Raw genomic sequence first — 56,378 nt, forward strand, 5'->3', positions numbered from 1 at the left:
CGCGCGTGCGGATGGGGGCACCTCCCAGCGGTAGCTGGGGGAGTCGCGAGCCCGGCCTGATCCGGAAGACACGCCCTAGGCGTCCATGCCCGCCAGGATCAGCGGGAGGCGGCTGGCGCCGTCTCCCGTGATCCGCACCGGGACGCCCCAGTCCTGCTGGTGGACGTGGCACGCCGGGTACTCGTTGGCCGGGTCGTCGTCGCAGGACGCGGCCATCGCGGAGACGTGCAGGACGCCCTCCGAGAGGTCCGGGTTCAGCTCCAGGTCGCGGAAGAGGTCCGTGCCCGTGCCCTCGCCGGAGAGCAGCAGCTCCGGCGGGGTCGAGGAGACCAGCAGGCGGGTCGAAGGACCGTACCGCTCGTCCAGCTTCTGGCCCGTCGGCGCCTGGAAGACGACGTCGAGCCGGAAGGCGCCGGGAGCGACGTCGGTCGCCTCGCGCTTCGTGCGGTGGGCGACCGCCTCCACCCGCACGGCCTCCTCGGGGAGTCGCAGCCGGGTGAGACGGTGGCGCGCCGACTCGACGACCACGATGTCGTCGCCGACGAGGACCGCGTCGCTGGGCTCGCGCAGATCCGTCGCCAGGGTCGTGACCTCGCCGGTGGCGGGGTCGTAGCGGCGCAGGGCGTGGTTGTACGTGTCGGAGACCGCGACCGAGCCGTCGGGCAGGGCGGTCACGCCGAGCGGGTGCTGGAGCAGCGCCTGGCCCGCGGCGCCGTCCCGGTGCCCGAAGTCGAACAGGCCGGTGCCGACGGCGGTGTGCACGGCGCCGTCGGTGTCGACGAAGCGCAGGGCGCTCGTCTCCGAGTCGGCGATCCAGAGGCGGTCGCCGGCGGCGGCGAGCCCGGACGGCTGCGCGAACCAGGCCTCGGCGCCGGGGCCGTCGACGAGCCCCTCGTTCGTCGTGCCGGCGGCGACCTCGACGGTCTCCGTCCCGGGGTCGTACGTCCAGATCTGGTGCACGCCGGCCATGGCGATCCACACCTTGCCCTGCCACCAGGCGACGTCCCAAGGCGAGGACAGGTCCACGCCGAGCGCGGGCCCGGAGGTCGGCGAACCCTGCCACCACTGCCGGCCGGTACCGGCGATCCGCTCCACCTCGCCGGTCGCCGGGTCGAACCGCTGCAGCGCGTGGTGCACGGTGTCCGCGACGACGACCGTCCCGTCCGGCAGCAGCGCGAGGCCCTGCGGCTCCCGGAAGACGCCCTCGCCGCCGATCCGGCGCACCACGGTCTCCCCGTCGGCGGCCAGCTCGACCAGCTGGTGCCGGGTGGTGTCGGAGACGAGCAGGTTCCCCCCGGGGAGGACGACGGCCTTCCCGGGGAAGCGCAGATCGGTGGCGACGGGCTCCGGCGGCACGTACGGCCCGTCCCCGCGCCGCAGCGTCCCCTTCGCCTCGTGCTCCGCCTCCAGCTCCTCCACCAGCGTCCGGAGCGCGTTGGCGTGCCCCTCACCGGCGTGCTGGGCGACGACGTACCCCTCGGGGTCGATCACGACGAGCGTCGGCCAGGCCCGCACGGCGTACTGCTTCCAGGTCGCCAGCTCCGGGTCGTCGAGCACCGGGTGGTGCACCTCGTACCGCTCCACGGCGTCGACGACCGCCTGGTGCTCGGCCTCGTGCACGAACTTCGGCGAGTGCACGCCCACGATGACGAGCGTGTCCCGGTGCTTCTCCTCCAGCTCCCGCAGCTCGTCGAGGACGTGCAGGCAGTTGATGCAGCAGAAGGTCCAAAAATCGAGGATCAATGTGCGACCTCGGAAGTCGGCGAGCTTCAGGTCTTTCCCGCCGGTATTGATCCAGCCGCCCTTGCCGATCAGCTCGGGGGCACGGACGCGGGCGCGGGAACGGGGGGCGGGCGCGGGGGTGGGCGCCGGGGCAGCATCGTTCATCCTTCAAGCTTGCCATCCGCCCGTGAACGGGCCGTGAAGGGCCCGGGCCGGGCGTACGGGTGGATCGGTGGGGCCGGGCGGGGGCATGCGGGCGTGTCCCGGCGCGGGCGGGGGGTGCGGCGGGGGTTGGCATGGGCGCATGACGTGTGCGGGCAGATCATCTGACTACTCCCGCTTCCGGGTGAGGCGGGGGTGCGGGGCGCGGGCCGGGCGGGGCGTCCGGCTCCGGCGGGCCGTCCGGGTCGGGGCCGGGGCCCTTGCCGGGGCCCTCGTCGGGGTGCTCGTGCTGCCGTGCCTCGTGCTCCCCGGCGGGGGCGCCGCCTGGGCCGGCGGGGCCGGGAGCAAGGGGCTGCGGCTGAGCGTCGTCGTCAACGGCCGGGAGGGGGGCGCGGGACCGGTCCCGGTGCGGGCGGGGGCCGAGGTGGTGAAGCGGTACCGGCTCGTGAACCGGGGCGGGGCCGACCTGTACGACGTGTGGGTGCGCGATCCCGGACTTCCCCCGGGGGCCGCCGTGCGCTGCCCGCGCCGGACCCTCGTCGGGCTGACCTCCATGGAGTGCGGCGCCCGCTTCCGCGCCCTCCCCGGGACCCGCACCGCCACCGTCCGCGCCGGGGGCCGGATCCCCTCGCTCGGGCTCGCCGCCGCCGCGACCGCCCGCGGCGGGTACGACGGCGTCCTCGGAGCCCTCGTCCTCGGCGAGCGGGTGCGCGTCGCCGCGCCCGCCGCGAAGGGCGCGGCCACCGTCACGTACACCGTCGCCAACCGCGGGAACCGGACCCTGCACGACGTGCGCCTCGCCGATCCCGGTCTCGGTCTCGGCGGGCGGGGCGTGGACTGCGGCGCGGGCCCGCTCCGGCTGGCCCCCGGCGCCTCCGCGCGCTGCACCGCGACCGTGCGCCGCCCGCCGGGCGACCACCGCAGTACCGGCGTCGCCACCGGGACCGACCGGGTGGCCACGTACGCCCCCGACGGCCGCCGGCTCGCGGCGCCCCTGCTCACCGCCCGCGCCGACGCCTCCTTCACGGTGCCGACGCCGGCTCCGCCGCCGGCTCCGGCTCCGACGACATCGCCCGCGCCCGTACGGGAGGCGCCTTCGGCGGGGCGCGGGGGGTCGGCCACCGCCGGTACGCGTGGCGCGCCGGGGGCGGCGGGGGCGGCGGGGGTGCCGGGCGCGCCCGGGGCGGCGGACGCGCTCGGGGCTGCCGCCGCCGCGCCCGTGCCTCCGCTGACGGGCGTGCTTCCCCTCGGCCCGCCCGGTACGGACGCCCTTCCGGGCCTCGGTGAGGCCGCCGCCCCCGGGGACGCCGGGACCGGGGAAGGCGCCGGTGCGGCGGGGGTCGGTACCGGGGCCGCTGCGGGGGCGGGCGCGGGCGCGGGTGCAGGTGGGGGTGAGGGGCTCGTGGAGCCCGCCCCGGCCGCGCCGGGCGCCCCGGAGGCCGCCGACGCGGCCGACGCCGCCCTCACCGGCGGTACCGGTGGGACCGGTGGCACGGGTAGCACCGGTGGGACCGGTGGCACGGGTAGCACAGGTGACACGGGTGGCACGGGTGGCACAGGCTCTACCGGCGAGGCTTCGACGGGCGGGCGCACCCCGCCCGATGCCGCCCGGCGGGCCGCGACGCTCGACGGCGAGGGGTTCCTCGGGCGGTTGCGGCGGCGGGGGCGGGAGGCGGACGAGATGGGGGTGGTCGTGATGCTGCTGCTGATCCTGGTGCCGGCGGCCCTCGCCGCCGCGCTCCTCGGGAACCGGAGGACGTGACCGGTGGCCCTGTTCGAAACGCTCGTCGTCGTGTTCGGGGTCGCCCTGCTCGGTGCGCTCGCCGTCGTGGTCAAGACGCGGCTCTTCCCCGCCGGCGAGGACGAGGAACCGCGCGAGGACGTGGCCGAGTACATCGCCATGATGGTCTCGGTGCTGTACGCCATCGTGCTCGGCCTCTGCCTGGTCTCCGTCTGGGACACCCGCACCTCCGCCTCCGACAACGTCCAGGCCGAGGCGAGCGCCCTGCACCAGACGTACCTCCTCGCGGACGCCCTCCCCGACGACCGGCGCGAGCCGTTGCGGGAGGCGGCCCGGACGTACGCCGACCACGTCGTGGACGTCGAGTGGCCGATGATGGCCGCCCGTCAGCCGCTGGACCCCGCCGGCTGGCGGCTGCTCGAACAGCTCCGGCAGGCCGGCGAGGTCGGCGACACCGCCACCGTCTCGCAGCAGATCGCCGCGCAGGAGGTCCTCGCCCAGCTCAGCAACGTGGACGACGCCCGGCGCAACCGGGAGGCGGCCGCGCAGGAGCGGCTGTCACCGGTGCTGTGGACGGGACTGATCCTCGGCGGCTTCCTCACCCTGGCCTTCATGTTCATCTTCGGGATCCGCCGCAGCACCACCCATGTGGTGATGGTGATGGGCCTGTCCGGCTTCATCGCCTTCACCGCGCTGCTGGTCCATCAGCTCGACGCGCCTTTCGGGGAGGTGCTCGGCACCGGGCCCGAGGCCTTCACCCGCTACTTCGTGTGATCCGGCTGTTTCACGTGAAACAGCGAGAGGGAGGCATTCCACATGAAATACCTCGTACGGGACAAGATCTTCGCGATCGGCGACGACTACTGGATCGAGGACGAGGACGGCCGGCCCGCCTTCCTCGTCGACGGCAAGGCCCTGCGGCTGCGCGACACGCTGGAGCTGAAGGACCGCGACGGGCGGGTGCTCGTCACGTTGCGGCAGAAACTCCTGAGCCTGCGCGACGCGATGACGATCGAGCGGGACGAGCACCCGCTGGCGACCATCCGGCGCAAGCGGCTCTCGCTGCTGCGCAACCACTACCGCGTGACGCTCGTCGACGGCACCGAGCTGGACGTCAGCGGCCGGATCCTGGACCGGGAGTTCGCCGTCGAGTACGAGGGCGAACTCCTCGCCCACATCTCCCGCCGCTGGTTCCGCGTCCGTGACACCTACGCGGTGGACGTCCTCCGCGAGGACGCCGACGCGTCCCTGCTCATCGCGGTGGCGGTCTGCGTGATCCGGATGGCCGAGCGGGGAGGGGACTAGCGGGGGCGGGGGCGGGGCCGGCGGGGAGGGGCACCGGCCGGGGGACGGAGACGGGTAGGTCCTGTAAGGCTCTGGCCAACGTGGCTTGTTTCCTGCGCTCGGACGGGGAAACATACGGGTGCATCTGCAAAGTGCTGTCCGTCGTACCGCCATGGGGGCTCCGCGAGATGGGTTTTGACGAGGAAACTGCCGGCCTTCGGTCCACCGGGTCCGTCGCCCCGGAGCCGGCGGCCATGCGCCTGAACCAGCTGGACGACGGCACCGGCGGCCGGGGTGGCATCGGCGGCGGCTCCCCGGACCTGCAGACCTCGCCGGAGAAGAAGCGGGCGGCGGCGAACACCATCGAGACCGAGCTGGAGCCCAACACGGGCAAGGCCGCCAAGTGGGCCGACGAGGCCACCACCGCGGCCATCTCCGCCTTCGGCGGCTGGGCCGTCGCCGCGGGCCTGAAGACGGTCGACACCACCTGGAACAACCAGGTCAAGGCGCTGCTGGGGCGGCTCGCGCACGAGAAGGGCGCGCTGCGCGGCACCCTCACCGCCCTCTCCGGTCAGGACGTGGGCGTCCGCACGCAGATCGCGAGCGTGCCGCCGGTCTCCTCGATCTCCGGCTACTGAGGGGGGCGCCGACATGCTGACCTACTCCGAGATCATGACCACCGATCTGGGCAAGCTCTCCGCCGCCGCCGACAAGTGGGACGAGATGGCGAAGGAGCTGCACCGGGTCGAGGGCCGCTACCGGGACAGCGTGCAGACGCTGCCCGACTCGCCGGCCTGGATCGGACTGAGCGCCAACGCCGCACGGACCAACTTCGCCGCGACCCGGTACGAGTACCAGGCGGCGCAGACCCAGGCGAAGGCCACCGCGACGCTGCTGCGCAACGGCCACCAGCAGTTCGTCGAGCTGAAGAAGCAGCTGGAGTCGGCCCGCGCCGACGCGGTGAAGGCCGGCATGAAGGTCTCCGAGGAGGGCCGGGTCGCCTACGACTACGGGCGGCTCACCCCCGGCGAGCGGCAGGCCGTCACGCACGACCCGGACTACGCCAAGAGCATCCGGGAGGCGGAGACCGCCTGGGCCGAGCAGCTCGACGGCTGTGTGAAGGCGTTCGACCTCGCCGACCAGGACCTGAAGAAGGACCTGGAGGCCGTGGTGAAGGACGCCGGCGGCGGCAAGAACGACGAGACGCGCGGGACCGGCTTCAACGCCGGTGCCGACAAGGTCGCCGCGGCCGACGACAAGGCCAAGGCCGACCGGATGGACCTCGCCTGGCTGGAGATGAAGGACAACGAGACGCTCGACGACTACGTCAAGCGGCTCCAGAAGGAAGGCATCACCCGGCTCACCGGCAACCCGCAACTCGCCGAGCTGGTGTCCAAGTTCACCAACGGCGCGATCACCGCGGGCGCGTTCGCCGGCGCGCTGACGGCCGTCGGCATGTACTCGTACAAGCTGTCCAAGGCGCTGCGGCCGCCGTTCGTGCACCCGACCGCGCCCGGCACCTTCCTCTCCAAGCACTTCAACATGCGGCTCGCGGGCGCCGCGCCCGGCAGCATGCTCAGCAAGATCCCGCCGGGCCTCGCCACCGCCCTCACCGGCTCCGACGAGGCCGCCATGTGGGGCGGGTTCATGCGGAACAACGCGTTCTTCATGCCGACGGCCGCCGAGGCCAACCTGATCAAGGTCGCGCAGAACGGCGGCCTCGCCAACGCGGCGAAGGCGGCCGGCTGGCTGCGCGGCGCCGGTGTCGTCGGCGGCGTCGCCGCCACCGCCTACGGCGTGGCCAACCTGACCACGTACAACACCGACATGATCAAGGCGGACCCGGCGAAGTTCGCCTCGGACCTGACCGGCACGGCCTTCAGCGCGTCGATGACGGCGCTGACCGTCGCCCCGACGCCGGTCACCCTCGGCCTCGCCATCGGTACGGGCGTGGCCTACGGCGCGGCCCTGATCTGGGACAACCACGAGGCCATCGGCAAGGGCCTGGAGCAGGCCGGGGACTGGGTCGGCGACAAGGCGTCCGACATCGGCGAGGGCATCAAGGACGGCGCGAAGAAGCTGGGCAGCGCGCTGAACCCGTTCGACTGAGCAGCGGCCGGAATTCGACCGAGAGGGACACAGGGATCATGCACACGGACGTCGCCCCCTTCGAGCTGCAGAGGTGGAAGGAGGGGGGCCGGCACGACTACCGGGCCGGCTTCAAGGGGTCCTCCCGGGAGTTCGGCGAGATCGTCCTCACCGCTCCGCTGCCCCGGAGCAACGCGGAGGCGGCCGTCGTCTCCGAGCTGCGCGGCGGCATGCTCCCCACGGCCTCCTTCGAGGCGCGCGGGATCCACACCGACGTCGTGAAGCTGCCCACCCTCAACCGGTCCACCCTCCGCGTCGGCGACCGGGTCGTCCCCATGTCCCGCAACCGCGCGGGCATCACCCTCGACCAGCGCGCCCTGCACCTGCGGTACGCGGGTGACGACTACCGGCTCTCCGCCCTCGACAAGCGCGGCTACGTCCTCACCCGCCTGCCGGACGACGAGGACCCCGGCGTCACCGTCACCGTCCGCGAGTCCGGCCGCGGGAAGAAGCAGTGCCTCCAGGTGCGGGTCGCCGGCCGCGCGGAGGGCGGCGACCTGTCGCTGGCGCTGATCTTCGCGGGGGTGGACCGGTCGGCGCTGACGCGGCTGGGCGCCGTGAAGGCGGGGGTCTCGCGGGTGACGCACCTGTTCGCGGAATCGCAGTACTGACCCGCCCCTCTTTCCCACCCCCTTCTCTGTCCTCCCGAGCGAGTGAGCGAAAAAAAGATGCCTTCCTTCGATGTGACCCGGTCCCGTTTCCGCCTCGGTGACGACCACGTGTTCGTGCTGGCCCAGATGGCGACCGGGCAGCCGGTCCCGGAGGCCCTGGAGGGCGCGCGGGCGGCGCTGCGGGAGGCCGGGCTGATCAACGCCGGCGGGGAGCTGTCCGCCCTGCTGCTGCCCCTGATGAAGACCGTGGTCCAGCCGAACGTGATCGTCTCCCTGGAGGCCGGCGGCCGTCAGGGCAGCCTGCAGCACGGGCTCCTCATCGGCGAGGAGCACGTCGTCTGCCACGAGAGCTGGCCGGGCGAGGAGGAGGCCGTCTACCGGCTCGTGGAGCCGCGGACGGTGGTGTGGACGCTCGCCGACCTGGTCGCGCTCCGCCAGTCCGGCGGCGCGCCGGCGGACGAGGCGGTCGTGGAGACGACGATCGGGGCCCTGGAGGCGGGCCTGGCCGCCCTGGAGAAGGCGGCGTCGACGCCGGGCGCGGACGAGCGGGCCCTGGTGGCGGCGGCCCTGGAGGCGGCGGGCGGGCCGGCCGCCCCGCTGGCGGACCTGATCGTCGAGCTGCGCTCCCAGTGGCGCGTCACGGCCGCGTGGCAGGGCGGCCCGGAGGGCGAGCGGGGGGTCGTGGCGCGGATCGTGGCGGCCTGGGACTGCGGGCCGCTGGGCTACTGGCTGCGCGAGCTGCCGGCCGAGCCGGTCGCCGAGGGGTCGGTGACGCCGCAGAGCGCCTTCCGGCTGCGCCGGGTGACGCCGAAGCGGCTGTGGCAGTCGCTGACGGACCTCCTCCCGGACGCCGCCGAACTCGCCTCCTGAGCACGGGCCCGGGGCGCCCGGGCCTCAGGCCCCGGGCGCCGTCCGGGGCCTGTACGTGACCTGCTCGACCGGGTCCTCGTGCGGGTGGAAGAGGGCGGGCAGGCCCTCGACGGCGAGCTCTCCGCGCAGCCAGGAGAGGAGCGTCCCGGTGAGGGTGCCGGTGAGCGGCGGGCCCACGCGCGCGTGGCGGGGGTCGATGATCAGCGGCCAGGTCTCGGGGTCGTCGCCGTCGGCGAGCCAGCCGAGCTGGTCGCCGTCGATGGTGGCGGCGAAGGGCAGGAAGCCGCGGGATTCGGGCCAGACGGCGAGCGGGCGGAACTCGGGGTGGTCGGCGCGCAGGGAGCGGTAGTTGTCGGTGTACCACTCGGCCCACGGTGCCAGGTCGTACTGGCCGGTGCCCCAGGGGAGCGGAAAACGCAGCCAGTCGCACCAGGTGCCGGCGCCATACGCCTCCATCAGGCGGACGTACTCATGGGGGAGTTCGGTGCCGAGCTGGTCGTAGGTCCACTCCCAGTCGCGCGGGCCGAGGTACGGCTCCGGGGGCGGCGGGACGGCGGCGAGGAGGGTGTCGAGCCCGGTGCCGCCGCTCGCGAACGCGGCCCGCTGCGCGGCCGTCGGCGCGGGGCGGCGCGGCGGCGGCGTCCACCGGTCGGTGACGTCCTCGGCGAGGGCGCTGCGGGCGAGGGTCCGGGGCAGGCCCTCGTCGACGAGGAGCGCGAGGGTGGGCAGCAGGGTGGTGCCGGGGCGGCGCCACGGGTCGCGGCCCTTGTCCTGCTCGTGCGGGTCGTGGAGGAGCACGGGCCAGGCGTCGGGGTCGTCGGAGGCGCCGGTGTCCCAGAAGAAGGTGCCGGAGGTGCGGGTGGTGGCGAAGGGGAGCACGCCGGGCGCCATGCGGCGGTGCTCCTCGACGAAGCGGCCGTAGTCGAAGCCGCTGTTCCCGTCGGCGTACGGCGTCTGGATCCAGAACCGCTCGCCGAGGAGGACGGGGCCGTAGACGGTGGCGATCGCCTTGTAGTCGGCGGGCAGCCGGAGCCCGATCCACTCCTCGACGGCGGCCCAGTCGACGGGTATCGCGGGGCCCTCGGGCGGCGGCCCGAAGAGCCCGGCGAAGGCGGCGACGGCGTCGGCGCCGGTGTCCCGGGGGTCCTGGCTCATCGGACGGGGGCGCGGCGGGGCGCGGCGACGCCGAGGACGCGGTCCTTGAGGGCGGGGAAGTCCTCGCGGATCGCGGCGGGCTTCGCCGGGTCGAGGACGGCCCGCAGGACCTCCTCGCCGGGTCCGGCCTCGGCGAGGATCTCGCCCCACGGGTCGACGACCAGCGAGTGCCCGGCCTGTTCGACGCCCGCGTGGGTGCCGGCGGTGCCGCAGGCCAGGACGTACGCCTGGTTCTCGACGGCCCGGGCCTGGGCGAAGAGCCGCCAGTGGGCGCGGCGGCGGGCGGGCCAGCCGGCGGGGACGACGAAGGCCTCGGCCCCGACGTCGACGAGGCCGCGGAAGAGCTCGGGGAAGCGCAGGTCGTAGCAGGTGCCGACGCCGACGGTGAGGTGCGGCAGGTCGAAGGTGACCAGGTCCTCGCCGGCGGCCAGGAGGACGGCCTCGCCCTGGTCGAAGCCGAAGCGGTGGATCTTGCGGTAGGAGGCGACGAGCTCGCCGTCGGGGGAGAAGACGAGGGAGGTGTTGTAGAGGGAGCCGCCGGCGGACTCGACGAAGGAGCCGGCGTGCAGCCAGACCTCGGCTTCCCGGGCGGCGGCGGCCATCGCCGTGTAGGTGGGGCCGTGGAGGGGCTCGGACTCGGCGGCCCAGAGATCGGCCGAAAATGCTCCTGTGGGCCACAGTTCGGGGAGGACGACGAGGTCAGCGGCCCCGCGCTCCTCCCGTACGAGGCGGGCCGCGCGGGCCCGCCGGTCGGCGACCGGTTCGTCCGGGTCTACCGCGATCTGGATCAGCGAGGCGCGCACACTACCACCGTCCTGGCGTTGAAGCCGTCAACACCGGCCTACGATCGTCACACGAAAGCACTGCCGGGGTGCTCCCGGGGAGCGTAACTTAGCGTCCGAGCCTCCCATTCCACTGTCGCGCCAGTCGTGTTTTCAGCCCGTACCGAAGAACGTCGAGGGGTCCCGTGACCGTCCATCCCAGCCTCCAGAACTACGCCGACGCCTGGACCCACTCCATCGAAGCGATAGCCGAGCTGGTGCAGCCGCTCGTGGAGGGCGAGTGGAACCGGGCGACCCCGTGCCCCGGCTGGTCGGTCCGCGACATCGTGTCGCACGTGATCGGCATGGAGACCGAGATGCTCGGGGACCCGCGGCCGATCCACTCGCTCCCCCGCGACCTGTACCACGTGCGCAGCGACTTCGCCCGCTACATGGAGGTGCAGGTCGACGTCCGCCGGCACCACACGGCGCCGGAGATGACCTCGGAGCTGGAGTACATCCTGATCCGCCGGGCCCGTCAGCTGCGGAACGAGAACCGTTCGCCCGATCACGTCATCCGGGCGCCGCTGGGCGGGGAGCAGACCCTGGAGCAGGGCTACCGGCTGCGGGCCTTCGACACCTGGGTGCACGAGCAGGACCTGCGGTTCGCGCTGGGGGTGCCGGGGAACCTGGACTCGCCGGGCGCGTTCGTGGTGCGGGACATGCTCCTGCAGGCGCTGCCGAAGGTGGTCGCGAAGGACGCGGGCGCGCCGGCGAACTCGGCGGTCGTGGTGGACGTGACGGGGCCGGTGGAGTTCCTGCGGACGGTGCGGGTGGACGCGGAGGGGCGGGGCACGATCGACGGGGCGCCGTCGCTGGGACCGGCGGTGACGCTGGCGACGGACTGGGAGACGTACGTGCGCCTGGCCTGCGGCCGGGTCCGGCCGGCCGAGGTGGCCGACCGGGTCAAGGTGGAGGGCGACGCGGACCTGGCCGCCGCGATCCTCGGCCACTTCGCGGTGACGCCGAACTGAGCGGTCCTCACACGGGCACGTGGACGGCCTCCACGCGGCTGGCGACGAGGCGTTCGCGCTCGCGCCGGTGCGTGCGGGACTTGAGACGGAGGATCTGCGCGACGCCGAGCGCCTCGAGGACGAAGACGGAGGAGAACGCGATCCGGTAGTCGTCGCCCGTCACGTCGAGGAGCACGCCGACGGCGAGCAGCGTCGTCATCGAGGCGACGAAGCCGCCCATGTTGACGATGCCGGAGGCGGTGCCCTGGCGCTCCGGCGGGTTGGCCGGGCGGGCGAAGTCGAAGCCGATCATGGAGGCCGGTCCGCAGGCCCCGAGGACCAGGCAGAGGGTGACGAGCAGCCACATCGGGGCGTGGTCGCCGGGATACGCGATCGTGGCCGCCCACAGCAGGGCGGTGGCGGCGACCGTGCCGAGGGCCAACGGGGCGCGGGCGCCGCCGTGCCGGGCGATGATCTGGCCGTAGGCGAGGCCGACGGCCATGTTGGAGAACACCACGAGGGTGAGCAGTTCGCCCGCGGTGCCGCGGGACAGGCCCTGGGCCTCGACGAGGAACGGCAGTCCCCACAGCAGCAGGAACACCATCGCGGGGAACTGGGTGGTGAAGTGCACCCACAGGCCGAGGCGGGTGCCGGGCTCGCGCCAGGACGCGGCGATCTGCCGGCGGACGTAGGCGGCGCCCGCGTGGCGGACGGGAGCGGGCTCGTGCCCCTCCGGGTGGTCCTTGAGGAAGAGGAGCAGCAGGACCAGGACGAGGACGCCGGCGAGGGAGCTGCCGACGAAGGTGGTGGTCCAGCCGAGGCCGTGCAGGGCGCGGGAGAGGACGACCGTCGAGATCAGGTTGCCGGCCATGCCGATGAGGCCGGCGAGCTGGGCGATGAGGGGTCCGCGGCGGGCCGGGAACCAGCGGCCGCCGAGGCGCAGGACGCTGATGAAGGTCATGGCGTCGCCGCAGCCGAGGAGGGCGCGGGAGGCGAGGGCCATGGGGTACGACGGGGAGAGCGCGAAGCCCAGCTGGCCGAGGGTGAAGAGGACGACGCCGAGGGCGAGGACCTTCTTGGTGCCGAGCCGGTCGACCATGAGGCCGACGGGTATCTGCATGCCCGCGTACACCAGCAGCTGGAGTATGGAGAAGGTGGAGAGCGCGGAGGCGCCGACGTGGAAGCGGTCGGCGGCGTCGAGTCCGGCGACGCCGAGCGAGGTGCGGAAGATGACGGCGACGAAGTAGACGCCGACGCCGACGCCCCAGACGAGGGCGGCGCGCCGGCCGCCGGGCGGGTCGCCGGGCAGGGTGACGGCCGAGCCGTATCCGTCGCGGCTCACCTGTCCTCCCCCCGGACCAGGGCGCCGACGCGGCCGAGGTGGCCGCGGACGGCCGCGGCGGCGCCGTCCGCGTCGCCGGCGCGGAGGCGGTCGAGGATCTCGGCGTGCTCGGCGATGTTCTGGGCGACGCGGTCGGGGTGGGCCTGCATGACGGCGACGCCCATGCGGAGCTGCCGGTCGCGGAGCTGGTCGTAGAGGCGGGCGAGGATCTGGTTGCCGGCGTGCCGGACGATCTCCGCGTGGAAGGAGCGGTCGGTGTCGGCGACCTCGGCGAGGTCTCCGGCGGTCGCCCGGAGCTCCTGCTCGGCCAGCAGCTCTTCGAGCCGGGCGAGGAGCGCGGGCGGTGCGGGCACGGCCCTCCGCACGGCGAACTCCTCGACGAGCAGCCGGGTCTCGACGACGTCGGCGATCTCCTGGGCGGAGACGGCGAGGACGAGGGCGCCCTTCTTCGGGTAGAGCTTCAGCAGCCCTTCCATCTCCAGCTTGAGCAGGGCCTCGCGGACGGGGGTCCGGGAGACGCCCACGGCCTGGGCCAGCTCCCCCTCGGTGAGCAGGGTCCCGCCCTCGTAACGGCGGTCGAGGACCGCCCGCTTGACGTGGCTGTAGACGCGTTCGGCGGCGGGCGGCGGCTTGACGGGCTGTTCTGCGGGCTGCTCGGTGGAGGGCGGTGCGACTGATGGCATGCGCACAGCATAGATACAAGAGGTGTACAACAAACAGGCCCGTCCGCGATGCGGACGGGCCTGTTTCACGTGAAACGTGACGGACGGGACACCTGCCGATCGGAGCACGCGCCCGAGGGGGCACGTGCCGATCGGTCACTACGCCCAGGTCATGAGCCGCTTCGGCTGCTCCAGGATCGCGGCCACGTCGGCCAGGAACTTGGAACCCAGCTCGCCGTCGACCAGGCGGTGGTCGAAGGAGAGCGCCAGCGTGGTGACCTGACGCGGCTTCACCTTGCCCTTGTGGACCCAGGGCTGGAGCTTGATCGCGCCGACCGCGAGGATCGCGGACTCGCCCGGGTTGATGATCGGCGTACCGGTGTCGACGCCGAAGACGCCGACGTTGGTGATGGTGAAGGTGCCGCCCTGCATCGCCGCCGGGGTCGTCTTGCCCTCGCGGGCGGTGGCGACCAGCTCGCTCAGGGAGCGGGAGAGCTCCGGCAGGGTCTGGGCGTGCGCGTCCTTGATGTTCGGCACGATCAGACCGCGCGGGGTGGCCGCGGCGATGCCCAGGTTCACGTAGTGCTTGAGGACGATCTCCTGCGCCGCCTCGTCCCAGGCCGCGTTGATCTCCGGGTTGCGGCGGACCGCGACCAGGACGGCCTTGGCGATGAGGAGGAGCGGGTTGATCCGCAGGCCGGCCATGTCCTTGTCGGCCTTGAGCTCCTCGACCAGCTTCATCGTGCGCGTGATGTCGAAGGTCACGAACTCGGTGACGTGCGGGGCGGTGAAGGCCGAGCCGACCATCGCCGCCGCCGTCGCCTTGCGGACGCCCTTGATCGGGACCCGGGTCTCCCGTGCGCCGGCGTCGACGGCCGGAGCCGCGACGGGAGCGGGAGCGGTCGCGGCGGCGGCCGGGGCGGGCGCCGGGGCGGCGGGGGCCGGAGCGGCCACCGGAGCGGGCGCCGGGGCGGCCGCGCGGTGCACGTCCTCGCGGGTGATGACCCCGTCCGGGCCGGTCGGGACGACCGAGGCCAGGTCCACGCCGAGGTCCTTGGCGAGCTTGCGCACCGGCGGCTTGGCCAGCGGACGCGGGCCGGCCGGGGCGTGCCCGTTCAGCTGCTCCGGGACCACCGCGACGGGAGCGGGGGCGGCCGGGACGGAGGCGGCCGGGGCGGAAGCGGCCGGGGCGGCCTTGCGGGCCCGGCGCTTGGTGGAGCTCGCGGCCACGCCGTAGCCGACGAGGACCGGCTGGCGGCCCTCGGGCTCGGCCTCCGCCGCGGGGGCGGACGCCGGGGTCTCGACGGGGGCCGGCGCGGCCGGGGCGGGTGCCTCGGCCGGGGCGGCGCCGCCGACGTTCACGGAGATGATGACCTGGCCGACGTCGACCGTGGTGCCCTCGGGGAAGACCAGCTCGTGGACGGTGCCGTCGAAGGGGATCGGCAGCTCCACGGCGGCCTTGGCCGTCTCCACCTCGCAGACGACCTGCCCGTCGGTGACGGTGTCACCGGGCTGGACGTACCACTTGAGGATCTCGGCCTCGGTCAGGCCCTCGCCCACGTCGGGCATCTTGAATTCGCGGATCGTCATGGTCGTGCTCTCCTCAGTACGCCAGCGAGCGGTCGACGGCGTCGAGCACGCGGTCCAGGCCCGGCAGGTACTCCTCCTCCAGGCGCGCCGGCGGGTACGGCGCGTGGTAGCCGCCGACCCGCAGGACGGGGGCCTCCAGGTGGTAGAAGCAGCGCTCCGTGATCCGGGCGGCGATCTCCGCTCCGGAGCCGAAGAACACCGGTGCCTCGTGGACGACGACCAGGCGCCCGGTCTTCTCGACCGAGGCCTGGACGGTGTCGAAGTCGAGCGGGGAGACCGAGCGGAGGTCGACGACCTCGATCGACCTGCCCTCCTCGGCGGCGACCGCGGCGGCCTCCAGGCAGGTCTTCACCATGGGGCCGTACGCCAGCAGGGTCAGGTCGGTTCCCTCGCGGGCGACCCGGGCCTTGTGGAGCTCGCCGGGGATGGCCTCGGTGTCGACCTCGCCCTTGTCCCAGTAGCGGCGCTTGGGCTCGAAGAAGATGACCGGGTCGTCGCTCTGGATCGCCTGCTGGAGCATCCAGTAGGCGTCGGAGGAGTTCGCCGGGGTGACGACCTTGAGGCCCGCGACGTGCGCGAAGAGCGACTCGGGGGACTCGGAGTGGTGCTCGACGGCGCCGATGCCGCCGCCGTACGGGATGCGGATGACGACCGGCATCTTCACGGTGCCGAGCGAGCGGGCCCGCATCTTCGCCAGCTGGGTGACGATCTGGTCGTACGCCGGGAAGACGAAGCCGTCGAACTGGATCTCCACGACGGGGCGGTAGCCGCGCAGCGCGAGGCCGATCGCGGTGCCGACGATGCCGGACTCGGCGAGCGGGGTGTCGACGACGCGGTCCTCGCCGAAGTCCTTCTGGAGACCGTCGGTGATGCGGAAGACGCCGCCGAGCTTGCCGACGTCCAGGCCCATGACGATGACCTTGGGGTCGGTCTCCAGGGCCTTGCGCAGCGACTCGTTGAGCGCCTTCGCGAGGGGAAGCTTCTGCACAGCCATGATTACTCGGCCTCTCCGTTCGCGAAGGACGCCTGGTAGGCGGCGAACTGCGCGCGCTCCTCGTCGACGAGCGCGTGCCCGTCCGCGTACGTGTGGTCGAACATCGCCATGTGGTCCGGGACCGGCATGGCGCGGACGACCTCGCGGACGTGCTTGCCGAGGTTCTCGCTCTCGGCCTCCAGCTCCTCGAAGAAGGCCGCGTCGGCGTGGCCCTCGCTCTCCAGGTACGTCCGCAGGCGCTGGATCGGGTCCTTCGCCTCCCACGCCTCGCGCTCCGCGTCGCGGCGGTAGCGGGTCGGGTCGTCGGAGGTGGTGTGGGCGGCCATCCGGTAGGTGAACGCCTCGATCAGCGTCGGGCCCTCGCCGCGGCGGGCGCGCTCCAGGGCCGAGCGGGTGACGGCCAGGCACGCGAGGACGTCGTTGCCGTCGACGCGGACGCCGGGGAAGCCGAAGCCGCGGGCGCGCTGGTAGAGCGGGACGCGGGTCTGCTTCTCGATGGGCTCGGAGATCGCCCACTGGTTGTTCTGGCAGAAGAACACGACCGGGGCGTTGTAGACCGCCGAGAAGACGAACGACTCGTTGACGTCGCCCTGGCTGGAGGCGCCGTCGCCGAAGTAGGCGAGCACGGCGGAGTCCGCGCCGTCCTTGGCGATGCCCATGGCGTAGCCGGTGGCGTGCAGGGTCTGCGAGCCGAGGACGATCGTGTACAGGTGGAAGTTGTTGCTGTTGGGGTCCCAGCCGCCGTTGTTCACGCCGCGGAACATGCCGAGCAGGTTGGTGGGGTCGACGCCCCGGCACCAGGCGACGCCGTGCTCGCGGTAGGTCGGGAAGACGTAGTCGTCGTCCCGCAGGGCCCGTCCCGAACCGATCTGCGCGGCCTCCTGGCCGAGCAGCGAGGCCCACAGGCCCAGCTCGCCCTGGCGCTGGAGGGCGGTCGCCTCCGCGTCGAAGCGGCGGGTGAGGACCATGTCGCGGTAGAGCCCGCGCAGCTCCTCGGCGCTCAGGTCGATGTCGTAGTCGGGGTGCTGGACGCGCTCGCCTTCGGGCGTCAGCAGCTGAACGAGTTCGGGCTCCCCGGCCGGGGCCTGATCGGCCTTCTTGGCGCCGGCGCTGGCGCCGGTGGTGCGCTTGGCGCCGCTGCTGCGTCGCGTCGTCTTGCGCGCGGCAGTGCTCTCCACGGTCACGTGCGTGCTCCTCCGTCGGTCCGGCCCCCGGGTTCGCCGGTGGGCCAGTGCGGCTCTCCGCCTTATCCGTACCCTGCGCACGGGGTGGGTGCGACGCGGCCGGGATCGGGCGTGACAGTTGTCCCGGCGAACGCCGTCAGAAGGCACGTTACCCATCACTCCGCATTCCTGCGAAACCCCACTTGACCTGCGAATTTGCTTGGATTTCCAAGTAAATTCGGAAAAGCGGAAGCTCGCCCTGGTCAGCGCGTCGGGCAGCGGCCCCGACACCCTCGTCGGAACATCCGGCACCGTAACCCGCGCACCCCGGGCACCGGAAGAGCCAATATGTGAGACTGACCCCGTGCGCGAAGAAGGAAAAATCCGGGTATTTCTGCTGGATGACCATGAAGTCGTCCGGCGCGGCGTCCACGAGTTGCTTTCCGTGGAGGACGACATCGAGGTGGTCGGCGAGGCCGGAACCGCGGCCGACGCCCTGGTCAGGATCCCCGCGACCCGCCCCGACGTGGCGGTGCTCGACGTGCGGCTGCCCGACGGCAGCGGTGTCGAGGTCTGCCGCGAGGTCCGCTCCCAGGACGAGTCGATCAAGTGCCTGATGCTGACCTCGTACGCGGACGACGAGGCGCTCTTCGACGCGATCATGGCCGGGGCCTCCGGATACGTCCTCAAGGCGATCCGGGGCAACGAGCTGCTGAACGCCGTCCGGGACGTGGCGGCCGGCAAGTCGCTGCTCGACCCGGTGGCGACGGCGCGGGTCCTGGAGCGGCTGCGGGACGGCAACAACCCGAAGGGGGACGACCGGCTCGCCCACCTCACCGAGCAGGAGCGGAAGATCCTCGACCTGATCGGCGAGGGCCTCACCAACCGGGCCATCGGCGAGCGCCTCCACCTCGCGGAGAAGACCATCAAGAACTACGTCTCCAGCCTGCTGTCGAAGCTCGGCATGGAGCGGCGCTCCCAGGCCGCCGCGTACGTGGCCCGCATGCAGGCCGAACGGCACTGAGAGCCGGGCTCTCACCCGGACGGAGCAGTCCGGGGCCCGCGGACGGCCTTCGGGACCTACGTCCCCGCCGGCGCGGGGCCCCGGCCCCTTTCCCGACGGGGCGCCGGTGGCGGACAGTGGAGGCATGTCCACCGAGGAGATCCGCGCCATCGAACTGCTCGGCCGTGCACCGTACGGCCGGATCGCCACGAGCATGCGGGCGATGCCCTTCGTCGCGCCCGCCCGGCACATCGTCTCCGACGGCAGCGTCGTGATCCGCATGCACGAGGGGCTCGGCTACCACCAGGCGTGCAGCGGCAGCGTCGTCGCCTACGGGGCGGACGACCTCGATCCGGAGTCGGGCACCCTGCGCTCGGTGCAGTTCACCGGCACCGCCGAGATCGCCGAGCCGACCGAGGCCGAGCTGGCCGCCTTCGGCCCCGAACCGCAGACCGTGGACGGCGAGCCCTTCGCCCCCGTCTACCTGCGACTCGAACCCCAGTTCGTCACCGTGCACACCCTCGACTACGGGCCCGCGGCCGCCTCCGCACCGCGACACCTCCACCACGCAGCGTGATCTAACATCTGCGGAGTGCCGCGCTCATCTGAACATTCCGCTCCTCCGGTCGGCGCCCTGCTGCGCCGCCACCCGCACGCCGGGGAGCCCCTGTCCTGCGTCCCCGTCACCGAGGGCCTGCTCAACCGCGGCTACCGCCTCGCCACCACCCGAGGCCGCTACTTCCTCAAACAGCACCTCGACGCCCCCACCGCCGACCGGGCCACCATCACCCGCCAGCACCGCGCCACCCAGCGGCTGCACGCCCTCGGCCTGCCGGTGGCCCCGCCGCTGCCCGACAGCCGCGGCCGCACGGTCGCCGTCATCGACGGCCGCTGCTACGCCCTGCACCCCTGGGTCGAGGGCCGGCACCGGGACGGCGCCCAGCTCACCACCGGCGGCTCCCGCCGCCTCGGCGCCCTCCTCGGCCGCGTCCACACCACCCTCGACCGGGTCATGGAGCCGCCGCCGGCCGACGAGCGGCACGACAGCGCCCGCCCCGAGGACACCTTCGCCGACATCGCCGAGCTGATCCGCCTGGCCCGCGCCCACCGCCCGTACGACGGCTTCGACGCGCTCGCCGAGCACCGGCTGCGGGAGCGGCGCCGGCTGCTCGCCCAGCACGCCCACCGGCGCCCCCCGGCGCCCGCCACGGCCGGCTGGGTGCACGGCGACTTCCACCCGCTGAACCTGCTCTACCGGGGCGCCGAGCCGGCCGCGATCGTCGACTGGGACCGCCTCGGCGTCCGCCCCCGGGCCGAGGAGGCCGTCCGGGCCGCCGCGATCTTCTTCGTACGGCCGGGCGGCGAGCTGGACCTGGAGAAGGTGCGGGCCTACGCGCGCGCCTACCGGCGGGCGGCGGGCGCCGACGGCGCCGAGCTGGCCGCGGCGGTGCACCGGGTGTGGTGGGAGCGGCTCAACGACTTCTGGACGCTGCGCTGGCGCTACCAGCTGCACGACCACAGGGCCGACCCGCAGTTCCCCGCGGTGTCGGCCCTGGCCGTGTGGTGGACCCGGGAGTACGACGCCGTCCGCGACGCCTTCGCCGCCTGACGCGCGCCGCCCCTCGGGAAGGCGGCTACGGGGTGGACCCCGTGTCGCCCTCCGGACCGCCGGTCGGCGGGACGTCCGGGCCGCCGTCGCCCCCGCCGGTCGGGTCGGGCTCGCCGGTGGAGCCGCCGTCCGTCGGCTGGGTCGTCGTGCCGCCCGTCGGCGTCGGCGCGGTCGTCGGCTCGTCCGTCGGCGTCGGCGCCGTGGTCGGCTCGTCCGTCGGCGTCGGCGCGGTCGTCGGCTCCTGCGTGGGCGTCGGCGCGGTCGTCGGCTGCTGCGTGGCCGGCGGCCACGGGTTCTGCGTGGTGCCGCCGTCGCCGCCGCTCGTCGGAGGCTCGTAGGTGTTCTCCGACGGCTCCTCGGACGGGGTGGGCTCCTCGGAGGCCGTGGTCGGCGCGGACGAGACCGTCGTCGGCGTCGTCACCGGGGTCTTCTTCTCGCCCTCGCCCCCGGCCATGCGCACCGCGAAGACGGCACCGGCGACGATCGCGACCAGCGCGAGCGCCGCGAACAGCACCATCCTGGTCCGCTTGCCCCCGCCGCCGTCCTGGCCGCCGTAGCCGCCGTTCCCGCCGCCGGGGCCGTAGCCGCCGGTGCTGCCCGTGCCGTCGTAGTAGCCGCCGTCGTCCGGGTTGGGCGGCGGAAGGATCTGGCCCTGGGCGGTCTCGCCGAGCGGCGGGTGTCCCATGGCCGTCGTCGCGGCCATGCCGTGGCCGGGGGTGTGCCCGCCCTCGTGCACGGCCACCGGGCCGGTGCTCCAGGTGCCGGTGTGGCCGCCCTGCTGCCGGAGCATCTCCAGGCCGTACTGGATCAGCCCGCGGAACTCCTCGGCGCTCTGGAACCGGTCGTCCGGCTCCTTCGCGAGCGAGCGCATCACCAGGCCGTCCAGCTCCGGCGGCGTCGAGCCGCGGACCTCGGACGGCGGGACCGGGATGTCCTGCACGTGCTGGTAGACCACCGACAGCGGCGTCTCGCCGGTGAAGGGAGGCCGCAGCGAGAGCAGTTCGTAGAGCAGGCAGCCCGTCGCGTACAGGTCGGAGCGGTGGTCGACGGCCTTGCCGAGCGCCTGCTCCGGGGAGAGGTACTGCGGCGTGCCCATGACCATGCCGGTCTGCGTCATCGTCGCCTGCGCGCCGTGCAGCGCGCGGGCGATGCCGAAGTCCATCACCTTCACGGCGCCGCTGTTCGTGATGATCACGTTGGCCGGCTTGATGTCGCGGTGCACGATGCCGTGCTGGTGCGAGTACGCCAGCGCCTCCAGGACGCCGGAGACGATCACCAGCGCCTGCTCGGGGCCGGGCGCCTCCGCGCTGACCAGCAGGTCACGGATGGTGCGGCCCTCGACGAGCTCCATCACGATGTACGGCACCGGGCGGCCGTCCACGACGTCCTCGCCGGAGTCGTACACGGCCACGATCGCGTGGTGGTTGAGGCCCGCGACCGACTGCGCCTCGCGCGTGAACCGCGCCTTGGAGACCGGGTCCTCGGCCAGGTCGGAGCGGAGCAGCTTCACCGCGACGGTGCGGCCCAGCCGTACGTCCTCGGCGGCGAAGACCTCGGCCATGCCGCCGCGCCCCAGACGGTGTGTCAGCCGGTAGCGGCCGTCGCCGACGACCCGCCCGAGCCCCCACGAGTCCCCAGCGGCGCCCGGCACACCGCCACCTGCGTCGGATCCGGGTTCCATGAGTCCTCGCCGTCGTCTGTGCGTGCCGTGTGTCCAGTCGTCACGCTACAGGCTTCGTACGACAACACGGTCCGCGATGACCGGCCATCAAACCCTTCTCCTGTACGCCTGTGCAAATTCCGTGGGTTTCGCCCGTCCCCCGCGCGACGCGGCCGGTGCAGAGGGTCACGGAACGGGCACGCGGCTTGACGTGTCAGGGGCCTGGGGCAGACTTGGCGCAGAATCAAGCCGGACACGGACTTCCGGCCGGAAGACGACGGACCGACGCCGCGGGGCGCAGGGGGACAGCACACATGAGCCACGACGGCGCTCAGGGCGGCCGCTACGCGGGCGGTTCGGTCGCGAACGGCCGCTACCAGCTGCGCGACCTCCTCGGCGAGGGCGGCATGGCCTCGGTCTACCTCGCGTACGACAGCGCGCTGGACCGACAGGTCGCGATCAAGACGCTCCACACCGAGCTGGGCCGCGAGGCGTCCTTCCGCGAGCGGTTCCGCCGCGAGGCGCAGGCCGTGGCGAAGCTCTCGCACACCAACATCGTCTCGGTCTTCGACACCGGCGAGGACACCCTCGACGGCGGTCTGATGCCGTACATCGTCATGGAGTACGTGGAGGGGCAGCCGCTCGGCTCGGCCCTCGCCGCCGACGTGCGCCAGTACGGGGCGATGCCCGCCGACAAGGCGCTGAAGGTGACGGCGGACGTGCTCGCCGCCCTGGAGGTCAGCCACGAGATGGGGCTCGTCCACCGCGACATCAAGCCCGGCAACGTGATGATGACCAAGCGCGGCGTCGTGAAGGTCATGGACTTCGGCATCGCCCGCGCCATGCAGTCCGGCGTCACCTCGATGACCCAGACCGGCATGGTCGTCGGCACCCCGCAGTACCTCTCCCCCGAGCAGGCCCTGGGCCGGCCGGTGGACGCCCGCTCCGACCTTTATTCGGTCGGCATCATGCTCTTCCAGCTGCTGACGGGCCGGCTGCCCTTCGACGCGGACTCGCCGCTGGCCATCGCCTACGCGCACGTGCAGGAGGAGCCGGTCGCCCCGTCGTCGGTGAACCGGTCGGTGACGCCCGCGATGGACGCGCTGGTGGCCCGCGCGCTGCGGAAGAACCCGAACGAGCGGTTCCCGAGCGCCGCCGCCATGCGCGACGAGTGCCTGCGGGTGCTCTCGGCCGGCCAGGCCGCCGCCCCCGTGATCGTCGCCGGCGGCCCGGTCAACAGCGGCTCGGGCGTCGGCTCGGCCGTCTTCCCGCCGGTCGGCCAGACCCCGCCGCCGCACGCTCCCGCCCCGCACGTCCAGCAGCCGTACCAGCCGCCGGCGCAGCAGCCCGGCCCGTACGGCCCGCCGACGCCGGCGCCCACCCCGGCACCCGGCCCGGGCTACGGCTACCCGCAGCAGGCGTCGGCCTACCAGACCCCGCCGCCCGTCTCCTACACGCCCGCCCCCGCCCCGGCGCCGCGGCGGAACATGCCGGTGCTCGTCGGCGCGGTCCTCGTCGTCCTGATCGCCGTGGGCGGCACGCTGATCGCCCTCAAGCCGTGGGAGAAGGAGCAGGACCCCACCGCGGGCGGCACCGGCGGCCCGACCGGCGGCACCGGTCAGACCCAGACCCAGACCGACGCCCCCGGGCACAAGGGTCCCGACCTGTCGAAGACCATCGACACGAAGGAATGCACCGAACCGCGGGAGTCGAGCGACGACCCGGACAAGTTCGAGGTGCCGGACCTCACCTACAAGAACATCACCTCGGTGAAGGACTGCCTCCGGCTCGCCGGCTGGAAGGTCACCAAGGAGATCCCGGTGAACGAGAACACCTACGGCGAGGGCACGGTCCTCCAGCAGTACCCGAAGGCCGGCACGGACATCTCCGCGGAGGACGCCGAGTTCACCCTGGACGTCTCCACCGGAAACCCGCAGCAGTAGCCGCCCGGGATGCCGGAATCATCCCCCTATGTGACGCTGAATCGGACACCTCGGCGGCACGGCAGGGAGGGATTCCCGGTGGCTCCCACACGCGGCGGAAGCGGTGGCGTACGAGTACGGGTACGCGGACGGGCGAGGGCACGCCGACGGGTGCGCGGGCGGGCCCGGGCCCCGATGCGGACGCGGGTCCGCGGGCGGGTGCGGGCGGCGGGGCCCGGTTCCCGCGCCGCCCTCCGCACGGCCGCCCTCGCCCCCGCCCTGGCCTGCGCCCTCACCCTCTACGCCGGCGCCGGCGCCGCCGCCCACGGCCCCACCGCCGGGCCCACCGCGCCCGGCGCCTCCAGCCCCGCCGCCCCGTCCTCCTCCTCCGCGTCGCCCTCCCCGTCCTCCCCGGCCGCCCCGCCCATCGCGACGGGCACCCCCTCCGCCACCACCCGACCGGACACGCCCCCGGGACCGGGCGCCACCGGCAGACCCGGCCCCAGCGGCACCGACGCCGCCGCCCCCGCCCCGACCGGCACCACCACCGCCCCGCCCACCGCGACCGCGGCCACCCCCACCGGAGGCGACGCGCACCGGCCCGGGAAGCCCGCCGCCCGCACCAGTGACGCCCCGACACCCACCGGCTCCCCCTCCCTCGCCGGGCGGCCCGCCGGCGAGGGCCGCCCCAAGCCCGGCCGCAGCGAACCCGCGACGCCGAGCGCGACGGCCACGGAAACCGCCGAGGCCTCCGGATCCGCCGCCCCCTCACGTGACAGAACCGCAACAGAATCCACCGGTGACCACCTCCCCGAGGAGGACGCCGAGGTACCCGGGGAGGACGCCGCCGCCCGCCCCGAAGCGGCCCGCGCCACCGGCCCCGCCGCCGCCCCGCAGCTCGCCGTGCGGACCCCCGGCACCGCCTCCGACCAGCCCGTTCCGCTCCTCACCCTCGGCGTGGGGCTCACCCTGGTGGGGCTCGGCCTCGGCTTCCTCGGGCTGCGGCTCCGCCGCCGCTGACGGCCCGTCCGGCCGTGCCCGGTCCCTCCTGAGGCGGACCCTCCGCCTCCCCCTCAGGACGGTTGCCGCCCCTGACATACCCGGTATACATACTCGGTATGTCGATCCGCCACGGGCTCCTCGCCCTCCTCGAACACGGCCCCCGCTACGGCTCCCAGCTGCGCACCGAGTTCGAGTCCCGCACCGGCTCCACCTGGCCCCTCAACGTCGGCCAGGTCTACACGACCCTCGGCCGGCTCGAACGGGACGGCCTCGTGGCCCAGAACGGCGAGGACGGCGCCGGCCACGCGCTCTACGCGATCACCGACGCCGGCCGCACCGAGCTGCGCACCTGGTTCGAACGGCCCGTGGACCGCACCAGCCCCGCCCGCGACGAGCTCGCCATCAAGCTCGCCATGGCCGTCGGGGCACCCGGCGTCGACATCCGCGAGGTCATCCAGTCCCAGCGCCGCCACACCGTGAAGGCCATGCAGGACTACACCCGCCTCAAGGCCCAGGCCCTCACCGCGCTCGAAGGCACCGGCAGCCGCGAACGCGACGACATCGCCTGGCTCCTCGTCCTGGAACAGCTGATCTTCCAGACCGAGGCCGAGGCCCGCTGGCTCGACCACTGCGAGTCCCGGCTGATCCGCCTCTCCGCCACCGCCCCTCCGCCCACCGCCGCCGCGCACGCGCCCGCCTCCGAGAGGGGGCCCGGGAACACGGGGGCCCGGCCCGGGCCCGGGGCGGGGACGGGAGGCGGGGGCGTGGGGGCCGGGTCGGGGGTGGCGCCGGGGGGCCGGGCCGAGGGCCGGGCCCGCTGACCAGGGCCTGAGCCCCCGTACGACTCCGTCTTCTTCCATCACACCGTTCACCGTGCGCTCTCCGCGCACCCTAGGGGGACCCTTCATGTCCACACCGCTCGCCGCGCAGCCCGTGCTGCGCCTGCAGAACCTGACCCGGGTCCACGGGTCCGGCGCCACCGAGGTGCACGCCCTGCGCGGCATCGACCTCGACGTGCACCCCGGCGAACTCGTCGCCGTCATGGGGCCGTCCGGCTCCGGCAAGTCCACGCTCCTCACCATCGCCGGCGGCCTCGACACCCCCACCTCCGGACAGGTCGTCGTCGAGGGCACCGACATCACCACCGCCGGGGTGAAGGAACTCGCCGCCCTGCGCCGCCGCAGCGTCGGCTACGTCTTCCAGGACTACAACCTCATCCCCGCGCTGACCGCCGCCGAGAACGTCTCCCTGCCGCGCGAGCTCGACGGCATGTCCGCCCGCAAGGCGCGCGTGGAAGCCCTCGCCGCACTGGAGGAGATGGGGCTCGGGCACCTCGCCGACCGCTTCCCCGACGAGATGTCCGGCGGCCAGCAGCAGCGCGTCGCCATCGCCCGCGCCCTCGTCGGCGACCGCCGTCTCGTCCTCGCCGACGAGCCCACCGGCGCCCTCGACTCCGAGACCGGCGAGTCCGTCCTCGCCCTGCTCCGCGCCCGCTGCGACGCGGGCGCCGCCGGCGTCCTCGTCACCCACGAGCCGCGCTTCGCCGCCTGGGCCGACCGGGTCGTCTTCCTGCGCGACGGCGCCATCGTCGACCAGACCGTGCGCAGCGAGGCCGACTCCCTCCTGACGGGCCGGGTGGCCGAGGCGTGAAGACCTGGTTCCACTCCTGGCGGGCGGCGATCCGCATCGCCCGCCGCGACGCCTGGCGCGCCAAGGGCCGCAGCTCGCTCGTCCTCGCGATGATCGCCCTGCCCATCCTCGGGGTCAGCGCCGCCGATCTCACCATCCGCAGCTCCGAACTCTCCGTCACCGAACGCCTGGAGCGGTCGATCGGCGCCGCCGACGCCGCCTTCCGCGACCCCGGCTTCGGCGGGGTCCCGGTCCACCAGTCGCCCGACGGCGACAACGTCTACCCGGCGAAGGAACCGGCGGACAACGAGCCCTGGCCGAGCGGCTCCACCGACCCCGGCAAGGTCATACCGGACGGCGCCCGCTGGATCACCGACACCCAGGGCGCGGCCAAGCTGACCACCGTGCACGGCCTGCTCCAGACCGACGTCCGGGAGCTGAAGACCGACGACCCGATGGCCCGGGGCATCACGACGCTCCTCGACGGGCACCACCCGCGGAAGGCCGACGAGGTCATCGCCACCTCCGCGTTCCTGGAGAAGAGCGGGCTCTCCGTCGGCTCGACCGTTTCCGCTCGCAATTTCGACCGTCCGTACCGGATCGTGGGCTCCTACGAGCTGCCGGACGAACTCGACACCGCCCAGATCACCGCACTGCCCGGGGCCTTCCTCGCCCCGTACGGGAAGGCCGCGGAGAAGGCGGGGGCGCTCGCGCCCGGCTCCACCACCTCGTACCTGGTGCAGCGCCCCGGCGGTTTCACGTGGAACGACGTGCAGGCGATCAACGCCAAGGGCGTCTCGGTCGCCTCCCGGGCCGTCCGGCTCGACCCGCCCGCCGACTCCGAGGTCCCGCTCTACCAGCAGGAGGGCTGGGGCGACTTCCGGTCCAGCGACGGCGCCGACGCCATGCTCCTCGCCTCCCTCGCCACCGTCGTCGGCCTGGCGATGCTGGAGATCTGCCTGCTCGCCGGCCCCGCGTTCGCGGTCGGCGCCCGCCGCTCCCGCCGCCAGCTCGGCCTGGTCGGCGCCAACGGCGGCTCCCGCAGCCACATCCGCGCCATCGTCCTCAGCGGCGGCCTCGTCATCGGCGTCTCCGCCGCCGTCGTCGGCACGGTGCTCGCCCTGGTCCTCACCCTCGTCCTCCAGCCGTTCCTGGAGGACTTCATGGGGCAGCGGTTCGGCGCCTTCGACGTCCGGCCGCTCGAACTCCTCGGCATCGCGCTGCTCGCCGTCCTCACCGGTCTGCTCGCCGCGATCGTCCCGGCCGTGACCGCCTCCCGGCAGACCGTGCTCGCCTCGCTCACCGGCCGCCGCGGCGTCCGCTCCACCAGCAAGGTGCTGCCCGTCGTCGGCCTGATCGCGCTGCTCCTCGGCGCGGCGATCGCCCTCTACGGCTCCGTCGTCACCGACCAGTTCGCCATCGTCGCCGGCGGCTCGGCCATCGCCGAGCTGGGCGTGGTCGCCATGACCCCCGCCATCGTCGGGCTCTTCGGGCGGGTCGGCCGCTGGCTGCCGCTCTCCCCGCGGCTCGCGCTCCGCGACGCCGTCCGCAACCGGGGCCGTACGGCTCCGGCGGTCGCCGCCGTCCTCGCCGCCGTCGCCGGCACCGTCGCCGTCGCCACGTACACGTCGAGCAGCGACGCCCAGTACCGGGCCGAGTACACCGCCAGCCTGCCGCACGGCGCCGTCTCCTTCTTCCAGATGGAGGAGGGCGGCCGGGACGTCCCCGCCGTCGCCGACGCCGTCCAGCGCTACTTCTCGGTCGAGACCCGCGCCGACGTCTCCCGCGTCGCCGTCGGCAAGCCCGGCTGCCCGGCCTGGGGCGGCGGCGACGGCTGCGGCCAGTACGAGCTGATGCTGCCGCCCGCCAACGAGTGCCCGATGTGGGCGGCCACCGCCGACGGCAGCGACCCGTCCGAGAAGTTCACCCCCGAGCAGCGGCGGAAGCTGCTGCGCGAGGACTGGCGCTGCAAGGAGACCTCGGGCGGCGGCGGGGTCTACGTCGACGGCGGACTCCTCGTCGGCGACGACCGCCTCCTGAAGGTCCTCGGCATCGACGACCCCGGCGCCGTCCGGGCCCTCGCCGACGGCAAGGCCGTCGTCCTCTCCCGGCCCCTGGTGGACAAGGACGGCACGATCGGCATCAAGCAGGTCACCGACCTGAAGGCCGCCGAGCAGGCCTCGATGGCGCGCAAGCCCTCCCCGGGCAAGGTCTCCCGGATCCCCGCCCACCTGGTGTCGGGCGATCCGAAGTCCTACGGCCTCCAGGTCCTCATGACCCCCGCGGCGGCCAAGGCGGCCGGCCTCGCCACCGTGCCCGTCGGCGCCTACTTCAGCACCGACGCCCTGCCGAGCAGCGAGCAGCGCCAGAAGCTCGACGCCGAACTGGCGGGCCTCGGCGCCGGGGTGGACCTCACCGTGGAGGAGGGGTACGTCTCCGACGACAGCATCTTCCTCCTCGCGCTGACCGTCTTCGCCGGCCTGGTCACCATCGGCGCCGCCGGCATCGCCACCGGCCTCGCCCAGGCCGACGCCGAGGCCGACCTGAAGACGCTGGCCGCCGTCGGCGCCCCGCCGCGCGTCCGCCGCACCCTCAGCGGCTTCCAGTGCGGGGTGGTCGCCGCGATGGGCGTCGTCCTCGGCTCGCTCGCCGGACTGCTCCCCGCGATGGGGCTGCGGCTCACCGAGGAGCGCGAGCAGATCCGCTTCCACGAGCAGATCCTCGCGGAGGGCTGGGGCAGCGACCTCACCCCGCCGTACGTGCCGATCGTGATCCCCTGGGAGACGCTCGCGGCCCTGCTCGTCGTCGTCCCGCTCGGCGCGGCGCTGCTCGCCGCCCTGGTGACCCGCTCGAAGGGGGCGGTGGCCCGCCGCGAGGCGACCTGACGACTTTCCGCGGCCGACCGTGCCCGGGGAGAAGGGTGGATCACCCTTCTCCCCGGGCACACCTGGTGGTGAAGCGTGTGTGCGAGAGAATGGCGGCATGGAGATGCCGAGGAATGACAGGTCGCCGGAGAGCCCCCAGGTCCTCATCGTGGGACAGGACGGGATGGCTCTCGGCGGCGCCCAGGGCGACGACGAACCCCGTGAGGTCCCGGTGACGGAAATGGTCGAGCAGCCGGCGAAGGTCATGCGGATCGGCAGCATGATCAAGCAGCTTCTGGAGGAGGTCCGCGCGGCACCTCTCGACGAGGCCAGCCGGGTCCGGCTGAAGGAGATCCACGCCAGCTCGGTGAAGGAGCTGGAGGACGGCCTCGCGCCGGAGCTCGTCGAGGAGTTGGAGCGGCTCTCGCTCCCCTTCACCGACGAGGCCATCCCCTCCGAGGCGGAACTGCGCATCGCGCAGGCCCAGTTGGTCGGGTGGCTGGAGGGCCTCTTCCACGGCATCCAGACGGCGCTGTTCGCCCAGCAGATGGCGGCCCGCGCCCAACTGGAGCAGATGCGGCGGGCCTTGCCCCCCGGCGCCTCGCACGAGGACGACGACGAGCCCGGTGGCCGCGGCCACGGCCGTGCGGTCGGCTCGGGGCCGTACCTGTAGGGCGGTCGTACGAGGAAGGGCCGCCTGTAGGGCGGTCGTACGAGGAAGGGCCACCTGTAGGGCGGTCGTACGAGGAAGGGCCCGGCGCTTCGGACGCGCCGGGCCCTCTCGCGTACCGCCCGGCGTCTACGGCGCGAGCAGCAGGACCTTGCCGACGTGGGCGCCGGACTCCAGGACCCGGTGGGCCTCGGCGGCCTCCCGCATCGGAAGCGTCCGGTCGACGACCGGGCGGACCGTGCCGCCCTCGACCAGGGGCCAGACGTGCTCGCGGACGGCCGCGACGATCGCCGCCTTCTCCTGGAGCGGACGGGCGCGCAGGGTCGTCGCCATCACGGCGGCCCGCTTCGCGAGGAGCGCGCCGAGGTTCAGCTCGCCCTTGACGCCGCCCTGGAGGCCGATGACCACCAGACGACCGTTGACCGCGAGGGCCTGGATGTTCCGGTCCAGGTACTTGGCGCCCATGATGTCCAGGATCACGTCCGCGCCGGCCCCGTCGGTGGCCTTGTGGAGCTCCTCCACGAAGTCCTGGGTGCGGTAGTCGATCAGCACGTCCGCGCCGAGTTCGGCGCAGCGGGCCAGCTTCTCCGGTCCGCCCGCCGTGACGGCGACCTTCGCGCCGACCGCCTTGGCCAGCTGGATCGCCATCGTGCCGATGCCGCTCGCCCCGCCGTGCACGAGGAGCGTCTCCCCGGGCCGCAGGTGGGCGATCATGAAGACGTTGGACCAGACCGTACAGGCGACCTCGGGGAGCGCGGCGGCCGTGGCCAGGTCGACGCCCTTCGGGACCGGGAGCAGCTGGCCGGCCGGGACGGCGACCCGCTGGGCGTAGCCGCCGCCGACGAGCAGGGCGCAGACCTCGTCGCCGACGGACCAGCCGGAGACCCCGGGACCGAGGGCGGCGACGCGTCCGGCGCACTCCAGGCCGGGGTGGGGCGAGGTGCCGGGCGGCGGGTTGTAGAAGCCCTGCCGCTGGAGGACGTCGGCGCGGTTCACGGCGCTCGCCACCACCTCGACGAGGACCTCGCCCTCGCCGGGCACGGGATCGGGCACCTCGGCCCAGACGAGGGCCTCGGGGCCGCCGGCTTCCGGAATCGTGATCGCATGCATGGGCGCGAGGCTACTCCCGGTCCGCCGGGGGCGCTCAGTCCTCCGGCGGCGTGGTGAGCGGGATCCGGGGGGTGGCCCGGACGATGGTGATGACCCGGTCCGTGAGCTGGAGGGGGCTGGCCGCGGGGTCGTCGTAGCTGAGCAGCCGGTGGCCGCGCAGCACGCTCACCACCAGGTCGTCGGTCTCCCGGACGCTGCGGCCCGCCTCCGCCTTGGTCACCGGGCGCTCGACCAGGTCGAGGCCGGAGCCCTGCTGGATCAGGTCCTCCATGACGGTGCCCGCGCTGGGGCTGAGCACGGAGAGGCCGAGGAGCCGGCCGGCGGCGGAGGCGCTGGTGATGACCGCGTCGGCGCCGGACTGGCGGAGCAGCGGCGCGTTCTCCTCCTCGCGGACGGCGGCGACGATCTTCGCGCCCCGGTTGAGCTGGCGCGCGGTCAGGGTGACCAGGACGGCGGTGTCGTCGCGCTGGGTGGCGATGACGATCTGGCGGGCCTTCTGGACCTCGGCCCTGATGAGGACGTCGCTGCGGGTGCCGTCGCCGACGACGCCGACGAAGCCGTCGAGGTTGGCGGCCTCGATGACCTTGCCGGAGGGGTCGACGATGACGATCTGGTCCTTGCGGAGGCCGGTGGCACAGAGGGTCTGGATCGCGGACCGCCCCTTCGTCCCGAAGCCGACGATCACGGTGTGGTCGCGCAAGTGGGACCTCCACTTCTTGAGGCGGAACTCCTCCCGGGTCCTTTCCGTGAGGACCTCGAGAGTGGTACCGACCAGGATGATCAGGAAGAGCACGCGCAGGGGCGTGATCACCAGGATGTTGACGAGCCGCGCGGAGTCGCTGAACGGGACGATGTCGCCGTATCCGGTGGTGGAGAGGGTGACGGTCGCGTAGTAGGCGCAGTCGAGGAAGTCGACGGTCTCGTTGGCGTTGTCGTGGTAGCCGTCGCGGTCCACGTAGACGATCAGGACCGTCAGGAACAGCACTCCGAGGGCCATGAGGAGACGCCGGGCGACCTGCCGGAGGGGGTCCACGGAGCGGCTGGGCAGATGGATCCGCGCACCGGTCACCTTCTCGTCTGCGTGGCGGGCCATGACGTCACGGCTGGGAAGTTTCACGTGAAACATGCTCCTTGAGCGAACGGCGGCTCGGTCGGCCAGGGGAGGGCGAGCAGCTCAAGGCGCTGTCCGGGCTCGGCTCCGCCGGGCGGCACCACGGCCATGGCGTCGGCGGCGGCGATGCCCCGCAGCATGGCCGGCCCCTGGTAGCGCAGGGGCACGACGAGCCCGTCCCGGTGGACGACGGGCACCAGCCGGGTGTCGTACGGGTGGCCCTGCACGGGGTCGCGGAGGGGCGCCCGGGAGTCGCCCGGCGCGGCGGCCGTCGGGGAACCGCCCGGTGCGGCGTCGGCCGGGGGCTCGTACGGGGCGGCGGCGGGGGACTCGCGCGGGGGCGTCGCCAGGGCGGCCAGGAGGGGCGCGGCGAGGGTCAGGAGGCCGGAGACGGCGGCCAGGGGGTTGCCCGGCAGCCCGACCAGATGGCGTCCCGCGTCCAGCCGGGCGAGCAGCATGGGGTGGCCGGGGCGGACCTTCACCCCGTCGACCAGCAGGGTCGCGCCGGCCTTGTCGAGAACCGGGTGGACGTGATCCACGGGTCCTGCGGCGGTGCCGCCCGTGGTGACGACGAGGTCGGCGGCGGACGTGGTGACGGCCGTGTACAGGGCCTCGGCGTCATCGCCGATCCGGCGGGTCGCCAGGACCTCGGCGCCCAGGGCGGTGAGCCAGGGCCCGAGCATCGGGCCGAGCGCGTCGCGGATCAGCCCGTCGTGGGGGAGCCCGGCCGTCAGCAGTTCGTCGCCGAGGACGAGAACCTCCACCCGGGGGCGGGGCGCCACGGCGAGCTCGTCGTATCCGGCGGCGGCGGCGAGGCCGAGGACGGCGGGGCCGACGGGGGAGCCGGCGGACAGCAGTTCGTCGCCGGCCCGGCACTCCTGGCCCCGGGGGCGGATGTCCTGCCCGGTCACGACCTCCCGGAGGGGGTACAGCAGAACCGTTCCGGCCTCGGGGGCGGTGCGGGGGTCCGCGCCGCCGGCGTCCTCGGTGCGGGGGTCCTCGCCGTGGGCGGGGCCGGTGCCGGAGTGCCCGCCGTGGGCGTCCTCGGTGCGGGAGTGCTCGGCGCGGATGACGGCGGTGGTGCCGGCGGGGACGCGGGCGCCGGTGGCGATCCGTACGGCCTGCCCGGGGGCGAGGGCGGCGGCTCCGGCGTGCCCCGCGAGCACCGCCTCCTCGCGCACCGTCCAGGGCCCCGGTCCCGCGACCGCCCAGCCGTCCATGGCGGAACTGTCGAAGGACGGCAGGTCGGTGAGCGCCCGCAGCGGTTCGGCGAGGGTGCGTCCGAGCGCCTGCCCGAGCGGCACGCGCACCGCCGGGCGCTCCCCCGCCGCCCGCGCCGCGCTGCCCGCCCGGGCGGCGAGGGCGCGAGCCTCGGGCCAGGGGGTGGCGCGATGGTGCCCGTGGGCCCGCGCGGGGGCCTGCGCGGGGGCGGGGGGCGGGGCGGGTTGTCCGGCGGTCATCCGGCCTCGTTCTTGTCATCCCGCTTCGCCTGCCCGGCCTGCCCGGCCGGCTCGGCCCGTCCGGCCTGCCCGGCCGGCTCGGCCTGCTCGGCTTCCCAGCGGAGGGCGAGGGCGGCGGCCTTGCGGGAGGCCTCGGCCACGGCTTCGGCGGGGACGGCGCCGCCCTGCGCGGCCTTGGCCGCCGCGTAGCCGACGAGGAAGGTCGTCAGGGGCGCGGCGGGGCGGGCGACGCCGTGGGCGGCGTCCCGGGCCAGGTCGAGCAGGACGCCGGTGTCGACGTCCAGGTCGATGCCCAGTTCGGTCTTGACTGCGGTGATCCATTCGTCCAGCACGGATCCATGGTCCCTGATGCGCGCCCGGGCCGTGGCGATGTCCTCCCAGGTGTCGCAGTCGAACGAGGCCGCGGGCTCCTCCGCTCCCACCGGGACCCGGACGAGCCGCAGCCCGCCGACGAGCGTCCGCAGCGGCAGGTGGTCGAGCTCCCCGTGTGCCCGTCGGAGCCCGTCGAGCTCCCGGCGCAGGGCCGTGGCCCGGTAGACGGCGACGAGCGGCTGCTCCCGTCCGTCCCCGTCGACGAGCAGCGCCCCTTCGGCCCCCGGCCCGGCGTCGAGCGCGGCGAGGAGCCGCAGCACCGTCCCCCCGCCGAGGAAGGGCAGATCTGCGGAGAGCACGAGCAGGATTCCGGGGTCCCCGGGCGCGGTGGCGCCGAGCGCGGTGACGCCGGCGGCGAGGGCGGCCACCGGCCCCGTCCCGGCCGGCTCCTCGCGGGTCCAGCCGACGGGCCGGACCGTCGGGCGCGGGTCGCCGACGACCACGGTCCGGCGCGCCCCGGAGCAGGCGGCGAGCACCCGGTCGAGCAGGGTGCGCCCGCCGACCCGTACCCCTGGTTTGTCCGCACCGCCGAGGCGCCGCGCGGCGCCCCCGGCGAGCACGACGGCGTCGAATGCGGTGGTCACCCCAGCAGTATGGTCCGCCGCCCCCGACGCCCGCCCGGCCGGTCCCCTGGATGAGACGGGCCGGTGCCCCGGCGTCGGGGGCGGCGGCGGTCAGACCGTGCGGAGCAGCACCGCCGGCTGTTCGACGCAGTCCGCGACGTACCGGAGGAAGCCGCCGGCCGTACCGCCGTCGCAGACGCGGTGGTCGAAGGTGAGCGAGAGCTGCACCACCTGACGGACGGCCAGTTCGCCCTGGTGGACCCAGGGCTTGGGGATGATCCGTCCGACGCCGAGCATCGCCGCCTCGGGGTGGTTGACGATCGGCGTGGAGCCGTCCACCCCGAACACCCCGTAGTTGTTGAGGGTGAAGGTGCCGCCGGTGAGGTCGGCCGGGGTGAGCGTGCCCTGCCGGGCCGTCTCGGTGAGCCGGGCGAACTCCTCCGTCAGCGACTCCGCGGTCCGGGTCCCGGCGTCCCTGACCACGGGGACGACGAGCCCGCGCGGGGTCTGGGCGGCGAAGCCGAGGTGCACCTGGGGCAGCCGGACGATCTCCCGGGCGGTCGTGTCCACGGTGGAGTTCAGCTCGGGGAAGCGGCCCAGGGCGTGGACGCAGATCCGGGCGAGGAGGGCGAGGAGCGAGATCTTCGGCCCGCCCGCCGCGTTCATCGCCGCCCGCGCCGCCATGAGTTCGGTGGCGTCGGCGTCCACCCAGCAGGTCGCGTCGGGGATCTCCGTACGGCTCCGGGAGAGCTTGTCGGCGACGGCTCCGCGCAGCCCGCGCAGCGGGATCCGCTCGGCGCCGGGGACGGCGGCGGCCGGCGCGGCCACGGCGGGTGCCGCCTGCGCCGCCGGTGCCGCGGGCGTCTCGCGCGCGGTGAGGGCCCGCTCGACGTCGGCGCGCAGGATCAGGCCCTCGGGTCCCGAGCCGCGCACCTCCCGCAGGTCGAGCCCCCGGTCCCGGGCGAGCTTCCGCACCAGCGGGGAGATGACGGGGACCGGGCCCTCGGGCCGCACGGCGCCCACCGCCGCCGTCGCCGCCGGGGCGGGCGCGGCGGGGGCCGTCGGGGCGGGACCGGCCGTCGCGTTCGGCGTGGATTGCGCGACGACCGGGGACTGGGGGCGGATCCGGCGCCGCCGGGCCGCGGGGCCCGCCGTGCCGTAGCCGACGAGCACGTTGCCCGAGTACTCCGAGGACACCGCCGACCCGGCCGCCCCGGCCGCCTCGGCGCCGGGCGCGGACGCGATCCCGGACGGGGACGCGGTCGCGGGCTCGGCGGGCTCCGCCCCCGTCCCCGCGTCGCCGGACGCTCCGACCGCGACCGTCAGCAGCGGCGCGCCGACGGGCAGTTCGGTGCCCTCCTCGCCGAAGCGGGCGGTGACCACGCCCCCGTACGGGCACGGCACCTCCACCATCGCCTTGGCGGTCTCGACCTCGACGACGGGCTGGTCGATCGCGACGACGTCGCCGACGGCCACCAGCCAGCGGACGATCTCCGCCTCGGTGAGTCCCTCACCGAGGTCGGGCAGCTTGAACTCCAGGACCTGTGCCATCAGTTCCCCGCTTCCCACTGGAGGCGGGCGACCGCGTCCAGGACCCGGTCGACGCCCGGCAGGTGGTGCCGCTCCAGCATCGGCGGCGGGTAGGGGAGGTCGAAGCCCGCGACCCTCAGCACCGGCGCCTCCAGGTGGTGGAAGCAGCGCTCGGTGACCCGGGCGGCGATCTCCGCGCCGGGGCCGGCGAAGCCGCCGGACTCGTGGACCACGACGGCGCGGCCGGTGCGCCGCACCGACGCGGCGACGGTCTCGTCGTCGAAGGGCACGAGCGAGCGGAGGTCGACGACCTCCAGGTCCCAGCCCTCCGCGGTGGCCGCCTCGGCCGCCTCCAGACAGACCGGCAGCGAGGGACCGTAGGTGATCAGGGTGGCGCTGGTGCCGGGCCGGCGGACCACGGCCTTGCCGATGGGCTCCACGCGCGCGGGGGCCTCGGGCGACCAGTCGGACTTCGACCAGTAGAGCCGCTTGGGCTCCAGGAAGACGACCGGGTCGTCGGAGGCGATCGCCGTCCGCAGCAGGCCGTAGGCGTCCTCGACGGTCGCGGGGGTGACCACGTGCAGGCCCGGGGTGGCCATGTAGTAGATCTCGGAGGAGTCGCTGTGGTGCTCGACGCCGCCGATCCCGCCGCCGTACGGCACCCGGATGACCATCGGCATCGGCATCGCGCCGCGGGTGCGGTTCCGCATCTTCGCCACGTGCGAGACGAGCTGCTCGAACGCCGGGTAGGCGAACGCGTCGAACTGCATCTCGACCACCGGCCGCAGGCCGTACATGGCCATGCCGACGGCGGTGCCGAGGATGCCCGCCTCGGCCAGCGGCGTGTCCGTGCAGCGGTCCTCGCCGAACTCCTTGGCGAGCCCGTCGGTGACCCGGAAGACCCCGCCGAGGGTGCCGACGTCCTCGCCCATCACGTGGACGGTCGGGTCCTCGGCCATCGCGTCGCGCATGGCGCGCTGGAGCGCCTGCGCCATCGTGGCCGGCTTGGTCCGGCCCGCCGCCTTGGCGGCCGCGCCGGTCGTCGCCGTCGTCATCGGCTCTCGCCCTCCGCTTCGAGTTCGGCCCGCAGCTGCGCCGCCTGCTCGCGCAGCTGCGCGGTCTGCTCGGCGTAGACGTGGGTGAAGAGGTCCATCGGGTCGAGCACCGGGTCGGCGTTCATCCGCTCGCGCAGCTCCGCCGCCATCGTCTCGGCGGCCTCGGCCGCGGCGCGGCGGCCGTCCTCGTCGAGCAGGCCCCGCTCGGTCAGTTCGCGCTCCAGGAGCAGCACCGGGTCGTGCGCCCGCCAGGCCTCGACCTCGCCCTCCGCGCGGTAGCGGGTGGCGTCGTCGGCGTTGGTGTGGGCGTCGATCCGGTAGGTGATGGCCTCCACCAGGGTCGGACCGCCGCCGCGACGCGCGCGTGCCACGGCCTCGGTGAGCACCTGGTGCACGGCGACCACGTCGTTCCCGTCGACCAGGCGGCCCGGCATGCCGTAGCCGACGGCCTTGTGGGCGAGGGAGGGGGCGGCGGTCTGCTTGGCGAGGGGCACGGAGATCGCGAAGCCGTTGTTCTGCACGAAGAAGACCACCGGCGCCTGCCAGACGGCGGCGAAGTTCAGCGCCTCGTGGAAGTCGCCCTCGCTGGTGCCGCCGTCGCCGACCATGGCGAGCGCGACCACGTCGTCGCCCTTGAGGCGGGCCGCGTGGGCGAGGCCGACGGCGTGCGGCAGCTGGGTGGCGAGCGGGGTGCACAGCGGCGCCACGCGGTGCTCCCGCGGGTCGTAGCCGGTGTGCCAGTCGCCGCGCAGCAGGGTCAGCGCCTGCACCGGGTCGAGGCCGCGGGCGACGGCCGCGAGGGTGTCCCGGTAGGACGGGAAGAGCCAGTCCCGCTCCTCCAGGGCGAGGGCGGCGGCGACCTCGCACGCCTCCTGGCCGGTGGTGGAGGGGTAGACCGCGAGCCGCCCCTGCTTGGTCAGGGCGGTCGCCTGGGCGTTGTACCGGCGGCCGCGGACCAGTTCCGCGTAGAGCCGGCGCAGCAGCGCGGGGTCGGCGTCGGCGACCGCGTCCGTGCCGAGCACGCGCAGCGGCTCGGCGTCGGGCAGCAGCGGGGCGGGATCGGTCCGCGGCCGCCAGGCGGGCGGCGGCGTGGGCCGGTAGGCCGTCTCGGCGAGCGGCTCCTGGACTGTCGAACTGCGCTGTTGCAACGAGTCCACCTCCTCGTGGGAGCGGGCATAAGACCCGAAGGCGGGTGGCGCGGGTGTGGCGCGCCTCACCTACCGATTGTTCGGTCGTGGAGGCATTTTGGCTACAGGCACCTCCAGCCTGTGGACAAACGGTTCTCCACGGCCTGGGATAGAGGCAGGTCGTCCACCGGAGAGAGGCGGGGGCACATGGCGGATGAACAAATGGCCGTCGCCCGGGGCGGTGCCCCGGACGAGTCGGCCGGGGACGCGACGGGCGAGATGCTGAGCGCCCCCTCGGACACGCCGGCGCACGCCGCCCCGGCGCGCCCGCTGGACGCGATAGACCGGGACATCCTGCGACTGCTCCAGACGGACGGCCGCGCCTCGGTGCGCTCCGTGGCCGAGCGGGTGCACGTCTCCCGGGCCAACGCGTACGCGCGCATCAACCGGCTCATCGACGACGGCGTGATCCGCGGCTTCAGCGCCCGCGTCAACCACGAACGGGCCGGCCACGGCGCCTCCGCCTACATCACGCTCAAGATCGTCCAGAACTCCTGGCGCACGGTCCGCGAGCAGCTCAAGGCGCTCCCCGGAGCCGCGCACATCGCGCTGGTCAGCGGCGACTTCGACGTCCTGCTGCTGGTCCACACCCCGGACAACCGGACCCTGCGCGAGCTGGTCCTCACCCGCCTCCAGGCCATCCCCGAGGTCCTGTCCACCCGCACCCTGCTCGTCTTCGACGAGATGGACCTGAACGCCGACCCGAGGCCCTGACGCCCCGGTCACGGAAAAGGGCCCCTGAGGCCCGGGGCGGCAAAGGGGCCCTGAGGCCCCGGCCACGGAAAGGGGCCGCCGGATCCGTTCCGGCCCCCGGGCGCGCCGAGAGGGCCCCGGAACGGATCCGGGGCCCTCTTCTTCGGCCGGACCCTCTGGTACGCCTCCAGGCCTCGGTGGTCGTACGTCTCCCACCCTCGGGGGGCGTACGCCGCCCACCCCTCAGCGGGCGTACACCTCCCCACCCTCAGGGGCGTACGCCTCCCCACCCTCAGGGGGCGTACATCTCCCGGCCCTCAGCGGGCCTTCCGCAGCCCGTCGAAGGCGAGGTGGGCGACGGTCTCGGCGAGCTGGTCGCGCTCCGTCTGGTCCGGATGCGGCCGGTACCACTCCACCAGCGAGTTGATCATGCCGAAGAGGAGCCGGGTCGCGAGCCGGATGTCCACGTCGGACCGCAGGTCGCCCTCGGCGGCGGCCGCCCCGAGCAGCTCGGCCACCCGGTGGTCGAACTCCCGGCGCCGCTCCATCGCCCACCGCTCGGTCGCGGTGTTGCCCCGCACCCGCAGCAGCAGCGTCACGTACGGCAGCTCGGCTATCAGCACCTCGACGGTCCGCCGGGTGACGTACTCGACCCGCTCCACCGCGCGCCCGCGCACCGCGCCCGGCTCCTCCAGGATCGAGAAGAGCCCGTCGAGCGCCCGGCTGACCGCCCGGCGCAGCAGCTCCTCCTTGCCCGTCACGTGGTGGTAGATCGAGGACTTGGAGATCCCGGCGGCCTTGGACAGGTGCTCCATGGAGGTGCCGTCGTAGCCGCGCTCGTTGAAGACCCGCACCGCGACCGAGAGCAGCGTCTCGGGGGTGTACGTGTCGCGTCTGGCCGTCGTCATCGTGCCTCCTCCTCGGCGTACGCCCGGCGTGCGAGACCGGGGCACGGGGCGTACCGGCCCGTCGGGTACCGGCCGTGCAGGGCGTCCAGCAGCATCGCCGCCCGCCGGTGGCCCAGCCGGGCCCCCCACTCCAGGGGGCCGACCGGGTAGTTGACTCCGAGCCGCATCGCCGTGTCGACGTCCTCCGCCGTGGCGACGCCCCGGTCGACGGCGTCGACGGCGAGGTCGACGAGCATCGCGACCGTCCGGGCGACGATCATGCCGGGGACGTCCCCGATGACGGAGACCTGCTTGCCGAGCGCCTGGAAGAGCCCGACCGCCTCGCCGAGGACCTCGGGCGCGATGCCGTCCCGGGCCGCCAGCACGATCCGCCCGGCGGCGGCGTAGTCGAGGGCGAGGTCGAAGTAGACGATCTCCCGCTGGTACGGGAAGGAGGCCTCGCCGTCGGCGAGGTGGAGCTCGGCACCGCCCGGAAGGACGACGCGGCCGTCGCCCCCCTCCCCCTCCTCACGCTCCACGGCGATCCCCGCCGCCTCGAAGAGCGCCACCAGCGGCTCGGCCGGTCCGAGGCCGCCGCGGACGGTGATCCGCTCCGGCGCCTTCGCGGGCGGCGCGGTGTGCGGCGCGGGCCGCTCGGCGCCCTCCGCGTACGGGTACCAGCCGTGGCCCGACTTCCGGCCGAGCCGCCCCGACTCGACCAGCCTGCGCTGGGCCAGCGAGGGCGTGAACTTCGGGTCCTGGAAGAAGGACTCCCACACGGAGCGGGTCACGGCCTCGTTGACGTCCTGCCCGATCAGGTCGGTCAGCTCGAAGGGGCCCATCCGGAAGCCGCCGCACTCGCGCAGCGCCGCGTCGATCGTGGCGGGGTCGGCGCCGCCCTCCTCGTACACCCGGAAGGCCTCGGCGTAGAAGGGCCGGGCGATGCGGTTGACGATGAAGCCCGGGGTGTCGGCGCAGCGCACCGGCGTCTTGCCCCAGGCCTTCACCGTCTCGTACGCGCGCGTGGCGGCGGTCTCGTCGCTCGCGAAGCCGCGGACGACCTCGACGAGGGGGAGCAGCGGCGCCGGGTTGAAGAAGTGCAGGCCGACGAAGCGGCCGGGCAGCCGCAGGCCCCCGGCGATGGCGGTGACGGAGAGCGAGGAGGTGTTGGTGGCGAGGAGGGCGTCGTCGGCGACGACCTCCTCCAGGTCGGCGAAGAGCCGCTTCTTGACCGCCAGGTCCTCGACGATCGCCTCGACCACGAGGGCCGCGTCGGCGAGCTCGGCGAGATCCGCGGCGGCGTGCAGCCGGCCTCCGGCGGCCTCACGGTCGACGGCCGTCATCCGCCCCTTCTCGACGAGCCGGTCCAGGCGGGCGCCGATCGCGGCGACGGCCTCGGCGGCGCGGCCGGGGGCGCTGTCGTGGAGCCGTACGGTATGGCCGGCGGCCAGTGCCACCTGCGCGATGCCCTGGCCCATGGTGCCGGTGCCCACGACGGCGACGGTCCGGTCCCGCCCGATCGCCTCGCCCGCCGTGCTCGCGTCGTCCATGGTGGCGCTCCCCCTGACGGTTCCGTTGACCCGCGTGTCCGCTTCGCTGCCGAAGCTCATAGGAGTGATCCTCCCCGATGGGTTTTCCACAGGATCGACGGACCCCCTTGTCCCGACCGATCGTTCGGTTACTCTAACTCCGTACGCGTCTCCCTGCCCAGCTCGACGAGGAGTTGGTCCATCCATGGCCACCGCCCAGCCGATCACCGACGTTCTGGCCGAGAAGCACCGGTCCACACTCGATCAGGCCCTCGCCACCATCCGCACCCGCGCCTACTGGTCGCCCCACCCCGAGCATCCGAAGGCGTACGGCGCGGACGGCTCGTTGGACGCGGCCGCCGGCCTGGCCGCCCACGAAGCGGTGCTGAACGGCCGCTTCGAGCTCGACCAGCCGGGCACCGACGGCTGGACCGGCGGCGAGATCTCGCCGTACGGCCCCGCGCTCGGCATCGAGTACCCGCACGCGGACGTCGACGTGCTGCTGCCCGCGATGCGCGCCGGCCTGCCCGGCTGGCGGGACGCCGGGCCGGAGACGCGCGCCCTGGTGTGTCTGGAGATCCTGTCCCGGATCTCGGCCCGCACCCACGAGTTCGCCCACGCGGTCATGCACACCAGCGGCCAGGCGTTCATGATGGCGTTCCAGGCCGGCGGCCCGCACGCGCAGGACCGCGGCCTGGAGGCGGTGGCGTACGCGTACGAGGAGCAGACCCGCACCCCCGCCGGCCGGACCGCCTGGTCCAAGCCGCAGGGCAAGCGGGACCCGCTGGAGCTGTCCAAGGAGTTCACCCCGGTCGGCCGCGGCGTCGCCCTGGTCATCGGCTGCAACACCTTCCCGACGTGGAACGGCTACCCGGGCCTCTTCGCCTCCCTCGCGACGGGCAACGCGGTCCTGGTGAAGCCCCACCCGCGCGCGGTCCTCCCGCTGGCGCTGACCGTGCGGATCGCCCGCGAGGTCCTCGCCGAGTCCGGCTTCGACCCGAACCTGGTGGCGCTGGCCACCGAGCGTCCGGGCGAGGGCATCGCCAAGACCCTGGCGGTCCGCCCGGAGATCCGGATCATCGACTACACCGGCTCCACCGAGTTCGGCGACTGGCTGGAGGCCAACGCCCGCCAGGCGCAGGTCTACACGGAGAAGGCCGGTGTCAACACGGTCCTGATCGACTCCACCGACGACTACAAGGGCATGCTGTCCAACCTGGCGTTCTCGCTGTCCCTGTACAGCGGCCAGATGTGCACCACCCCGCAGAACCTGCTGATCCCCCGCGACGGCATCGCCACCGACCAGGGCCCCAAGTCCTACGACGAGGTGGTGGCCGACCTGGCCGCCGCCGTCGGCGGCCTCCTCGGCGACGACGCCCGGGCCAACGCCCTGCTCGGTGCCCTGGTGAACCCGGACGTGAAGGCCCGCCTGGAGGCGGCCGCCGGTCTCGGCGAGGTCGCCCTGGCCTCCCGCGAGGTCGCCCACCCGGACTTCCCGGAGGCCGTCGTCCGCACCCCCGTCATGGTCAAGCTGGACGGCTCCAAGCCGGACGCGGAGGCCGCGTACCTCTCCGAGTGCTTCGGCCCGGTCTCCTTCGCCGTCTCGGTCGACTCCACGGCCGACGGCCTGGAGCTGCTGCGGCGCACGATCCGCGACAAGGGCGCGATGACGGTGGGCGCGTACACGACCTCCGCCGACACCGAGCGGGCCGTCGAGGAGATCTGCCTCGACGAGTCGGCGCAGCTCTCGCTCAACCTCACGGGCGGGGTGTACGTGAACCAGACGGCCGCCTTCTCCGACTTCCACGGCTCGGGCGGCAACCCGGCGGCGAACGCGGCGCTGTGCGACGGCGCCTTCGTCTCCAACCGCTTCCGGGTGGTCGAGGTGCGCCGCCAGGCCTGACCCGGCGGCCCGTCCCGGCGTGCCGGTCCCTACTCGGGGGCCGGCACGTCGGCGTAGCGCTGGATCCAGGCGTGCATGGCGATCGCGGCGGCCGCCCCGGCGTTGATCGACCGGGTGGAGCCGAACTGGGCGATCGAGCAGACGGTCCGCACGTGGCGGCGGGCCTCCTCGGTCAGCCCCGGGCCCTCCTGTCCGAAGAGCAGGACGCAGCGGCGGGGGAGCACGGTCCGCTCCAGCGGCACCGAGCCCGGCAGGTTGTCGATGCCGATGATCGGCAGGTCCTCGGCCGCGGCCCAGGCGGTGAGCGCCTCGGTGTCGGGGTGGTGCCGCACGTGCTGGTAGCGGTCGGTGACCATGGCGCCGCGCCGGTTCCAGCGGCGGCGCCCGACGATGTGCACCTCCTTGGCCAGGAAGGCGTTGGCGGTGCGCACCACGGACCCGATGTTGAAGTCGTGGCCCCAGTTCTCCACGGCCACGTGGAAGTCGTGCCGGCGGGTGTCGAGGTCGGCGACGATCGCCTCCCGCGTCCAGTACCGGTAGGCGTCGACGACGTTGCGCCGGTCGCCCCCGGCCAGCAGTTCGCGGTCGTAGCGCGGGTCCTCGGGCCACGGCTCGGGGTGCGGGCCGACACCGACCTCGGGGCCGTACCCCTCGTCGTACTGAAGCGGCTCGGCCCCGGCCGGGACGGGGTTCTCTTCGGTGGTGCTCACCCGACGAGGGTACGGGGAGCGGCCTCGCCGCCCGTCTCCCCGCCCGGCTCCCCGTCCCGCGCGGGGCGCTGCGGGGGGAGATCCGCCGCTGCGGGCCTCCGCCGCAGCAGCCGGTCCCGGCCCCGGGTGGCGCGCGCGCCCAGCCACACCAGGAAGACGGTGGGCAGGAAGACGGCGTCGGCGGCGATCATCGCCAGCGAGAAGGCCGGAAGGCCCAGCAGCAGCGCGATGCCCGCGTGCTCCAGCATCATCGCGACGAGCAGGACGTTCTTCACCTTGCGGTGGAACAGCGTGAACGGGAAGGCGACCTGCACGATCACCGTGCCGTAGCTGAGCAGCATGACCATGATCCCGCTGGAGGCGAGGAGCTCGGAGAGCGCCGGCCAAGGCGTGAAGTAGTCCAGGTGCAGCGGGTAGAAGAGCGCGGTGCCGTCCTGCCAGCGCGAGCCCTGGATCTTGTACCAGCCGGCGGTGGCGTAGATCAGGCAGACCTCGGCCATGAGGACCACGAGGGCCGCGTTGTGGGCGAGGTTCGCCAGCACGTCCAGGAGGACGCGGGGCTCGCCGGGCGCGTACTGCTCGACGAGCCACCACAGGCCCTGCCCGAGCCAGAGCACCCAGAGCAGCACGTAGACCCACCACTCGCCGGTGACCGGGCTGAACCAGGTCGCGGCGACCAGGAACCCGCCGAGGACGACCCACAGGGCGGGGCCCGCGAGCTCGACCCGTCGGCGGGCCTCCTCGCCCCGGGCCTCCTCGCCCCGGGCCTCCTCGCCCCGGGCCGCCTCGCGGGCCGCCCGCCGGGCGTCGAGGGACCACACCTGGCCGCAGCGCAGCAGCGTGAGGTAGATCGAGACGAGGTGCACCACGTTGTCGCCGCCGTCGCCGAGGAAGACGGACCGGTTCTGCAGCGACAGCGCGCCGACCATGAAGACCACCGACACGGCCCGGGTGTGCCAGCCGAGGAGCAGCAGCACGGCGGCGACGACCGCCAGGCCGTAGACCACCTCGAACCAGAGACGCCCGTCGGACCACATGAGGACCGTGAACGCGCGGTTGTCGGCGATCAGCCGGCGGGCCAGCTCGAACGACCAGGGGCCGTCGGGGCCGTACATCTCGTGCCGGTGCGGGAACTCCCGCACCAGGAAGAACAGCCAGGTCAGCGAGAAGCCGATCCGGACGATCGCGGTCTGGTACGGGCCCAGGGCGCGCGAGGTGACGGTCTGCGCCGCCCGGGCCAGCTTGCGGTCGAAGGGCACGCGCGCCGGGGCCGCGGCCGGTGCGGGGCTGGGGACGGTCATCGGCGGGACTCCGTGCGGCTGGGGGCGTTCATCGGCTCGTCTCCGTGCGGCTGCGGTCGGCGTCGGTGATCTCCCACCAGGGCATCAGCCGGCTCGAAGGCTGGGTGGAGCGCTTCTCGGTGCTCCAGTGCGGGGAGGCCACGGGGGTGACCGTGCGGCGCAGCTGGATCCGCTCCACCGTCCCGCCGACGTCCGCGCGCGCCCCGGGACCCTCGATGCGCGTCAGCACGATCCGGCGCATGTACTCCTCCGAGAGCCGGCCCCGCATGCCCTTGGGGCGGCCCTCGTCGTCGTGCGCGTTGCCGTACCAGTCGATCGCCCGGCGCAGCTGGTTCTGCTGGGTGTGGCTCGGGAAGACGTTGCCGCGGATGTCCTCGACGTCCTGGGCGGTGAGGTCGATCCAGCCGGTGGTGCGGCGGGCGCCGTCGGCGCCGGTGACCTCGGCGCGGACCTGCACCGAGACGTTCTGCTGGAGCGGGTTCGGCGCGAAGAGCTTCCAGTTCTGCTCGAACTCGGGGTAGATCCAGTCGTCGACGGCCTGGCCGTGCTGCTTGGTGATCGTGTTCGAGGGCGCCACGTGCAGGAAGACCATGGCCAGGTGGAGGCCCGCGAGCACCGCCAGGGAGGCCAGCGCCACCGCCGCCACCACCTGGTACGGCATGGACAGCGCCAGGATCCCCCCGGTCGGCCGCCGCTCCGCGCTGCCGTCGATGTGCGCGCTCATCCCACCCCGATCCCGGGCTTCCCGACCCGATCCCGTCCCACCGAGTGCCCCGCTCGTCTGCGCCCCGATCGGAGCAGGCGGTTATCCACAGGGTTGACACCATACGGGCCGCCGACCCACCATTGAAGTCATTCAACCGAACGATCGGTCGGTAGGGGGTCCGATGACCGCAGGGACGGCAGGGACGGCAGTGACCGCGGAAGCGCCCGGCAGGGACGCCGCGGACGCGGCGGCGCAGGCCGCCCGCGAGGCGGTGTTCGACGCCGCGGTCGCAGCCGACGAGCGCATCGAGCCGCGCGACTGGATGCCGGAGGCGTACCGCGCCTCCCTCGTCCGCCAGATCGCGCAGCACGCCCACTCCGAGATCATCGGCATGCAGCCCGAGGCCAACTGGATCACCCGCGCGCCCTCGCTGCGCCGCAAGGCCATCCTCATGGCCAAGGTCCAGGACGAGGCCGGCCACGGCCTCTACCTCTACAGCGCGGCCGAGACCCTCGGCGTCAGCCGCGACGAGCTCCTCGACAAGCTCCACAGCGGCCGCCAGAAGTACTCCTCGATCTTCAACTACCCGACCCTCACCTGGGCCGACGTCGGCGCCATCGGCTGGCTCGTCGACGGCGCCGCCATCACCAACCAGGTCCCCCTCTGCCGCTGCTCCTACGGCCCGTACGCCCGGGCCATGGTCCGCGTCTGCAAGGAGGAGTCCTTCCACCAGCGCCAGGGGTACGAAGCCCTGCTCGCCCTCTCCCGGGGCACCGAGGCCCAGCACGCCATGGCCCAGGACGCGGTGGACCGCTGGTGGTGGCCGTCCCTGATGATGTTCGGCCCGCCCGACGACGTGTCGACCCACTCCACCCAGGCGATGGCCTGGAAGATCAAGCGCCACTCCAACGACGAGCTGCGCCAGCGCTTCGTCGACATCGCCGCCCCGCAGGCGGAGGCCCTCGGCCTCACCCTCCCCGACCCCGACCTGAAGTGGAACGAGGAGCGCGGGCACTACGACTTCGGCCCCATCGACTGGGACGAGTTCTGGGACGTGCTCAAGGGCAACGGCCCCTGCAACGACCAGCGGATCACCCAGCGCCGCCAGGCCCACGAGGACGGCGCCTGGGTCAGAGAGGCCGCCGCGGCCTACGCGCGCAAGCACACCGGACAGCACGGGGAGGCACAGGCATGAGCAGCGACACTTGGCCCCTGTGGGAGGTGTTCGTGCGCTCCCGCCGAGGGCTCTCCCACACCCACGCCGGCAGCCTCCACGCCCCCGACGCGGAGATGGCCCTGCGCAACGCCCGGGACCTCTACACCCGCCGCATGGAGGGCGTCTCCCTCTGGGTCGTGCCCTCCGCCGCCATCACCGCCTCCTCCCCGGACGAGAAGGACCCCTTCTTCGAACCGGCCGCCGACAAGCCCTACCGGCACCCGACGTTCTACGAGATCCCGGAGGGGGTGAAGCACCTGTGACCACCACCGACACCACCGGCACCGGCACCGGCACCACGCCCGCGCCGGCCACCGCCCCCGCCGTCACCACCGCGGCCCTCGCCCTCGGCGACGACGCCCTCGTCCTCGCCCAGCGCCTGGGGGAGTGGGCCGGCAGCGCCCCCGTCCTGGAGGAGGAGGTCGCCCTCGCCAACATCGCGCTCGACCTCCTCGGCCAGGCCCGCGTCCTCCTCTCCCTCGCCGGCGACGAGGACGAACTCGCCTTCCTCCGCGAGGAGCGCGACTTCCGCAACGTCCAGCTGGTCGAGCAGCCCAACGGCGACTTCGCCCACACCATCGCCCGCCAGCTGTACTTCTCCACCTACCAGCGGCTCCTGTACGCGGCACTGGCCGCCGACGACGGCCCGCTGGCCGGACTCGCCGCCAAGGCCGTCAAGGAAGTCGCCTACCACCAGGACCACGCCGAGCACTGGACCCTCCGCCTCGGCGACGGCACCGACGAGAGCCACCGCCGCATGCAGACCGCCTGCGACGCCCTCTGGCGGTACACCGGCGAGCTCTTCCAGCCCCTCGACGGCCTCGCCCTCGACACCACCGCCCTCGAAGCCGCCTGGCTGGACTCCGTCACCGGGATCCTCACCCGCGCCGGCCTCACCGTCCCCGCCGGCCCCCGCACCGGCGCCTGGCGCGCCGGCGCCGGCCGCCAGGGCCTCCACACCGAGCACTTCGGCCGGATGCTCGCCGAGATGCAGCACCTCCACCGCAGCCACCCGGGGGCGACATGGTGACCACCACCGCCACCCCCCTGGAGGCGGAGCTGGCCCGGATCGCCGGCGCCGTCCCCGACCCCGAGCTGCCCGTCCTCACCCTCGCCGAACTCGGCGTGCTCCGCGGCGTCCACGTCACCGGCCCCGGCCGCGTCGAGGTCGCCCTCACCCCCACCTACACCGGCTGCCCCGCCGTGGAGACGATGTCCACCGACATCGAGCACGCCCTCCACGAGCACGGCATCCCCGACGTCACCGTCGTCACCGTCCTCGCCCCCGCCTGGACCACCGACGACATCAGCGAGGAAGGCCGCCGCAAACTCACCGAGTTCGGCATCGCCCCGCCCCGCCCCCAGGGCCCCGCCGACGGCCCCGTCCCCCTCACCCTGGCCATCCGCTGCCCCCACTGCGGCTCCACGGACACCGAGCTCCTCAGCCGCTTCTCCTCCACCGCCTGCAAGGCCCTGCGCCGCTGCGTCGCCTGCCGCGAACCGTTCGACCACTTCAAGGAGCTGTAGATGTTCCACCCGCTCCCGGTGAGCCGGGTCGAGCGGCTCACCGACGACTCCGTGGCCGTCACCTTCGCGGTCCCCGACGAGCTCCGCGAGACCTTCCGGCACCGCCCCGGCCAGCACCTCGCCCTGCGCCGCACCGACGAGTCCGGCGAGGAGATCCGCCGCACCTACTCCATCTGCTCCCCCGCCGCCCCGGCCGGCGAGCGGCCCGAACTCCGCGTCGGCATCCGCCTCGTCGACGGCGGCGCCTTCTCCACCTGGGCCCTCAAGGAACTCGCCCCCGGCCACACCGTCGACGTCATGGCCCCCACCGGCCGCTTCGTCCTCGACCCGCGCCCCGGGCACTTCGCCGCCATCGCCGGCGGCAGCGGCATCACCCCGGTGCTCTCCATGGCCGCCACCCTCCTCGACCGCGAACCCGAGGCCCGGTTCTGCCTGATCCGCAGCGACCGCACCGCCGCCTCCACGATGTTCCTCGACGAGGTCGCGGACCTGAAGGACCGGCACCCCGACCGCTTCCAGCTCGTCACCGTCCTCTCCCGCGAGGAACAGCAGGCAGGCCTCCCCTCCGGCCGCCTCGACCAGGAACGGCTCGCCGACCTCCTGCCCGCCCTCCTCCCGGTCGGCACCATCGACGGCTGGTTCCTCTGCGGCCCCCTCGGCCTCGTCCAGGGCGCCGAGCGGGCCCTGCGCGGCCTCGGCGTCGACCGCGCCCGCGTCCACCAGGAGATCTTCCACGTCGACGACGGCTCGGGCCCCGCGCCCGTCCCCACCACCGACACCCCCGCCCACGCCACCCTCACGGCCACCCTCCACGGCCGCTCCGGCACCTGGCCCGTCGAGCGCGGAGAAACCCTCCTCGACACCGTCCTGCGCGCCCGCGCCGACGCCCCCTACGCCTGCAAGGGCGGCGTCTGCGGCACCTGCCGCGCCTTCGTCGTCGGCGGCGAGGTCCGCATGGACCGCAACTTCGCCCTCGAACCCGAAGAGACCGACGCCGGCTACGTCCTGGCCTGCCAGTCCCACCCGGCCACCCCCGACGTGGAGCTGGACTTCGACCGCTGAGCCCATTCCCTCCCGCTGGAACCTGTTCTGTCTTGACGGCCCGTCAGGCGCGCGCCCGACGGGCCGCCGGGAGGGGCAACGGACAGCGACGGAAGAACCGGGCCATGGACTTCACGTTCACCGAGGAGCAGCAGGCGGCCGCGGAGACGGCCCGGACCGTCTCCGCCGACGTCGCCCCCGACGCCGTACCCAGCCCCGCCCTCACCCCGGCCGCCGTCGCCGACGACCTCGACCGCCGTCTGTGGCGGCGGCTCGCCGCCACCGACCTCCTCGGCCTCCTCGTCGACCCCGAGCACGGCGGCGCCGGCCTCGACCCGATCGCCCTCTGCCTCGTCCTGCGCGAATCCGCCCGCGCCCTGGCCCGCGTCCCCCTCCTGGAGACCGCCGCCGTCACCCACGTCCTCGGGCACCACGCCCCGGCCGCCACCGCCGCCGCACTGCTGCCCGAGGCCGCCGCGGGCCGACTGGTCCTCACGGCAGCCGCCCACGGTGCCACCGGACACGAACCCGCCGAGCGGTCCGTCACCGCCCGCCCCGCCGACGACCACTGGATCCTGGACGGCACCACCGACCACGTCCCCTGGGCCCACCAGGCCGACCTGACCGCCGTCCCCGCGCACACCGCCGACGGCCGCACCGTCCTCGCCCTGCTCCGCCGCGACCAGACGGGCCTCACCCTCGACGCCCAGTACGGCACCCACGGCGAACGTCTCGCCCGGCTACGGCTCGACGGCGTCCGCCTCCCCGCCGACCGCGCCCTCGACTCCGCCGACGCCTGGCCGACGCTGCGCGCCCTGCTCACCACCGGCACCTGCGCGCTCGCCCTCGGCCTCGGCCTCGGCGAGCAGGTCCTCACCATGACGAGCCGGTACACCGGGAAGCGCGAACAGTTCGGCCACCCCATGGCCACCTTCCAGGCCGTCGCCGTCCAGGCCGCCGACCGCTACATCGACCTCCGCGCGATGGAGGCCACCCTGGGGCAGGCCGCCTGGCGCGTCACCACCGGCGCCGAAGCGGCCCTTCCCGTCGAGGCGGACCTCGCCGTCGCCAAGATCTGGGCGGCGGGAGGGGTCCGCCGCGTCGTCCAGACCGCCCAGCACCCGCACGGCGGCTTCGGAGCCGACACCGACTACCCGCTGCACCGCTACCACGCCTGGGCGAAGTACCTCGAGCTCTCCCTGGGCCCGGCCGCCGCCCACGAGGAGTCCCTGGGCGACCTCATCGCCGCCCACCCCCTGGACTGACGGCCCCGACAGAACCCGGGGCCGGCGCCCGAAGGGCCCCAGCCGCCTCAGGCACGCAAGCCGTCACAGGCGCCTCAGGCGACGAACCCGGGCCCGCCGTCCGCGACCACGGGCCGCCCGGCGCCCTCCCAGGCCACCATCCCGCCGTCGACGTTCACCGCGTCGTAGCCCTGCTGCACCAGATACTGCGTGACCTGCGCCGACCGGCCGCCGACCCGGCACATCACATAGGCGCGGCCGCGCTCGGCGAGCACCTCGCCGACCTCCGCGAACCGCGCCACGAAGTCACTCATCGGCACGTGGACCGCACCCTCGACCCGGCCGGCCGCCCACTCGTCGTCCTCCCGCACGTCGAGCACCAGGGCATCGGCGGGGACGGACGCGGCGGGCACCGACGGCAGCGGGGCGAAACTCATGGGACGACCTTCTCTCGTGTACGGCGGAACCGCCTCGACCTCGAAAAAACCTACTGCACCAGCGCGGCCAGCTCGGCCTCGCGCTCGGACACCTGACCGCGCAGCTGCTCGGCGATCTCCTCCAGCAGCCGGTCCGGGTCCTCCGGCGCCAGCCGCAGCATGGAACCGATGGCGCTCTCCTCCAGCTCCCGCGCCAGCGCGGAGAGCAGGTCCTTGCGCTGCGCCAGCCACTCCAGCCGCGCGTAGAGCTCCTCGCTCTCGCTGAGCCGCTCCTCGGCCGGCACGGGACCCGCCTCCCACTCCTCGGCGAGTTCGCGCAGCAGCGCCTCCTCGCCCCGCGCGTAGGCGGCGTTCACGCGGGTGATGAACTCCTCCCGCCGCTTCCGCTCGTCCTCCTCCCGCGCCAGGTCGGGGTGGGCCTTGCGGGCGAGCTCGCGGTAGAGCCGGCGCACCTCCTCGCTGGGCCGCACCCGCTGCGGCGGCCGCACCGGCCGCTCGGTCAGCATCGCGGCCGCCTCGGCGGAGAGCCCGTCGGAGTCGATCCAGTCGTCGAAGAGCACCTCGACCCCCGGCAGCGGCAGCACCGCGGCCCGCGCCTCCCGCGCCAGCCGCAGATCCTCCGGGTCCCCGCTCTTCTCGGCCCGCGCCTCGGCGATCGACGCGTCCAGCTCGTCGAGCCGCGCGTACATCGGCCCCAGCTTCTCGTGATGCAGCCGCGAGAAGTTCTCCACCTCGACCCGGAAGGTCTCGACCGCGATCTCGAACTCGATCAGCGCCTGCTCGGCCACCCGGACAGCCCGCTCCAACCGAGCCTCGGCCCGCTCCCCGACAGCGTCCGTACCGGCTCCGGCTCCCGCCCCCGAGTCCGCCCCCGGCTCCGGCTCCGGCTCCGGCTCCGGCTCCGGCTCCGACGGCAGGTTCGACGCCTGCTGCGGATCCCGCTGCGGGCGCGGTTCCGGCTCCGGCTCCCGGCCCTGACCCTGCTGGCCCTGCTGGTCCTGGCCCTGGTCCTCGCTCACGTTCACGCCTGCCCACGTCCTCGTTCCGGCCCGACCCCTCAAGCGTAGGTCCTCACAAGGGGGCCCTCCCCCCTCCCCTCCCCCTCCCTCCCCTTCCCCCTCGTTTCTCTCCCTCGCCTCTCAGACGCCCATTTCCGCGGCCATGCGGCCGGTGCGGATCGCCGTGAGCAGGTCGGCGTGGTCGGCGGTGGTGCGGTCGGCGTAGGCGACCGCGAAGGCGGCGACGGCCTCGTCGAACTCCTCGCTCTTGCCGCAGTAGCCGGCTATCAGGCGCGGATCGGCGCTGTGGGCGTGGGCGCGCGCGAGGAGGGCGCCGGTCATGCGGCCGTAGTCGTCGACCTGGTCGGCGGTGAGCGCGGCGGGGTCGACGCTGCCCTTGCGGTTGCGGAACTGGCGCACCTGGAAGGGGCGCCCGTCGACCGTGGTCCAGCCGAGCAGGATGTCGCTGACCACCTGCATGCGCTTCTGCCCGAGGACGACGCGCCGGCCCTCGTGGCCGGGGCCGGGGACGGAGAACCCGGCGGGCAGGTGGGGCAGGAGCACGGACGGCCGTGCTTCCTTCACCTGGAGGACGAGCGGTTCGCCACGATGGTCGAGGAGCAGGACGACGTAGGAGCGGGTGCCGACGCTGCCGGTGCCGACGACCCGGAAGGCGACGTCGTGGACGGCGTACCGGGCGAGGAGCGGGCGGCGGTCCTCGGAGACGGTGCCCAGGTATTCGCCGAGGGCTGCGGTGACGGCCGCGGCCTCGGCGTCGGGCACCCGGCGCAGGACCGGGGGAGCGTCGACGAAGCGGCGTCCGCCGCCGTCGGTCTCGGCGACGGCCTCGGTGGAGCGGGCGGCGAACCGGGCGCTGGTGTTGTTGCGGGCCTTGGCGGAGACCCGTTCCAGGGTGCCGATGAGGTCACGGGCGTCGGTGTGGGAGACGAGCTCCTCGTCGGGTATCGCGTTCCAGGCGTCGAGGGCAGGGAGCCGGGCCAGGAGGCGCATGGTGCGCCGGTAGGCGCCGACGGTGTCGAAGGCGGCGGCCCGGCAGGTGTCCTCGTCGGCGCCGACGACGCGGCCGGCGAGGACGAGGGAGGTGGCGAGTCGTTTGAGGTCCCATTCCCAGGGGCCGACGACGGTCTCGTCGAAGTCGTTGAGGTCCATCACGAGCCGGCCGCGGGCGTCGCCGTAGAGGCCGAAGTTGGCGGCGTGGGCGTCGCCGCAGAGCTGTGCGGCGACGCCGGTGACGGGGGTTCCGGTGAGGTCGTGGGCCATGAGGCCGGCGGAGCCGCGCAGGAAGGCGAAGGGGTTGGCTGCCATGCGGCCGACGCGGATGGGGGTGAGTTCGGGGACCCGGCCGCGGCTGGACTCCTCGACGGCGCGGGCGGCGTCGGGGCGTCCGGCGGGGAGGGTGAGGGCGGCGTGGGAGGCGCGGGGGACGACGGCGCGCAGCTGCTTGCCGCGGTCCTTGGCGGAGTGTTCCGCGCTGCCGCGCCGTACGAATCCGGGCACGTGCGGGATGCGCTCCGCGTCCGTTCCGTCACGCTGTCCGGGCATGACTGCCTGGATCTCGCCCATGGGACGACCTCCCCCGATGACTGGCCGGACAGTGCGTCCGACGACTTCGGGACCTGACGGTACAGCCGGTCTTGATCACCCGTCTCCCCCTGTGGACAGCTACCTGTGGACAACCATCGAGCCCCTGGTCAGCCGGACCCAGGGGGTCGGACGAGGCAGAGAGATCAGCTGGGTCAGACGGCGACGGCCTCTTCCATTTCCTCTTCCGCGTCCTCGCTTCCCTCCTCCTTCGTCCTCTGCTTCGTCATCTCCTTCGTCGCCTTCTCGGTGGCCGCTTCCGTGGTGGGGGCGTTGCGTGCGGCCTCGGTACGCCCGGCGAGGGTGACGAGGGCGATTCCGGCCAGGAGCCAGAGGGCGAGGACGAGGAGGTGCCCGCCGAGGGCGTGTCCGTCGAAGTAGACGTGGCTGCGGATGCCCTCGACGAGGCCGGCGCCGTTCCAGAAGGCGTGCAGGGAGCCGAAGAGGCCGGGCTGGAGCTCGGGGCGGTAGATGCCGCCGGAGCTCGTGAAGTTGAGCATGACGAAGAGGACCATCACGCCGAGCGTGGTCCAGCGGCGGAGATAGGTGTGGAGACCGATGCCGATGAGGAGGATGCCGGCGGCGTAGAGCCAGGAGAGCGCCCAGACGCCGGCGAGGCCGTGGTCGACGAGGTGGAAGACGGGGCCGGCGAAGAGGGTGCCGATGAGGCTGACGACGAGGGCGGTGCCGATGGCGAGGAGGGCGCGGATCCGCATGGGGAGCGCGGCTCCGGCCGCGCCGATGACGGCGACGGAGGCGTAGGCGCCGATGCTGACGGCGACGAGCAGGAAGAAGACGCCCTGGCCGGTGGGGTCGCCGGAGGCGGTGGGGGCGAGGTCGGTGACCTGGAGGGGGGCGTCCTGCCCGGCGGCGACCTTGGTGAAGACCTTCTCGACGGCCATGGCGCTGGTGTCGGAGGAGGCGGAGGCGACGAGGAGTTCGGGGTGGTCGCCGGGGACGTAGGCGCCGTAGCTGTCCTGGTGGAGGAGGGCGGTGGCGGCGGTGGCGCGGTCGGGGACGGTGCGGACGTCGAGGGCGCCGTCGGCCTTGTCGTGGAGGGTCTGGGCGAGGACCTGGGTGGCGGGTCCGGATCCGACGATGTCGACGCGGAGGTCGTGGGGCTGGGGGGCGTGGAAGGCGCCGAGGTAGGCGAGGCCCATGCCCAGGCACATGAGGAGGGGGGTGAGGAGGTGCCCGAGGACGTGCCGCAGGGCGCCGGTGGTGGGGTTCGGTCCTGTGGACACCGTGACCTCCGAGACAGGCGGTTGACGAGATGGTTGGCTTTTACAACCAAAGAACCGTTGTACTATACAACTGAAATCGCATGCCGGGCCAGCTCGCCGAGGGAGCCCCTATGTCCGACGCCCCCACCGACGCGCCGACCGACCCCCCGCGCGAGGCCCCCGACGACGTATCGCCCCACGTCCCGACCGACGCGCCGGCCGACCCCCCGCGCGAGGCCTCCCTGGACGTCATCCAGCGGGAGCTGACCGCCTTCGCGCGCCGGGCCCGGGCCGCCGCGGCCCGCGTCCATCCGGAGATCCCGCTGGTCTCGTACACGCTCCTGTCCCACATCGAGGACCGGCGCGGCTGCCGCGCCACGGATCTCGCGGCGCACTACCTGCTGGACAAGTCGACGGTCAGCCGGCAGCTGGCCGGTCTGGAGAAGCTGGGTCTGGTGGAGCGCCGGCCCGCCCCCGAGGACCACCGGGTGCAGGTGCTGCACCCGACGGAGGCCGGTCTCGCGGTGCTCGCCACCGCGCAGGCGAACCGCCGCGCCGCCTACCAGGAGCGCCTGAAGGACTGGTCAGGCGAGGACCTGGACCGGTTCGCCGGCTATCTGCTCCGCTACAACGCCGCGGGCCCGGACGGCCTGCCCGACCCCGACTGATCCTCCCGGGCGGCTACAGCCCCGCGTCACGGGCGAGCAGCGCCGCCTGGACCCGGTTCTCGCACTGGAGTTTGGCGAGGATCCGGCTGACGTAGGTCTTCACGGTCGCCTCGCTCATGTGGAGCCGGCGGCCCGCGTCGGCGTTGGAGAGGCCCTCGCCGAGGACCGCGAGGACGTCGCGCTCCTTCTCGCCGAGCGCGGCGATACGGCTGCGGGCCTCCTCGGCGCGGGCGGTCTCGCGGCCGGAGGCGAGCCGTTCGACGACGTGCCGGGTCGCCGCGGGCGAGAGGTAGGCGTCGCCCGCGGCCGCGGCCCGTACGGCTCCGATCAGTTCGGCGGGCGCGGTGTCCTTCAGCAGGAAGCCGGCGCTGCCGTGTTCCAGGGCACGCAGCACGTTCTCCCGCTCGCCGAAGGTCGTCAGGATGATCACCCGGGCCGCCGGCGCGGCCCTGCGCAGCTCCGGCAGGGCCGAGAGCCCGTCGAGGACCGGCATCTGGATGTCGAGCAGCACGACGTCGGCGGCGTGCGCGCGGGCCGCGTCGACGGCCTCGCGGCCGTTCGCGGCCTCCGCGACCACGTGGATGTCCGGATCGGAGTTGAGGATCATCCGGATCCCCGCCCTGATCAGCGGCTCGTCGTCGGCGACCACGACCTTGACGGCCCGTCCGGACCGTCCCGTCCGCTCTGACAGCACTGCGCCTCCCCCAACGCTTCGGTACGGGCCGCCG

At 74.0% G+C, this 56,378-nt stretch carries 52 protein-coding genes; 26 read left to right on the forward strand and 26 right to left on the reverse strand.

Features of this window, described 5'->3' with window-relative positions; genetic code table 11:
• Positions 1-75: 75 nt before the first annotated feature.
• The gene (locus tag IE245_RS01750; protein ID WP_189944758.1) at positions 76-1,887 is read right to left on the reverse strand and encodes an NHL domain-containing thioredoxin family protein; all 1,812 of its coding nucleotides are present in this window, start codon (positions 1,885-1,887) and stop codon (positions 76-78) included.
• Positions 1,888-2,164: 277 nt separating this feature from the next.
• On the opposite strand from IE245_RS01750, the gene IE245_RS01755 reads away from it, so the two are divergent.
• From IE245_RS01755 to IE245_RS01785, 7 genes are all read left to right on the forward strand, one after another.
• The gene (locus tag IE245_RS01755; protein ID WP_189944759.1) at positions 2,165-3,646 is read left to right on the forward strand and encodes a CLIPPER-2 domain-containing protein; all 1,482 of its coding nucleotides are present in this window, start codon (positions 2,165-2,167) and stop codon (positions 3,644-3,646) included.
• A gap of 3 nt (positions 3,647-3,649) precedes the next feature.
• Positions 3,650-4,399: a bestrophin-like domain gene (locus IE245_RS01760; RefSeq protein WP_189944760.1), complete on the forward strand. Its 750-nt coding sequence runs from the start codon at positions 3,650-3,652 to the stop codon at positions 4,397-4,399.
• A gap of 42 nt (positions 4,400-4,441) precedes the next feature.
• Positions 4,442-4,930, forward strand: coding sequence for an LURP-one-related/scramblase family protein (locus IE245_RS01765; protein WP_189944761.1), 489 nt, complete (start codon positions 4,442-4,444; stop codon positions 4,928-4,930).
• Between the two features lie 233 nt (positions 4,931-5,163).
• Positions 5,164-5,547, forward strand: a complete 384-nt coding sequence (locus IE245_RS01770; protein ID WP_189944762.1) for a hypothetical protein — start codon at positions 5,164-5,166, stop codon at positions 5,545-5,547.
• Positions 5,548-5,560: 13 nt separating this feature from the next.
• On the forward strand, positions 5,561-7,018 hold the full coding sequence (locus IE245_RS01775) for a hypothetical protein (RefSeq protein ID WP_189944763.1): 1,458 nt from the start codon (positions 5,561-5,563) through the stop codon (positions 7,016-7,018).
• A 38-nt stretch (positions 7,019-7,056) separates the two neighbouring features.
• The gene (locus IE245_RS01780) at positions 7,057-7,668 is read left to right on the forward strand and encodes a hypothetical protein (RefSeq protein ID WP_189944764.1); all 612 of its coding nucleotides are present in this window, start codon (positions 7,057-7,059) and stop codon (positions 7,666-7,668) included.
• 57 nt (positions 7,669-7,725) lie between these two features.
• Positions 7,726-8,538, forward strand: a complete 813-nt coding sequence (locus IE245_RS01785; protein WP_189944765.1) for a histidine kinase — start codon at positions 7,726-7,728, stop codon at positions 8,536-8,538.
• A 24-nt stretch (positions 8,539-8,562) separates the two neighbouring features.
• Here the strand turns inward: IE245_RS01785 and IE245_RS01790 are convergent, their stop codons facing one another.
• Together IE245_RS01790 and IE245_RS01795 are read right to left on the reverse strand one after the other, a co-directional pair.
• Complete coding sequence (locus IE245_RS01790) at positions 8,563-9,693, reverse strand: SMI1/KNR4 family protein (protein WP_189944766.1); 1,131 nt, start codon at positions 9,691-9,693, stop codon at positions 8,563-8,565.
• A complete protein-coding gene (locus IE245_RS01795; protein ID WP_189944767.1) occupies positions 9,690-10,496 on the reverse strand; it encodes a carbon-nitrogen family hydrolase in 807 nt (268 codons plus the stop codon). The genes IE245_RS01790 and IE245_RS01795 overlap by 4 nt, the downstream gene beginning before the upstream one ends.
• Before the next feature lie 164 nt (positions 10,497-10,660).
• Between IE245_RS01795 and IE245_RS01800 the strand changes: the two genes are divergently transcribed.
• Entirely contained in the window at positions 10,661-11,488 is an 828-nt protein-coding gene (locus IE245_RS01800; RefSeq protein ID WP_189944768.1) for a maleylpyruvate isomerase family mycothiol-dependent enzyme, read from the forward strand.
• 7 nt (positions 11,489-11,495) lie between these two features.
• On the opposite strand, the gene IE245_RS01805 is transcribed toward IE245_RS01800, so the two are convergent.
• The 5 genes from IE245_RS01805 to pdhA (IE245_RS01825) form a co-directional block, all read right to left on the reverse strand.
• Positions 11,496-12,809 carry an MFS transporter gene (locus IE245_RS01805; protein ID WP_189944769.1) on the reverse strand — a complete coding sequence of 438 codons (1,314 nt, stop codon included), beginning with the start codon at positions 12,807-12,809 and terminating at the stop codon, positions 11,496-11,498.
• Entirely contained in the window at positions 12,806-13,492 is a 687-nt protein-coding gene (locus tag IE245_RS01810) for a GntR family transcriptional regulator (protein ID WP_189944770.1), read from the reverse strand. The genes IE245_RS01805 and IE245_RS01810 overlap by 4 nt, the downstream gene beginning before the upstream one ends.
• Before the next feature lie 138 nt (positions 13,493-13,630).
• Entirely contained in the window at positions 13,631-15,061 is a 1,431-nt protein-coding gene (locus IE245_RS01815; RefSeq protein ID WP_189944771.1) for a dihydrolipoamide acetyltransferase family protein, read from the reverse strand.
• A 13-nt stretch (positions 15,062-15,074) separates the two neighbouring features.
• Positions 15,075-16,055: an alpha-ketoacid dehydrogenase subunit beta gene (locus tag IE245_RS01820; RefSeq protein ID WP_189944772.1), complete on the reverse strand. Its 981-nt coding sequence runs from the start codon at positions 16,053-16,055 to the stop codon at positions 15,075-15,077.
• Positions 16,056-16,057: 2 nt separating this feature from the next.
• Positions 16,058-17,239, reverse strand: coding sequence for a pyruvate dehydrogenase (acetyl-transferring) E1 component subunit alpha (gene pdhA, locus IE245_RS01825; RefSeq protein ID WP_189944773.1), 1,182 nt, complete (start codon positions 17,237-17,239; stop codon positions 16,058-16,060).
• A gap of 343 nt (positions 17,240-17,582) precedes the next feature.
• On the opposite strand from pdhA (IE245_RS01825), the gene IE245_RS01830 reads away from it, so the two are divergent.
• The 3 genes from IE245_RS01830 (at position 17,583) to IE245_RS01840 (ending at position 19,830) form a co-directional block, all read left to right on the forward strand.
• A complete protein-coding gene (locus IE245_RS01830) occupies positions 17,583-18,242 on the forward strand; it encodes a response regulator (protein ID WP_189944774.1) in 660 nt (219 codons plus the stop codon).
• A gap of 124 nt (positions 18,243-18,366) precedes the next feature.
• Positions 18,367-18,798 (forward strand): pyridoxamine 5'-phosphate oxidase family protein, encoded by a 432-nt coding sequence (locus IE245_RS01835; RefSeq protein WP_189944775.1) that lies wholly within the window; start codon positions 18,367-18,369, stop codon positions 18,796-18,798.
• 15 nt (positions 18,799-18,813) lie between these two features.
• Positions 18,814-19,830, forward strand: a complete 1,017-nt coding sequence (locus IE245_RS01840) for a phosphotransferase (RefSeq protein ID WP_189944776.1) — start codon at positions 18,814-18,816, stop codon at positions 19,828-19,830.
• Between the two features lie 25 nt (positions 19,831-19,855).
• Here IE245_RS01840 and IE245_RS01845 read toward each other — a convergent pair whose 3' ends face one another.
• On the reverse strand, positions 19,856-21,511 hold the full coding sequence (locus IE245_RS01845; protein ID WP_189944777.1) for a protein kinase domain-containing protein: 1,656 nt from the start codon (positions 21,509-21,511) through the stop codon (positions 19,856-19,858).
• Between the two features lie 293 nt (positions 21,512-21,804).
• Here IE245_RS01845 and IE245_RS01850 point away from each other — a divergent pair, with 293 nt between their 5' ends.
• From IE245_RS01850 to IE245_RS01875, 6 genes are all read left to right on the forward strand, one after another.
• Positions 21,805-23,433 (forward strand): protein kinase domain-containing protein, encoded by a 1,629-nt coding sequence (locus IE245_RS01850; protein ID WP_189944778.1) that lies wholly within the window; start codon positions 21,805-21,807, stop codon positions 23,431-23,433.
• A gap of 174 nt (positions 23,434-23,607) precedes the next feature.
• The gene (locus IE245_RS01855; RefSeq protein WP_189944779.1) at positions 23,608-24,432 is read left to right on the forward strand and encodes a hypothetical protein; all 825 of its coding nucleotides are present in this window, start codon (positions 23,608-23,610) and stop codon (positions 24,430-24,432) included.
• Positions 24,433-24,530: 98 nt separating this feature from the next.
• Complete coding sequence (locus tag IE245_RS01860) at positions 24,531-25,235, forward strand: PadR family transcriptional regulator (protein ID WP_189944780.1); 705 nt, start codon at positions 24,531-24,533, stop codon at positions 25,233-25,235.
• 85 nt (positions 25,236-25,320) lie between these two features.
• Positions 25,321-26,064 (forward strand): ABC transporter ATP-binding protein, encoded by a 744-nt coding sequence (locus tag IE245_RS01865; protein WP_189944781.1) that lies wholly within the window; start codon positions 25,321-25,323, stop codon positions 26,062-26,064.
• Complete coding sequence (locus IE245_RS01870) at positions 26,061-28,928, forward strand: FtsX-like permease family protein (protein WP_189944782.1); 2,868 nt, start codon at positions 26,061-26,063, stop codon at positions 28,926-28,928. Before IE245_RS01865 ends, IE245_RS01870 begins: the two co-directional genes overlap by 4 nt.
• Positions 28,929-29,025: 97 nt before the next feature.
• Entirely contained in the window at positions 29,026-29,580 is a 555-nt protein-coding gene (locus IE245_RS01875; RefSeq protein WP_189944783.1) for a bacterial proteasome activator family protein, read from the forward strand.
• 126 nt (positions 29,581-29,706) lie between these two features.
• Here the strand turns inward: IE245_RS01875 and IE245_RS01880 are convergent, their stop codons facing one another.
• From IE245_RS01880 to pdhA (IE245_RS01910), 7 genes are all read right to left on the reverse strand, one after another.
• The gene (locus IE245_RS01880) at positions 29,707-30,687 is read right to left on the reverse strand and encodes an NAD(P)H-quinone oxidoreductase (protein ID WP_189944784.1); all 981 of its coding nucleotides are present in this window, start codon (positions 30,685-30,687) and stop codon (positions 29,707-29,709) included.
• 34 nt (positions 30,688-30,721) lie between these two features.
• Positions 30,722-31,813: a potassium channel family protein gene (locus IE245_RS01885; protein ID WP_189944785.1), complete on the reverse strand. Its 1,092-nt coding sequence runs from the start codon at positions 31,811-31,813 to the stop codon at positions 30,722-30,724.
• Positions 31,801-33,258 carry a molybdopterin molybdotransferase MoeA gene (locus IE245_RS01890; protein WP_189944786.1) on the reverse strand — a complete coding sequence of 486 codons (1,458 nt, stop codon included), beginning with the start codon at positions 33,256-33,258 and terminating at the stop codon, positions 31,801-31,803. The genes IE245_RS01885 and IE245_RS01890 overlap by 13 nt, the downstream gene beginning before the upstream one ends.
• Positions 33,255-34,214 (reverse strand): DUF6457 domain-containing protein, encoded by a 960-nt coding sequence (locus IE245_RS01895; protein ID WP_189944787.1) that lies wholly within the window; start codon positions 34,212-34,214, stop codon positions 33,255-33,257. Before IE245_RS01895 ends, IE245_RS01890 begins: the two co-directional genes overlap by 4 nt.
• Before the next feature lie 90 nt (positions 34,215-34,304).
• Positions 34,305-35,744 (reverse strand): dihydrolipoamide acetyltransferase family protein, encoded by a 1,440-nt coding sequence (locus tag IE245_RS01900; protein WP_189944788.1) that lies wholly within the window; start codon positions 35,742-35,744, stop codon positions 34,305-34,307.
• Positions 35,744-36,778: an alpha-ketoacid dehydrogenase subunit beta gene (locus IE245_RS01905; RefSeq protein ID WP_189944789.1), complete on the reverse strand. Its 1,035-nt coding sequence runs from the start codon at positions 36,776-36,778 to the stop codon at positions 35,744-35,746. The genes IE245_RS01900 and IE245_RS01905 overlap by 1 nt, the downstream gene beginning before the upstream one ends.
• Positions 36,775-37,926, reverse strand: a complete 1,152-nt coding sequence (pdhA, locus tag IE245_RS01910; protein WP_206325192.1) for a pyruvate dehydrogenase (acetyl-transferring) E1 component subunit alpha — start codon at positions 37,924-37,926, stop codon at positions 36,775-36,777. Before pdhA (IE245_RS01910) ends, IE245_RS01905 begins: the two co-directional genes overlap by 4 nt.
• A 258-nt stretch (positions 37,927-38,184) precedes the next feature.
• Between pdhA (IE245_RS01910) and IE245_RS01915 the strand changes: the two genes are divergently transcribed.
• Complete coding sequence (locus IE245_RS01915; protein ID WP_189944851.1) at positions 38,185-38,679, forward strand: Lrp/AsnC family transcriptional regulator; 495 nt, start codon at positions 38,185-38,187, stop codon at positions 38,677-38,679.
• A gap of 296 nt (positions 38,680-38,975) precedes the next feature.
• Here IE245_RS01915 and IE245_RS01920 read toward each other — a convergent pair whose 3' ends face one another.
• Positions 38,976-39,566: a TetR/AcrR family transcriptional regulator gene (locus tag IE245_RS01920; RefSeq protein ID WP_189944790.1), complete on the reverse strand. Its 591-nt coding sequence runs from the start codon at positions 39,564-39,566 to the stop codon at positions 38,976-38,978.
• A complete protein-coding gene (locus tag IE245_RS01925) occupies positions 39,563-41,095 on the reverse strand; it encodes a 3-hydroxyacyl-CoA dehydrogenase (protein WP_189944852.1) in 1,533 nt (510 codons plus the stop codon). Before IE245_RS01925 ends, IE245_RS01920 begins: the two co-directional genes overlap by 4 nt.
• Before the next feature lie 184 nt (positions 41,096-41,279).
• On the opposite strand from IE245_RS01925, the gene paaN reads away from it, so the two are divergent.
• Entirely contained in the window at positions 41,280-42,977 is a 1,698-nt protein-coding gene (paaN, locus tag IE245_RS01930) for a phenylacetic acid degradation protein PaaN (protein WP_189944791.1), read from the forward strand.
• Between the two features lie 29 nt (positions 42,978-43,006).
• Here paaN and IE245_RS01935 read toward each other — a convergent pair whose 3' ends face one another.
• From IE245_RS01935 to IE245_RS01945, 3 genes are read right to left on the reverse strand one after another with little or no spacing between them, the layout of a single operon-like run.
• Complete coding sequence (locus tag IE245_RS01935) at positions 43,007-43,687, reverse strand: TrmH family RNA methyltransferase (RefSeq protein WP_189944792.1); 681 nt, start codon at positions 43,685-43,687, stop codon at positions 43,007-43,009.
• Positions 43,684-44,988: an HTTM domain-containing protein gene (locus IE245_RS01940; protein WP_229851033.1), complete on the reverse strand. Its 1,305-nt coding sequence runs from the start codon at positions 44,986-44,988 to the stop codon at positions 43,684-43,686. Before IE245_RS01940 ends, IE245_RS01935 begins: the two co-directional genes overlap by 4 nt.
• Before the next feature lie 28 nt (positions 44,989-45,016).
• The gene (locus IE245_RS01945) at positions 45,017-45,712 is read right to left on the reverse strand and encodes a DUF5819 family protein (protein WP_229851034.1); all 696 of its coding nucleotides are present in this window, start codon (positions 45,710-45,712) and stop codon (positions 45,017-45,019) included.
• A gap of 163 nt (positions 45,713-45,875) precedes the next feature.
• Between IE245_RS01945 and paaA the strand changes: the two genes are divergently transcribed.
• From paaA to IE245_RS01975, 6 genes are all read left to right on the forward strand, one after another.
• Positions 45,876-46,889, forward strand: a complete 1,014-nt coding sequence (paaA, locus tag IE245_RS01950; RefSeq protein ID WP_189944793.1) for a 1,2-phenylacetyl-CoA epoxidase subunit PaaA — start codon at positions 45,876-45,878, stop codon at positions 46,887-46,889.
• Positions 46,886-47,173, forward strand: coding sequence for a 1,2-phenylacetyl-CoA epoxidase subunit PaaB (paaB, locus tag IE245_RS01955; protein WP_030493720.1), 288 nt, complete (start codon positions 46,886-46,888; stop codon positions 47,171-47,173). The genes paaA and paaB overlap by 4 nt, the downstream gene beginning before the upstream one ends.
• The gene (gene paaC, locus IE245_RS01960) at positions 47,170-47,940 is read left to right on the forward strand and encodes a 1,2-phenylacetyl-CoA epoxidase subunit PaaC (protein WP_189944794.1); all 771 of its coding nucleotides are present in this window, start codon (positions 47,170-47,172) and stop codon (positions 47,938-47,940) included. The genes paaB and paaC overlap by 4 nt, the downstream gene beginning before the upstream one ends.
• Positions 47,934-48,437, forward strand: a complete 504-nt coding sequence (gene paaD, locus IE245_RS01965; protein ID WP_189944795.1) for a 1,2-phenylacetyl-CoA epoxidase subunit PaaD — start codon at positions 47,934-47,936, stop codon at positions 48,435-48,437. Before paaC ends, paaD begins: the two co-directional genes overlap by 7 nt.
• Entirely contained in the window at positions 48,438-49,499 is a 1,062-nt protein-coding gene (locus IE245_RS01970; protein WP_189944796.1) for a 2Fe-2S iron-sulfur cluster-binding protein, read from the forward strand.
• Between the two features lie 104 nt (positions 49,500-49,603).
• Complete coding sequence (locus IE245_RS01975) at positions 49,604-50,743, forward strand: acyl-CoA dehydrogenase family protein (protein WP_189944797.1); 1,140 nt, start codon at positions 49,604-49,606, stop codon at positions 50,741-50,743.
• Between the two features lie 74 nt (positions 50,744-50,817).
• On the opposite strand, the gene IE245_RS01980 is transcribed toward IE245_RS01975, so the two are convergent.
• The 4 genes from IE245_RS01980 to IE245_RS01995 form a co-directional block, all read right to left on the reverse strand.
• The gene (locus tag IE245_RS01980; RefSeq protein WP_189944798.1) at positions 50,818-51,159 is read right to left on the reverse strand and encodes a rhodanese-like domain-containing protein; all 342 of its coding nucleotides are present in this window, start codon (positions 51,157-51,159) and stop codon (positions 50,818-50,820) included.
• A 50-nt stretch (positions 51,160-51,209) separates the two neighbouring features.
• On the reverse strand, positions 51,210-52,076 hold the full coding sequence (locus IE245_RS01985) for a hypothetical protein (RefSeq protein WP_373305245.1): 867 nt from the start codon (positions 52,074-52,076) through the stop codon (positions 51,210-51,212).
• Positions 52,077-52,298: 222 nt separating this feature from the next.
• Positions 52,299-53,741 carry a DUF2252 domain-containing protein gene (locus tag IE245_RS01990; RefSeq protein WP_189944799.1) on the reverse strand — a complete coding sequence of 481 codons (1,443 nt, stop codon included), beginning with the start codon at positions 53,739-53,741 and terminating at the stop codon, positions 52,299-52,301.
• 173 nt (positions 53,742-53,914) lie between these two features.
• On the reverse strand, positions 53,915-55,003 hold the full coding sequence (locus tag IE245_RS01995; protein WP_189944800.1) for a hypothetical protein: 1,089 nt from the start codon (positions 55,001-55,003) through the stop codon (positions 53,915-53,917).
• A gap of 110 nt (positions 55,004-55,113) precedes the next feature.
• On the opposite strand from IE245_RS01995, the gene IE245_RS02000 reads away from it, so the two are divergent.
• Positions 55,114-55,650, forward strand: a complete 537-nt coding sequence (locus tag IE245_RS02000) for a MarR family winged helix-turn-helix transcriptional regulator (protein WP_189944801.1) — start codon at positions 55,114-55,116, stop codon at positions 55,648-55,650.
• A gap of 13 nt (positions 55,651-55,663) precedes the next feature.
• On the opposite strand, the gene IE245_RS02005 is transcribed toward IE245_RS02000, so the two are convergent.
• The gene (locus tag IE245_RS02005) at positions 55,664-56,344 is read right to left on the reverse strand and encodes a response regulator (RefSeq protein ID WP_308436594.1); all 681 of its coding nucleotides are present in this window, start codon (positions 56,342-56,344) and stop codon (positions 55,664-55,666) included.
• Between the last annotated feature and the right edge of the window lie 34 nt (positions 56,345-56,378).

This window comes from Streptomyces roseolus, assembly GCF_014649855.1.
In the GTDB taxonomy this organism is placed as follows: Bacteria; Actinomycetota; Actinomycetes; order Streptomycetales; family Streptomycetaceae; genus Streptomyces; species Streptomyces roseolus.

What these genes read in the sequence shown, in the direction of transcription:
- IE245_RS01750 (WP_189944758.1), bottom strand. Translation starts at nt 1,887, where the DNA reads ATGAACGATGCTGCCCCGGCGCCCACCCCCGCGCCCGCCCCCCGTTCC.
- IE245_RS01765 (WP_189944761.1), top strand. Translation starts at nt 4,442, where the DNA reads ATGAAATACCTCGTACGGGACAAGATCTTCGCGATCGGCGACGACTAC.
- IE245_RS01770 (WP_189944762.1), top strand. Translation starts at nt 5,164, where the DNA reads ATGCGCCTGAACCAGCTGGACGACGGCACCGGCGGCCGGGGTGGCATC.
- IE245_RS01775 (WP_189944763.1), top strand. Translation starts at nt 5,561, where the DNA reads ATGCTGACCTACTCCGAGATCATGACCACCGATCTGGGCAAGCTCTCC.
- IE245_RS01780 (WP_189944764.1), top strand. Translation starts at nt 7,057, where the DNA reads ATGCACACGGACGTCGCCCCCTTCGAGCTGCAGAGGTGGAAGGAGGGG.
- IE245_RS01785 (WP_189944765.1), top strand. Translation starts at nt 7,726, where the DNA reads ATGCCTTCCTTCGATGTGACCCGGTCCCGTTTCCGCCTCGGTGACGAC.
- IE245_RS01790 (WP_189944766.1), bottom strand. Translation starts at nt 9,693, where the DNA reads ATGAGCCAGGACCCCCGGGACACCGGCGCCGACGCCGTCGCCGCCTTC.
- IE245_RS01810 (WP_189944770.1), bottom strand. Translation starts at nt 13,492, where the DNA reads ATGCCATCAGTCGCACCGCCCTCCACCGAGCAGCCCGCAGAACAGCCC.
- IE245_RS01815 (WP_189944771.1), bottom strand. Translation starts at nt 15,061, where the DNA reads ATGACGATCCGCGAATTCAAGATGCCCGACGTGGGCGAGGGCCTGACC.
- IE245_RS01820 (WP_189944772.1), bottom strand. Translation starts at nt 16,055, where the DNA reads ATGGCTGTGCAGAAGCTTCCCCTCGCGAAGGCGCTCAACGAGTCGCTG.
- IE245_RS01835 (WP_189944775.1), top strand. Translation starts at nt 18,367, where the DNA reads ATGTCCACCGAGGAGATCCGCGCCATCGAACTGCTCGGCCGTGCACCG.
- IE245_RS01845 (WP_189944777.1), bottom strand. Translation starts at nt 21,511, where the DNA reads ATGGAACCCGGATCCGACGCAGGTGGCGGTGTGCCGGGCGCCGCTGGG.
- IE245_RS01850 (WP_189944778.1), top strand. Translation starts at nt 21,805, where the DNA reads ATGAGCCACGACGGCGCTCAGGGCGGCCGCTACGCGGGCGGTTCGGTC.
- IE245_RS01855 (WP_189944779.1), top strand. Translation starts at nt 23,608, where the DNA reads ATGCGGACGCGGGTCCGCGGGCGGGTGCGGGCGGCGGGGCCCGGTTCC.
- IE245_RS01860 (WP_189944780.1), top strand. Translation starts at nt 24,531, where the DNA reads ATGTCGATCCGCCACGGGCTCCTCGCCCTCCTCGAACACGGCCCCCGC.
- IE245_RS01865 (WP_189944781.1), top strand. Translation starts at nt 25,321, where the DNA reads ATGTCCACACCGCTCGCCGCGCAGCCCGTGCTGCGCCTGCAGAACCTG.
- IE245_RS01875 (WP_189944783.1), top strand. Translation starts at nt 29,026, where the DNA reads ATGGAGATGCCGAGGAATGACAGGTCGCCGGAGAGCCCCCAGGTCCTC.
- IE245_RS01880 (WP_189944784.1), bottom strand. Translation starts at nt 30,687, where the DNA reads ATGCATGCGATCACGATTCCGGAAGCCGGCGGCCCCGAGGCCCTCGTC.
- IE245_RS01885 (WP_189944785.1), bottom strand. Translation starts at nt 31,813, where the DNA reads ATGTTTCACGTGAAACTTCCCAGCCGTGACGTCATGGCCCGCCACGCA.
- IE245_RS01890 (WP_189944786.1), bottom strand. Translation starts at nt 33,258, where the DNA reads ATGACCGCCGGACAACCCGCCCCGCCCCCCGCCCCCGCGCAGGCCCCC.
- IE245_RS01900 (WP_189944788.1), bottom strand. Translation starts at nt 35,744, where the DNA reads ATGGCACAGGTCCTGGAGTTCAAGCTGCCCGACCTCGGTGAGGGACTC.
- IE245_RS01905 (WP_189944789.1), bottom strand. Translation starts at nt 36,778, where the DNA reads ATGACGACGGCGACGACCGGCGCGGCCGCCAAGGCGGCGGGCCGGACC.
- IE245_RS01915 (WP_189944851.1), top strand. Translation starts at nt 38,185, where the DNA reads ATGCTGAGCGCCCCCTCGGACACGCCGGCGCACGCCGCCCCGGCGCGC.
- IE245_RS01920 (WP_189944790.1), bottom strand. Translation starts at nt 39,566, where the DNA reads ATGACGACGGCCAGACGCGACACGTACACCCCCGAGACGCTGCTCTCG.
- IE245_RS01925 (WP_189944852.1), bottom strand. Translation starts at nt 41,095, where the DNA reads ATGGACGACGCGAGCACGGCGGGCGAGGCGATCGGGCGGGACCGGACC.
- paaN (WP_189944791.1), top strand. Translation starts at nt 41,280, where the DNA reads ATGGCCACCGCCCAGCCGATCACCGACGTTCTGGCCGAGAAGCACCGG.
- IE245_RS01940 (WP_229851033.1), bottom strand. Translation starts at nt 44,988, where the DNA reads ATGACCGTCCCCAGCCCCGCACCGGCCGCGGCCCCGGCGCGCGTGCCC.
- IE245_RS01945 (WP_229851034.1), bottom strand. Translation starts at nt 45,712, where the DNA reads ATGAGCGCGCACATCGACGGCAGCGCGGAGCGGCGGCCGACCGGGGGG.
- paaA (WP_189944793.1), top strand. Translation starts at nt 45,876, where the DNA reads ATGACCGCAGGGACGGCAGGGACGGCAGTGACCGCGGAAGCGCCCGGC.
- paaB (WP_030493720.1), top strand. Translation starts at nt 46,886, where the DNA reads ATGAGCAGCGACACTTGGCCCCTGTGGGAGGTGTTCGTGCGCTCCCGC.
- paaD (WP_189944795.1), top strand. Translation starts at nt 47,934, where the DNA reads ATGGTGACCACCACCGCCACCCCCCTGGAGGCGGAGCTGGCCCGGATC.
- IE245_RS01970 (WP_189944796.1), top strand. Translation starts at nt 48,438, where the DNA reads ATGTTCCACCCGCTCCCGGTGAGCCGGGTCGAGCGGCTCACCGACGAC.
- IE245_RS01975 (WP_189944797.1), top strand. Translation starts at nt 49,604, where the DNA reads ATGGACTTCACGTTCACCGAGGAGCAGCAGGCGGCCGCGGAGACGGCC.
- IE245_RS01980 (WP_189944798.1), bottom strand. Translation starts at nt 51,159, where the DNA reads ATGAGTTTCGCCCCGCTGCCGTCGGTGCCCGCCGCGTCCGTCCCCGCC.
- IE245_RS01990 (WP_189944799.1), bottom strand. Translation starts at nt 53,741, where the DNA reads ATGGGCGAGATCCAGGCAGTCATGCCCGGACAGCGTGACGGAACGGAC.
- IE245_RS02000 (WP_189944801.1), top strand. Translation starts at nt 55,114, where the DNA reads ATGTCCGACGCCCCCACCGACGCGCCGACCGACCCCCCGCGCGAGGCC.